Source organism: Methylobacterium sp. J-067, assembly GCF_022829465.1.
Classification (GTDB): Bacteria; Pseudomonadota; Alphaproteobacteria; order Rhizobiales; family Beijerinckiaceae; genus Methylobacterium; species Methylobacterium litchii.
Genome location: NZ_JAKSXZ010000054.1, coordinates 56476 through 104241, shown reverse-complemented (window position 1 = coordinate 104241; position 47766 = coordinate 56476). Strand labels below are relative to the sequence as shown.

Genomic DNA, 47766 nt, shown 5'->3' with positions numbered 1-47766 from the left:
GTGGGCCTACCTGAACGGGGTCGAGATCGACTTCTCCCGCCCGGGCAAGCCGACCGACAACGCGTATATCGAGTCGTTCAACGGCCGCCTCCGGGCGGAATGTCTGAACGCCTCGTGGTTCCTGTCGCTGACCGATGCCCGGGAGCGCATCGAGGACTGGAGGTGCCACTATAACGAAGACCGACCTCATACGGCCTTGGGCGGCTTGACGCCCCGAGCCTTCGCCAACCAAGCTGTCACAGCCCAAGAACTTGCATAGGCCGTGGACCACAAACGGGGTCAACTCCAGGCCCACCGCACACTAACTCTACCCTTGGACCACCTCGTGGGGGCCGATCAATATCCCTCGCTGACGGAGCCAAAACTGGTTGATAGCGGCTGGTCCATTGTTAGCTCGCCCACTTCTCTGTTCCTAGCCGATCCGCTCATTGAGCCCTGCCCATCGCCAACCGGTTAGGCCACCTTTGCAACGCCGTGATCCGTGTGCCGATGTCGAAGAGATACAGCGGAACGCCAAATGCGATGAGCAACGCGCTGCAGTCTTCTCCTTCGTAGCGATGCCGCCTATCGAGAAACCCAGTATCGAGATAGAGGCTGCATCGTCACGATGGGAACAACCTGATGAGAGTGGACGGCGCGGAGGTCCTGGAAAGGACGCTCACGGAAGACGAGGCCGCCATCCTCGAAGCCTGGAACATATCTCTCCGGGAAGGGACCTCCCTGCAGAGCGGTCGGATCCGGGAGGCCGAGCTTCAGACCCAGGCTAAGATCGTGTTCGGCCAGCTTCAGGGGGCGCTCGCCTCCGGCGGGATCGATGCCGATGCCGAGCACTATGCCGCGCTGCGCGAGACCCTCGCCGATATCTCGCGCTCGCGGGCGATCCAGGGGTTTTCACCAACCGATACTGCCAATTTCATCTTCGCCCTCAAGGAGCCGATCTTCGAGGCGCTCAGGCGCAAGTCGGCCGTGGACGCCACGAAGCTGGCGGCAGGAGTATGGGCGGCGGGCAAGGTGCTCGACAGGCTCGGCCTGCACACGATGGAGGTCTTCCTGGCCAGCCGCGAGGATGTCATCGGGCGCCAGGGGCAGGAGATCGCCGAACTCTCCACACCTGTGGTTCGGCTCTGGGACGGCATCCTGGCGCTGCCGCTGATCGGCACCCTAGACAGTGCCCGCACCGGCGTCGTGATGGAAAACCTGCTCCAGGCCATCGTGGATGAGGAGGCCGAGATCGCCATCATCGACATCACCGGCGTGCCGACCGTCGACACTCTGGTGGCGCAGCACCTGCTCAAGACCGTGGCTGCCGCCCGCTTGATGGGCGCCGACTGCATCGTCTCCGGCATCCGGCCGCAGATCGCACAGACAATGGTTCACCTCGGCGTCGAACTGAATGTCGTCTCGAAGGCGACGCTGGCCGACGCCTTCGCGCTCGCCCTAAAGCGGACCGGCCGTAAAGTGGTGCGCCAGCAGGCGACAGCGACCGAGGAGCGTCGCTGAGGCCATGGACCGCATCCCGATCCTCAAGCTCGGCGGCGTGCTGATTGTCACCATCCAGGTTGACATGCACGACCGTCTCGCGCTTGCCCTGGAGGAGGATTTAACGACGATGATCGCGCGGACCGGCGCGCGCGGCGTGTTGATCGAGATCTCCGCGCTGGAAATCGTTGATTCCTTCATCGGGCGCATGCTGGTGAGCATCGCCGCCGTATCGCGGGTCCTCGACGCCGAAACAGTCCTGGCCGGTATGCGGCCGGCGGTCGCCATCACGTTGGTTGAGCTCGGCCTGGAGCTCACCGGCATCCGAACTGCCCTCAACGTCGAGCGCGGCATGGCCTTGTTGAAGGCGCGCTTCGCCGAGGACGGCGACGGGTTTGGGAGCGACCGTGACGGTCTCGACGACTGAGACCCTTGCAATCCGATCCGGTGACGATGTTGTCCGCGTGAGGCAGCGCGTACGTGCGCTCGCCGTCGACATCGGCCTCGGGCTCGTCGATCAGACGAAAATCATCACCGCAGCGAGCGAACTCGCGCGCAACACCCTCGATTACGGCGGGGGTGGTGAGGTCCGCGCGGAGATCGTCCTGGCCGGGACGCGCAGGGGCTTGCGCCTGACCTTCGAGGACCGGGGCCCAGGCATCGCCGACATCGAGCAGGCGATGACGGATCACTACACCTCCGGGAGGGGCCTCGGCCTCGGCCTGGGCGGGGCCAAGCGCCTCTCGAACGAGTTCCATATCGAGTCGACGCCCGGCGTCGGCACGCGCGTCATGATCGCCCGGTGGAAATGACATGGACCGCGTCACCGTCACGGAAGCGAGCCAAGTAGCCGAGGCCCGACGACGCGCGGTCGCCGTCGCTCAGTCAATCGGCTTCGACGAGACAGCAGCCGGCCGCCTCGCGCTCGTGGTGACCGAACTCGCTACCAACGTGGTCAAGTACGGCGTGCCGGGCGAGATCTTGATCGGAACCTACGAGGATGGGACTGGCTCGGGTGTCGAAATACTCGCGCTCGATAAAGGCGAGGGCTTCTCGAACCTCAGCTTGGCCCTTTCGGACGGACACTCCACCGGCGGCAGCGCGGGCGAGGGCCTTGGCGCGGTGCGGCGCCTCTCCGACGTCTTCGACATCGTGTCCCGCCCCGGGCTGGGCGTGGCGGTCCTGGCGCGCCTGTCAATCGAGAGGAAGGCCGCTTCGGACGACTTGCCGGGCTTCGGGGCGGTCGCGGTCCCCCTGATGGGCGAGACCGCCAACGGCGACGCCTACGCCGTGCGCGAGCGGGCCGACGGCTGGACCGCCGTGGTGTCGGACGGACTCGGCCACGGGCCGGAGGCCGCTAAGGCGTCCGAGGAGGCGCTGAAGCTGTTCCGACGGCATCAGGACAAGCCGCCCGCCGCGATTCTGTCCGCCATCCATGCAGACCTGTCGCATACGCGTGGCGGTGCGATCTCCGTGGCTCGTTACGAGAGGGACCGGGGCATCCTCGTGTTCGCGGGGATCGGCAACGTGGCCGGTGCAGTCGTCTCCGGCACGGCGATCAAGCGAATGGTAAGCCTCGCCGGGACCGCGGGGCACGCAGCCCGACGCATCCAGGAGTTCGAGTACCCCATGCGCCCGGACGACCTGTTCGTAGCGTGCTCGGATGGGATCGCCACGGCGTGGTCGCTGGACGCCCACCCAGGCCTCACGGCCGCCCATCCGACGCTCGTGGCCGGGGTGATCTATCGCGACTTCGCGAGGGCTCGAGACGATGCCACCGTGCTGGTCGTGCGGGAGGGCGCGTGATGAGGTGGCCGCTCCTCACCAGTTACATCCAGCACGAGGACGACATCGTAACGGTCCGCCAACGCGTGCGCGCGCTGTCAGAGCGCCTTGGCTTCGAGATCCAGGACCAGACTCGCATCGCCACGGCAGTGTCCGAGATTGCGCGCAACGCCTACGGCTACGCCGGAGGCGGGCGCATCGAGTACGGCCTCGATCAGGACAACGGCGAGCAGTTCCTCGTCATCAGGGTGAGCGACAAGGGACCGGGCATCGCCGAACTCGATGCCATCCTTGAAGGTCGCTTCCGATCGACCACGGGCCTCGGCATCGGCATCACCGGTTCACGGCGGCTGATGGATTGCTTCGACATTCACACCGCGGCCGGCAACGGCACTGTCGTGACGTTCGGGAAGCGACTTCCATCCGGGATCGAAAGTTTTACGGGACCGAGGCTCGCGACCCTAGCTGAGGATGTCGCCCGAGCCAGGACGGAGGAACCGCTGGTCGCTCTACGCGAACAAAACAGGGAGCTTCTGCGCAGCCTCGCCGCGCTGGCCGAGCGTGAGGAGGAAACCCAGCGCCTGAACCAGGAACTCTCCGAGACGAACCGAGGCGTGGTGGCGCTCCACGCCGAATTGGAGGCGCAGGCCGTGCTCCTACGCGAGGCGGGCGTTTTCCTCGAAAGCCAGGTGGCCGCGCGCACCGCCGAGCTTGCTGAGGCGAACGCCCAGCTCCTCGCGGAGGCCGTCGAGCGCGAGCGAATGGAGCAGGACCTGCGGCAATCGCAGAAGCTCGAAGCGGTCGGGCAATTGACCGGCGGCGTCGCGCACGACTTCAACAACCTGCTGACCATCATCCGTTCGTCCGTCGACTTCCTCCGCCGCCCAGATCTGCCGGAGGACCGGCGCAAGCGGTACATGGACGCCGTCTCCGACACGGTGGATCGCGCCGCCAAGCTCACCGGACAGCTCCTAGCTTTCGCGCGTCGTCAAACACTGAAGCCGGAGGTGTTCGAGGTCGGCGAACGCCTGCGCGGCGTGGCCGAAATGCTCGACACCATCACCGGCGCACGCATCCAAGTCTGTGTCGAGGTATCGGACAGATCGGCCCTAGTCCGCGCGGATCTCAACCAGTTCGAAACGGCTCTGGTCAACATGGCGGTCAACGCCCGCGACGCTATGGACGGCAGCGGAACGCTTACTATGCGGATGGCGGCTGGGCTGGCCATGCCGACGATCCGAGGCCATGCCGGCTCGCGGGGGCCGTTCGTCGCGGTGTCGCTCGCCGACACCGGCTCGGGTATTCCCGCAGAGGTGCTCGGGCGCATCTTCGAGCCGTTCTTTACGACCAAGGACGTCGGGCGCGGTACAGGCCTTGGACTCTCCCAGGTTTTCGGATTTGCCAAGCAATCCGGAGGCGACGTGGATGTGACGAGCGAGAGCGGTAAGGGCACGATCTTCACCCTGTACCTGCCCGAAGTTTCGTCCGAGGCCACTGAAGTCCCCGCGCCTGACCCCGACGCCGCATTGTCGCCAACTGGCTACGGTCAGCGCATCCTGCTCGTGGAAGACAACCTGGAGGTCGGAGGTTTCTGCACCCAGATCCTGGAGGATCTCGGGTACGCGCCCGAGTGGGTCGTCAACGCGGAGGAGGCGCTCGAACGCCTCGGGACGGACGGTGCGGGCTTCCAGGCCGTATTCTCTGACGTCGTCATGCCAGGTATGGGGGGAATCGAGCTCGCTAGAGCGTTGCGCAGCCGGCTCCCGACACTGCCCGTGATCCTAGCCTCGGGCTACAGCCATGTCCTGGCCCGCGAGGACAGCCATGGCTTCGAGTTGCTCCACAAGCCCTACTCGGCCGCCCAGGTCGGCCGAGTCCTGCGACGGATCATCGGCGCCTCGGCCCCCAACCGCTAATGGGCATCTACCGGTGATGCTTAATCTGGAAAGATCCTCGAACAACTTCCCACAGGTGGACTCAACCGGCTCGCGTACGATCACGCGGCTTCCGAGCCCGCGGCGCGTCGGTGACTGAAGCAGCGCCTGCTTTCGAGATGCGCTGGAGTGAGCCTGTACGGCTGCAGTGGGTCGCCAGCGGAACGTCCGCATATGCCCCCCATCTTCATAGCTTTGGTTTGAGTGTCTCCTCCCTTGTCGGCATGAGCCGGCGAGGAGACAGACGATGGGACACTCAGCACACGATCCGGCCACGAAAGGGCGGCCGGCCTGGAACGCTGGCCGCAAGCTCGGCGCCAAACGAGCCCTCAAACCTCAACAGGTCTGGGCCATCCGATTCTGGCTCGACCGCGAACGGCGCACGCGCGACCGGGCAATGTTCGACCTTGCCATCGACAGCAAGCTGCGCGGCCGCGACATCGTCAAGCTTAAGATCGGCGAGCTCGTCAGCGGCGGTCGCGTCCGTAGCCGCGCCATCGTCATCCAGCGCAAGACCGGTCGACCAGTGCAGTTCGAATTGCTCGAACCTGCACGTACCAGCATCCTCGCATGGCTAGAGGCCAGGGGTGGAACGCTCGAGGACTATGCCTTTCCGAGCCGGCTCGATGGCGTCACACACATCAGCACCCGGCAGTATGCTCGCTTGGTCGATGAGTGGGTCACGGGCATCGGGCTGCGCAGCGAGGACTACGGAACCCATTCCCTCCGTCGCACGAAGGCGTCGTTGATCTACAAACGGACCGGCAACCTTCGTGCCGTCCAAATCCTGCTCGGCCATACCAAGATCGAGAGCACGGTCAGGTACCTCGGTGTCGACGTCGAAGATGCACTGACCCTGGCCGAAGGCACGGAGATTTGAGCGTTCGGCCCCTCGGCTTCAGTGTCGAGGGGCTTTCAGAGCAGCCCGACAAAAAAGCGCCCATTCCAGTCCCTCAATGCGCTCGTCTGCGTCTCCGAAGCAGACATCGATCAAACCGGCAGCCACGAGATTCTTCGATCGGCGCCTCCCGCGCCCTTCAGCAAGCGCATCCGTTCGTTATTAGGCTGTTACAGGCCTGCGGCTTGAAATTTCGCCCAACCCGTGGCGCAAGGCATCCACGACACGGGCAATCAAGCGCGCAAGCGGCGAGCGCCAAAGGCCGAAGCTGTCGTCGCAGAGCGGGTCGTTGACGACCGGACTGCCATCCGTGCCGATCAGCACATTCCCGACATTGGGATCGAGCGCGCGCGGAGCCGCTGCACGAAGGGCTGACACGAAGCTCTCGTATCCCGGCCAAGAGGCCCTGAAACGCTCGCGGATCCCATCAAAGCTTGGATGATCGATTTGGGGTTCGTAGGTCGGCCACTCCGCCTTGAACCGCTGGCGAACCCCTTCTTCCATCATCACACCGGGCTGGTCGGCCAGGACGGCGTGGGCGTAGGCAAGCCACCAAGTCTCCGGCGTTGGGTTCGTTAGTCGCGAGCCGACCGTCATCAGCGCCCCGCAGCGGCTGACGGACAGATCGTGGACACGTGGCGCATGCGGCCCGTCGGAACCCGGGAAACCGCGCTTGAGAAGACCCGCATAGTCGCCGAAACCGTCGGCCTTGCAGGCGAGGCGGACGACGATGTCCGGATGGTCGGGATGAGCATGGACGGAGCCGTGGTAGCCGTATCCAATCTCAGCCCAGCCCGAGGCGATGAGGGAGGCGTGAGCCTTGGCGGCTGAGCGTTCGAGAATGCCCAACGCCACCAGCGAGCGACTGGGAAGGCTGTTGCGACTCTTGAATCCCAGCATCGCGCTCACTCCTTCCTGCCTTCTGCCGATCCGACGCGACGCGGCCTCCGGAGCCGCAGCAATGCAGCCATGGGAGACAGGCCGGACGGGCGAGTCCAGCAGAGGTCGAGATGACCGTGTCCATGTCGGGAGGGGCATGACGCAACCGTCACACCACCGTCATCCAATGACCGGCGGGCCCTGAAAGTTCAAGTGCTAAAGACACGTAAATGTAAGCGCTGCATGCTGCACGAGGTGCAGACACGGGGGCGGTCAGGCCGCCGATGCCCGCGCGAGAAGGCGACGCGCCACGATGCCATCTGCCTCGCTGAAACCTCGCTCGGCATCCGGCCGCACGTGACGGCCCGCATGGGCGGGGCCAACCTCGACGTCATCGAGGATGAGGTAGTGGGTAATACCGTTCCTCATCGCATGTTCGGCGATTTCATCGCCGCGATGTGCACGTTCGGCAGGAAGCATCCCGCCCGTCTCCGTATCCCGGCTCGTCGGCAGGATGGCCGTATGCCAGTCGGGATGGAAGCAGTCGTCGGGCAGGCCAGCCTCCACTAAGGTCGGCCGACAATCGGCAACGCGCCATGTTGAGGAAACGACGACCTGCGCGCCAAACTCCCTTACCAGGGCGGCGACGTGAGCCACCTGATGCGGGCTCAGCGTGTCCTTGCCGGCGTGCCTTTGATAGCTCACCGTGGTCACGACTCCGTCCACGTCGAGGTAGATCGTTGGGCGCTCTGCGCTTCCGTGCTCGTTCAAGAGGTCGGCCCTGTCCGATGCAACGGCATTGCACCTGCCGCCGCACGGGCTACAGCGCAATGGTTCAGCCGTCCAGCACGCGCTGGACCGTAACTTCCGATGTCGGCCACAGCCGATCGCCGGTAGCTTCCGGCGCCGCACTGCCAACGAACCATGTCACGGATGCTCACCGGACGGTGTGATCCAGGGGATTACCTTCCGCGGTCGCGAGTAGCCTCGCGCGGCTGTAAGGCCAAGCCGTGTCGTTCCATTGGCGCGGAACCTGCAGCTATCCAAAAGGAAGAGTGTCGCCCGTATGTATGTCCGACGGGCACCCAGGCCGCCACCGTCCGCCCCCCTCGTCCCAGCCATTTTTGGCACTGGCCGCCGGAATCGTGAAGTACGCCTCAGCTTATTTGAGCGCATCACCCATCGCGAAATCATCGAATGACGGAACACCGGCCAAGCCGATATCACCTAGGGCTGAGCTCTATCGATGCGAATCCTCAAATTTTCAGGCAGATATCATCCGAATCAGAAATGCTACATTCGGCCAGTTTACAACATATAGGCGAGAGCGGATCGGTGATCGCGGACCAACCCGGTGACCAGTGACCGGTTTCGCGGAGCCCCAGCACATCACGGACGAAAGCCTGAAGCTCGCCATCCAGTACAAGAACGTCACCCAGGCTTCAGTCATCGAATTATGGAAGGAAATGCGCTCGGTGATGACCCACCCGGAGGTGGTGGATCACATCATCGATCCGATGGTGCGGGCGACGTCACTACTCGATGCCAAGGGCATGACCGGCACCGCCTCGCACGGGTTTAGCCTGCTCGTGAAGGGTGCCGAGAACATCGGCGCGGCCAAGGTCCGGCCCGGTTCAGGAAGCTCCTCGACGGCTACATCAAGGCCATGCAGGTCATGGGTTCGACGGTGACGCCGGAGGGAATTTACAAAATCCAGAAGTATTCGAAGGCGTCCGGCGGGCGCTGGTCGGATCGCTTCTGCCCGGACGGCTGATGCGCGAAGGCGTCCCGCACGCAGCGATGCCAGGCCTGCTCTAGCGCCTGCGGGTCGGCCAGCGCAGCCACGGCAGGGGCCGGCGAGGTGAGAGCGAGGGCGAGAACGAATGGAAGGGTGCGCATGGGCGCCGCCTAGTCGTCCATGACGGTGATCTGCACGACCGCGCGGGCGCCGTCGTTCAGGGCCGCGTTGACGGCCTTGGCGAGTTCGACCCTGGCCGTCCAGTCCGCCAGCACCACGAGACTGAGCAGCAGGAGCCCCAGGAGGACGATGCGGCGGGGTGTGGGGAGCAGGATCAGTATGGTGTCGCCTCAAGCACGCCGAACCGTAACCGAAGCGTCGGGCCGGGGCTGCCGCGCGGCGAGCACACTGATACAAAAAGAGAACGACCGCGCTTCCACTATGCTCGGCGGCTTCGGCCACGGAAGCGTTATGCCGGTGGTGACACCGCGTAACGGGGCGCTAACCCTGCCGCGCAATCGTGGGATCGAGCGGTTTTGCATGGCGGTTCATCCGGCTGGACACCGGTAGCCTCGTCGCCTGACCTCGGATCGGATCGGGCGGCGGGGCAACTCTGGTGATGAGCGGCAGGGGTGAACCGAATGGCTGATTTCGGCGAGGCAAGGCTTTCCGACGAAGAGATTGATCGTCGGGCCCGGCAGCTGTTTGCGGAGGTCCGAGCGGAGCAGTCCGAGGCGAAGGCCGCGCGAGCGCTGGCAACGGCTGGCGAGGCAGCCGGAGAGATCGTCCCCGGTCTACCAGACTGGTTGCAGGACGCAGACGTTACGCCCGAAGACGCCGGCAGCGATTGACCGGTGCTGGATCAGGCCGCCTTCTTCTGCCCCTTCGGCGTCGGCTTGGCTTCTACTTGAGCTTTGCCCGCTTGGAGTTTTCCGAGGCCCAGGGACTTGGCGAGGCTGGAGCGCTTCTCGCTGTAGGCCAGGGCCACCATCGGATAGTCGCCCGGCAGGCCGAACCGCTCCCGGTAGCTATCCGGGTTGAGACCGTGCGAGGTCAGGTGGCGCTTCAGCGTCTTGTAGGTCTTGCCGTCAATGAAGCTGATGATGCCCTCCGGTCGTATCGACTTCTTCACGTCAGCCGGTGCAGCTTTCTGAGTGGCAGCCCCGGTAGCGGTAACGCTCGGATCCTTGGCGCTTAGGCCACTGACGGCAGCGTGGACAGTTGCGATCAAAGCGGGAAGATCAGCGGCAGCAATGTGGTTGTTCGAGACATAAGCGGCAACAAGATCACCGACTTGTTCAAGCGTGATCCTATTTTTTTCCATATTGATCTCGCTCATTTTGCTGGCCCTTCTGCTATGCGCCATTTTGTGATGGATCATGTCCAAAACTAAAGCAAGTCAGTTTTGGACCTCGCAAATTTTGGGCATCGGCCAGGGCCGCGCTTTTCACGTGCTACGCCTGCAAGCCATAAAAATGTAGCGGCAGCATGCTCGCTCTGAGTTTCTCTCCTCGAAAGGCACTTCTCAACAGCCCGACTCTGCCGCAGCGGAAATTTTCGTTCAATTAACTGCTTATCTGCTGCGCCTTGAATGCAATGACAGGCGATCGCAAATGCTCAGGCGGAGGTGAATATGTCCGCAGCCGCACTGCTTTCTAAAAATATCTTACTTGAGATTTTTCGACAATTTGTAATTGCCGATGCCCTGCCCAGTCCTCGTGCGTTGGAGGAATTAGCAATCGCGTCAGGCGAGAATATAGATAAGCTTAGAAATTATTACACGATGACCTATGAAGCTGCAGGGAACTACGGTGATCCGTGGACCCCGATTTCGCCGATCAAATCTGATCAGAGATAATTGGCATCCGGTTTGATGCCGCGTCGCGTACCGGCCCACGCTGGTGAGATCGGACGCTTCCCCGCCCCGTGATCAGATCGGGGCGGGGCCGAGCCGTGTGACGATCCAGGGCGGCAGCGGCGATCCTCAGGCTACGGGCACTTTGGTTCGAAATGGCGCGCATCGAGTGCGTGAACAGAAACGCTTTCGCGGTTGGCAGTCCTAACGGCAACACCGATGACGGTTGGTATAAGGCTGGGGCTACGCAAGCGATGCCGGAAAATGCAACGCAAGATAGTATTCAGGTTTCGATTATAAAATAATTTGAGGAATTTCGAAACTTCATACTCGCCGATCTCGTAGGCGCTTCGAATTGACGATCTGCACGTCATGAAGTCGGAGGTCAAATGCGTCCATTCTTCGTTGCCACGCTACTGTCGCTAACCGCCGTGCTACCAGCGGCTGCCCAAGATGCGCCTCCCTCACCGCCGCCCGTCGGTGCGCAGCAAGATCCAACGAGCGACGCCAAACATGCAGAACTCAAAGCTCAGATCGAAGCTGGCAGAAAGAAGCATGAAGCTGCCAATGCCAAGACCACGGGACTTTGGACTCGATGGAGTTATGCAGTCTGCATCGGTTGCGGGTTAGGTGAGCCGAAAAATATTCGTGTTGTTCACACGACGCCCGCACGCGTTCTCGCTGGCATTCCCGCAGCCGAGGATGATGCTCGCGAACTTGCGATAGCCCGGCGAACTCAGCGCCTTTGATCAACGACACGGCTGGCAGCGGTGCTGTGTGCCAGTGGCATTTACCCACCGGCAACGCCGACAATGGCTGGCTTTTCGTGGGCTGGTCCCGGCACGGGACTGCGAGGAGGCGTGTCTGAGACGGCCCGCTAACTAACCTCGTCCATTCTGTCACCGAAGCTAAGCTCGACTTTGGCCATTCATGCGGCGTGGCAGAGGGCATAGGCCCAGGGCGCTGGCAAACGGAAGCGGGGTTTTGTTCGGGCGCGTCGGCGCGGTGATGTTGCCAAAGTCCGCTCGCGCCAGATCGCATAGCGCACGGCGGCCAGTGCATCGGCGAAGGTGGGGCGTGGTTTGGGGTACCACGCGGCGGCCGCGACGCGTCGCCGTTGGCGAGCCGGGAGCCGTGCGGCCAGCAATGTAACGATCGAGAACAGGGCGAGCAGGCAGGGCGTGGTGCGGGCGATCGCCGTGTCGGACCACTGCCGCTGCGTCTCGACCCCAAGATGGGTGCGCGCTTCCTGGAAGGTGACCTCAACGGTCCAGCGACGCACGAACCACCCCACGATCTGCGCCGGCTCGCGCGTCGGTTCGGTGCAGAGCAGGGCCTGCGGTGCAAAGCGGCTCTCGGGATCGCGCACCAGCACCCATCGGATCGGCACGACCGGCAGACCGCCGTGCCGCCACACGGCGGTCCCGGAGGCGATCTCGATCGTGCGCTCGCCTGCCCCGTACCAGCCGGGCACCACGACCGCGTGCCAGCGCGTGTCCTCGGCCGCGAGGATCACAGCGAGCGTTGGCAGCCGCGCGCCTTTGGTCCGCGGGCGTCCGATCGTGCCCGGCGGCCGTGGCGGGGCGGGATCGTAGAGAGCAGCATCCAGCCGTAGGCGGGTGATTGCCGTGATGCGGGCGCGGCGCATCGCGTCGAGGAACAGCAAGGCCGAGAAGCCGCTGTCGCCCACCACCACGAGGTCGCGTCCTGGCAGCCAGCGCCGCGCCTGGAGGGCGAGTTGACGCCCGACGTCGAGCAGAGGCTTGTGCCGACGGCCCCGTTCACGACAGGCGCGCTCTGACGGCACCAGCGCGGTCAGAAACGGCAGCGCCCAGACGCGCCCCGCCCAGGGGATTGGGGCGAGCATCATCAGGCTCATCCAGCGCTGCCCGCTCGCCTTGACGAAGTGGCTGTCGGAGGAGCGAGCCGGATCACGGTAGATACCCTTGGCCGCAATCCGCTTGCCGCGGCGGCGCTCGATCGTATCGTCCAGTCCCAGGACCACGGGGCCACGTTGCGCGAACGCATCGACGAGGAGCCTGAGCAGGATAAGGCTGCCGGAGCGCGGGCACCACGCCGCCCGGTTGAGGATGCGGTGGAGGTTCACGAACCGCCGCTCCCGCGCGCGGCCGATGATGCGCAGGACGCTTGTCGCCGTGCGCTGCCCCGGCGTGAGGATCGCACCGATCAGCAGGTTCTGGGCGTGTCGCCACGAGCGGTGGACGAACAGCGGTGCGAACGCCAGGATGATCCCGGCGAAGCGGGCAGGCAGGGGGAGCATGGCGGTGTCTCTTGGCAGGGACGCCACCAGCCTATCCGTCTTGCCCGCTTCGTCACCTCCGCCCACTCGACGAGCCGCAAATGGCCAAAGTCGAGCTAAGCCGCCAGTTGTCCGAAGTCAGTCATTCGCTAGCGCTAGCGGTGTTGCGGCCGCTGATGGCGTCACGAAAAAGTCCAATCGGAACATGATCACGCCCGTCTCGCCGGTGACTTCCATGCGCCATTCGGAGCCAAGGCTTTCGAGCCGTGCGCCTTCCTCAAGAAGCACGCCGGCATATCGGATGGCCTCTCGGCGCGCGAACATGGTGTCCGGCAACTCCACACCCTTTTTGTCGAGAAGAGTCACGCCGTCATAGACGTTGAAATGGTAGCGCGGCACACGCGTCTCCGCCGTTGAAGGCGGGAGCTACGGCTCTCGGTCGCGGACATGCCTGAGTCAGAGACTGCGACTGTGGTTGGCTCTGACACACGCTTGCGGGCAGCGATCACACATGGATTAGGTTTTCAATTCATGAAGGATTTGTCGCACTGTGTGTGCAAACGATACAACCACCAGTGATTTGATGGGCGAACTGCGGTATAATCTGGCGATCGGTGGCAGCTAAATCTGGGCGCCAACGGCTGGTAGACGGATGCGCTCCCGCCCCAAACAGCAGGAGAGGCATGCCTCGCTACTTCTTCGACTTTCATGATGGACCGTCGTTTCGTCGCGACGCGATGGGAACAGAATGTGACAGCTTCGAAGGGGTTCGCTTTGAGGCCATGAAGACGCTGCCGCAGATTGCGTGCGATTTGATTCCAACGGACGGCGACCGGCAGGCATTTACCGTGCTTGTGCGGGACGAGAAAGACAACACCGTCTATACAGCGACGTTGATTTTTGCTGGGTTGTGGATGGGCGACACACCGATACCCGAGGTCGAGACGGATGCCGTCGGGTGACAACCTGCTCTCAGAACTTTACTTGATCTACCGGCTGAAGTGCAGGTAATCGGGATTGAAGTCGCAATAGGCCTTTAGTCGGGCTACGTCGGGGATGAGTAGCCGACGTTTGCGCAGGACGATCAACCCACTGTCTCTCAGTAGTTGCAGCGTTCGGTTGACGTGCACGGATGTGAGGCCGAGCATCTCCGCAAGATCCTTTTGGGTAAGGGGGAGCGGATAACTGTTCGCGTCACCCACCCCCACCGCATGGAGACGGACGAAAAGCTCGCAGAAAAGATGCGCCATCTGCTGCGGCGCCTCGCGCAGGGCCATGTTTACCAGCCATTCGCGAAGGATCGCCCCATCGACCAGGGTTGCCCACCGGAAGGCGTGGCAGAGGCGCGGATGGCTCTCGACCAGTTCGAGGATCGAACTGCGAGGCAGTTCTGCGACTGTACAGGGCGATAGCGCCATGATGCCGTGATCCATCGTATCGAGGATCGCGCCGTGCAGGTCGCTGAAGTCGCCTGGAACGAGCAGGGCCATGATCTGGCATTTGCCCTGGCGCAAGACCTTGTAACGGCAGGCGAAACCGTCGAGCACGATGTAGACGCTTTCCGGCCTGTCTCCTTGCAGGAGGATCTGCCGGCGCGCTTCGATCCGCCGAACCCCCGCGAGCTTCACCAACCGGTCGCAATCGACCTCCTTGAGGTCCGCGCCGTACCTGAGCTTGTTGATGAGGGGAGAGAAAGGCGAGGCTTCCGAATGGTCGGCCAAGCTACCTTCGTCAATCTGGTCAGCCAAGGCGTTTCGCTTGACCTCTTGATCGATGGTCCTTAGTACGCGTTGACGGCCCTGCGCATCCGAAATGCCAACATAGGCACGAAGGAGATTGATCATCTCCTCCATGGCTGCAGATGCCGGTTCAGCTTTAATATTTTCGACAGGGATGCCGAGCATATCGGCGATCTCGTTGGAATGCTTCCCAAACTGGGCCGCTGGATTAGAGTCATCAGACATATCACACGATAGTATTTTTAGAGATGTATGTATACATATATATACAACTAAAAAGCCGAATGATCTCTGACTCAGAATTTCTGACCTAGATTTATTTCGGCGCGATAGATTTACGATCTTGAGGCATGAGTTCCTAAACAATCAATTCGGTGCACAAGCTCAACAGATAAGATGAAAGGCGCCTGAACGGTCTCGCTTTATCCATGAGCTGCGTTGCATACCAGTCCGGCTAAAGCAGGCACCGACCGGATTGGATCGTCTGGGGTTTCCGCTGGGACGGGGTTGTGATTTGATGGGCAGCTTTCCGAGGAGGAGAGCCGATGGCGTCTGCCCTGTCTGTGGATCTGCGCGAGCGTGTGGTAGCTGCGATCGAGGCGGGAGCGTCACGCCGGAAAGCAGCACGGCGCTTCGAGGTCAGCCCGGCCAGCACCGTGCGCTGGCACGGGGCCTTCGTACAGGAGTGTCGGACGCAGGCGAAGCCGATGGGTGGCGATCAACGCTCGCATGCAATCGAGGCGCAAACCGACCTGATCCGACGGACCTACGAAGCGCAGCCCGAGCTGTTCCTGCTTGAGTTACGCGACCGTCTGGCCCAACGAGGTCTGCGGGTCGGTGTCAGCAGCCTGTCCCGCTTCTTCAAACGCCACGGCATCACGCGCGAAAAAACACCGGCCACGCCGCCGAGCAGGAACGGGAGGACGTGAAGGCTGCGCGCCCGTCCTGGTTCGAGCGTCAGCTCGATCTCGACCCAGACAGCCTCGTGTTCCTCGATGAGACGGCCACCAACACCAAGATGGCACGCCGTTATGGGCGGGCTGCGCGCGGCGAACGCTGCTGGGTCGCAGTCCCATTCGGACATTGGAAGACCACCACCGTCACCGCCGGCCTACGCACCAGCGGCCTAATGGCCACCGCCCTCTTCGATGGGCCGATGACGGGCGCACGCTTCCGCGACTACGTCGAACAAACCCTCGTTCCCGCCCTCAGGCCCGGTGACACGGTCGCGCTCGACAATCTGCCTGCCCACAAGGTCAGTGGTATCCGCGAGCGCATCGAGCCGGTGGGAGCGAGGCTGCTGTACCTGCCGACCGACTTCAACCTACTTAAACTCGCCTTCGCCAAGCTCAAGGCCATCCTCCGTGCCGAGGCCGCTCCCACGATCAGCGACCTCTGGGACACCATCCAACAGGCCTTCCGACGCTTCACGTCAGCCGAATGCCGCCGCTATCTCGCCGCCGCAGCCTACGACGCCTATGATCCAACATGATCGGATGTCGCTCTAGTCTGCTCCGTCCGCGACATGGACGAAATTGGCGACGACACCGTACTTCTCACCATCGATCAGTGAGGGAGTAAGCCGGGCGCGGTAGCGTTTTCCGTCCGTCCCATCGAGCAGGCGATCGGTCGTTCCGCCGTTGTCCATTACTTCCCGGGCATCCTCGGTCAACCAGGATAGGGAGAACGGTGCCGCAAAATTGCTCAACAGCCTCCCGCGATCGCTCGCTTGCACGCCGAAGATCCGAGCTGCGGCATTCGTCATAGTCCGTATGCGCAGCCCCCTATCCAAGAACACGCTGGCGATCTCCGTGCTGGCGAACAGCGCCATCTGCTCGGCCATGAGTTGGTCCATCGCCTGAATCTTCGAGGAAAGCTCGTTGTTGACCGTATGCAGCTCCTCGTTGATGGACTGCACCTCCTCCCGCGAGGCTTCCAGCTCCTCGGTCCCGGACTGCATCTCTTCGTTGACCGAGTAAAGCTCCTCATTCGAGGATTTCACCTCCTCCAGGGCTGTCTCGTACTCCTCTACAATCCCCTGCAGACGCTCGCGCGTTAGGGCCAACTCGCGCTCCAGCCGCTGCACCACCTCGTCTCGCGCGACTTCAACCTGCGTCGCCGTCGCTTCATGATCCTTGGCCGGGGAGGTCTCCGCAAACACAACTAGGAACAACGGCTCGACACCGGGTCGTGGTGGCATCGGACTGACGGTCAGCGATATAGGCTGGCGTAGGCCGCCCGATAACTCGATCTCTAAGCCCGTGCGCACCACCACAGTGTTCGTCTCGATTGCATCCCGAAGCGCCGAGCGCAGCTCCAGCCGTAGTCCTTTGGCGACCAGGGATGCCAATTCGTGCGTCGGCTGGCCTGACGCGACACCCAGTACGGTGTCGATCCGGGGGGAGTAGTGCACGGCTTCCCCCACGCGCGTCACCACTGCGTGCGGAGGGGAGAACTTGGCCAGCACCTCGGCATCCGCGGCGTGGCGGAGATTGGCGTGCACCAGGGCATTTTGGGGCTTGGCCCGTACGCCGGGCGCGAGGTCGGCCCAGGTGTCACCGCTCATCGACGGCAGCCGGACTGGGCGGATCGTGTCCGTAGCCTGGAAGATGCGGTGCCACTTGTCCACGGTCGCGAACAAATCCTCGAACCGGGTAACGTTCTCGGCCATGCCGATGAACAGGTAGCCGCCGGATCGCAACGCGTAGTGCAACGCCGGTAGCATACGTTCCTGGGCCTCCAGGCCAAGATAGATCAACAGGTTGCGGCATGAGATGAGGTCGAGGCGTGAGAACGGGGGATCACGCAGCACGCTGTGGGGGGCGAAGGTGCATAGGTCGCGAACCGACTTGGCGATCACGACGCTGTCGCCCTCGGTGACGAAGTGGCGTGCGATCCGCTCGGGTGAGACAGCGTCGAGGTAGGCCCGCGGGTAGCGGCCGGTCCTGGCGATAGTGAGTGATCGCTCATCGATGTCGGTGGCGAAGATCTGAACCCGAGGAGGGTCAGGCAGCGTGGCCATGTGCTCGCTCAGCAGGATGGCGATCGAGTACACCTCCTCGCCGGTCGAGCAGGCAGGCACCCACACGCGTACCGTCTCTTCGGCACCACGCCCCTCGAACAGCCTCGGGATGACCTGCGTGGACAGTGCGTCGAAGGCGTCTGCGTCGCGAAAGAACTTGGTCACGCCGATCAGCAGGTCGCGGAACAGCGCCGCAGCCTCGGCAGCGTCGGTGCGCAACCGCCTGAGGTAATCGTCCGGCCCCTTATGGTTACCGACCGTGATCCGGCGGGACAGCCGTCGCTTGAAGGTGCTGGGCTTGTAGCCGGAGAAGTCGTGTCCGACCTGCCGACGCAGGATCGCGTGGATCTCAGCGAGAACCTCCTCAGCGACCTCAAACGCGTTCGGATCATCCTCGGCCTTCGCTTCCGTATCCTTCTGTTCGCGACCGTAGGCGACGATCAGCGCACCCATCTCGTCCGCGGTCACGTTGTAATCGACATACCCGGTCCGGAGCGCGCTAAGCGGCATCTCGGGCGTATCGGGTCCATCCTCGTCCAGGGCCTGAGCTAGCGTGAGGCCGCCGTGCTCCTTAATCGACTTGATCCCGATCGTACCGTCGCCGTCGCCGCCCGAGAGGATCACCGCTACAGCGCGCTCCCCCCGATCGAGCGCGAGCGCGGTGAGGAAGATATCGACGGGTTTGACCTCGCGCACGCCCGGCCCCAACGGGGTCAGGGTCAGACGCCCGTCGCGGATGCCGAACAGCATGCCGGGGGGCATGACGTAGACGTGATCGGGTTGCACGACTGAACCGTCAGTTGCTGCCTCGACCGGTAGTGTGGTGAACCGTGCCAGCACCTCGGATAGTAGGCTCTCGCGATCCGGGCTGAGATGCGTGACGACGACGACGGCGGCGCCGAAAGGCTGCGGCAGTCCCCCGAAGAAGCCGCGCATGGCCCCGATCCCGCCCGCAGAGGCACCGATGCCGACGATCGGGAAAAGCTCATGTGCCGTCATCCGATCGCCTCCAACCGAGAGCTGAACGATCCAGATGTCGCAAAGGTCCGGATGATTAGTCCCCAGACGCGAAGTTGACTGATGCCCGCCGTAACGGGCGCCTCGATCACCTGTTGCCCAGAAGCTCCTCGGTGATGAACGTGACACAGCGTGCGCGTGCCTCGGGGCTCTGCAATCGCAGGTACAGACGCATCACCGCCAGAGCTTCCATCATCTCTTCGCGTGAGGCTGCCGCTCCCATTTGCCCTGAGAAGCGCAACGGTCCAGGGGCGAAGAAGCTGGCAACCGGCACACCCAGAACAGCAGCGATACGCGCAAGGGGATCGTTGTTCTCATAGTCCGGGGCGTTGCCATCGTCGTACATCAAGGCGCCTCCGCAGATGCTTCACCTACGATCAATGCACGATAATTTTCGCCGCATTCGGACCAATACTCCGCGCGATGCGACGGCCCACATGCATTAAGACCTGACTGAGAAGTGCATGGGTCTGGGGTTCCCCCTCATCCGCAGCGAGTTCGTAGGCTTCGATGAGGCATTCGACCAGAAGTTCGGAAGGAGTACCATACTCTGCCCCCACGGCGTGCTCATAGTTCGGCTCAACCAAGGCTTGTGTTTGCCGACGTGAGCGTTCGACGAGGTCATGCGCGACTTGCAAAGCTCGTCGTGTTTCCTCAACAGTTGTCCGGAGCTCACGGGCAATTGTCAAATTTCGGTCTACGACCTCAGCGTTAGCCATATCGTGTCCTCTGAATGAAATATGGTGGAACTGCCACGTTTGGCGAAAATACGGTATCGAAAGGAGTTTGTCGCCTGAGAATGTTGTTGTGATCGCCTACAGGCCCCCTTCAGTTGATGACGTAGCGTACGCGATATTCGTATGAGGTAGAACAACACTTCCATATGTCCCGCCCCTGACACCAATCAGGGACGGGTCAGTCCTAAAAACTGAGGAGGCTTACTTTCCGCTAGGGGCCGCGCCGCTGCCGGTGGCGCCGTTCCCCATCCCGCTACCCGCCGCTGCTCCGGGCGTGCTGACCGGCGGGCCACCGCTCGTACCAGGAGCACCTGTGCGCATGGCGCCGCCGGACTGCTCCTCCCTTTTCTGAGACTCGCTCTTCACGCTGCCGGGGCTGTTCATGTTGCCTTCGGCACTACCACCACCGGCACGCGTCTGGGCAAAAGCAGCGCCAGAGAAGGCAACGATAAGCACAGCCGCGAGTGTGAGTGTATTGATCGGCATGGCATTTCCTCCGAGGTAAACGTGATGTCACCTCATGGGTCAATGTCCACACGGATCGAAATGTTCAGAAGCGATCCACGAGGGCAGCGGGCTCCGATTTTTCAGTACCGGCACCGAAAGCTTCGAGGTCGGCGGGTGACCAAGCATCGCCATTCGGGTCAAAAACTTGGATGTCATAGACAGAGCCTTGCCGAAAGCGCTTCAATGCATCGATAGCGATGCTCACGGTTGGGCACAGATGCGTGACGTTTCCGTGCGACGCCCTTCCCTTAACGATGTAGAAACGGCGATCCCGACTCATGTTTTGCTTTCCCGGGGCTCAGGCGTACCTTTTAGATAAGAAAGCAATCTCCTTATTGTTACGCTCACATAGGATGGAGTGGGATCAACCAAATAGGGTTGGATGCGTCCGCCAATCTCAGCGACCACACCACATGTCCATTCTGATCAACAAGGTAGAGGGCATTAGCCATCAACTGAGCCATGTCTAGATCTGCGGCTTTGGCTAATGTGACTGCCTCGCGGGCATCCGGCGCCATGAGGACTTGCTCGTGTACTGGTTCGCCCAGCATCCCATTGGTGTCGCGGACTGCAACGCAGAGTTTGAATTTGGGCATGGCGAGTTCGTTAAAAGGGCGGAGCAGCTCCAGGCGGATCAGTCATAGCGTATGGCCAAGGTTGTGGATCCGCGACAGAACTGCAGATTGCGCGCTGTGAGATCGACTCGCTGTATCTCAGCAGCCTTTCCCCTTCAGTCAGCATAAGGCCGGCGCATCCCTGCGGATGCAGATCTGCGCGGCGAACGAGAAGCAGATCGGGACGTTCGAGGCAGTGTTGTCCGAGGCTTTGGGCGAGGGTGGTGCGGAAGGGGGAGCGCGGGACCTCACAGACTTCGTGATCGCGGCGTGGCACGGGAGCCTGCTGCGCATAAAGGTCGAGCGGAGCCCGGCGGCCCTACACCAATTCCGACGCCTCTCGACCACTGGTTGGATCGATTAGGGCCCTACGAGCGGACCTGCTCAGAACCATCGTAACGTCCGCTCCGAGGCGAAAGACTGGCGCCGCTGGCCAGGCCGAGCCCAAATCGCCGGACTGCTGCCGAATGACCGCTTCGGGGAAGCACCGATGGCGTCTCGGACGGGGAGGTCGGGTCGGTAGGAGGCCGTCCGCTTATGCGGTCGGCCACTTCCAAAGCGGTCGTTCCGCTTTCGGCCAGTTCCGGTTGAGTTGACGGGCGTCTCCGAATGGCTGGGTCGGGTGGAAAGCAGCTCGTCCGCTTCTGCATCGACGGGGAGCAGAAGCGGACCGCTACGCACCAACAGGCTCGGCCGAACGCGGGCGCGGCGGTAATGCCGATGCCGGTGAAGCCCGAATCCTGGAGGGTAGCCCGTACGCCGATGGGATCAGCCCGGCAGGCGGCGGGGGGCACATCGCTCGGCGCGCCGGATGCGACAGGCCCGCGAGGAACGGCTGTAGCCACCGCTCCAGATCCTCACGCCATCCGCCAGCATCGGACATCGTGATCCCACATGACCATCGCCATGGCACGCGAATCCGCGGCGATCCTACCTCGTTCCCTCAATCTGCCAAAGTAGTACAGGCTTCGGCGATAACGACACTTAAGGCGTTGCTGACTCATCGCGTAAGCTTGCCGGCTCTGGCGTGCTGATTGTGAGTTGCCATGCTGGCGATCTCGCAGCCCCACCCCTTCTGCTTTGGCCTACCATCGCATCCAAACGCATAATTCGAACCCGCCTCGCTGTGTAGCTAACAGCCCGCATTGCACGGCTGAAGCGAAAAATTTCAACCAGTGGTTGCATTAACCAGATTTGTGTTGCACCATCATACATGGAGGGTCGATGTAATGAATAATTTCATACAACAGTATCGCCCAGACTTGTACCGATTTGATTTTCGTGAATCGGATCGCGACGAGAATATCAGATTGAAATTTCAGTATTCTGCGTTGCAGAAACGTTTAGCGAACGAAAATGAATTGCGAACCGAAATATCAGATTTGCGGAGGCAATTAACGGAGTTATCGAGCCAGCTGATCTGCATGAAAAGCGAGCGCGATCGATTTGCGGACACACTAAGAGCAACGGCAAGCTTGAGTAAGGATTTCATCGGAGTGTGAGTAATAGGTGTTTTGGCAAATGTTTATCAAGAAATCTCGAAAGATCGAGCGCCTTCGTTTGATGGTGGAGGAAAGTGGCCTATTTGATGAGGAGTATTATCGTAGTCAAATACCGAGCTGCGATGATACGGACCCTCTGGGTCATTATCTGAAGGAAGGATGGCGACTTGGTTGCGATCCAAGCCGTGCCTTCTCAAGTTTATTTTACTACTCTGCGTACCCAGACATCGAAGCCGCCAATGTAAGTCCTTTAGTACATTTTGTTGAGCACGGGCGAGCGGAAGGTCGTTTTGGGCTTCCCCTGGACGACGTGCCAAGTATTCCCGGCGAGGTGCCGGAACCAGCATTGCCCACCATCGCGGAATGGCGGCGCGTTGCGAACAGGGCCAATCGGACTGAGCATGCGGTTGTAGATATCGTCGTGCCAATTTATCGGGGCTTTACTGAAACACTACGATGCCTTTTTTCGATACTCGACAACCCTCTCAAGACAAAATTTCGTATCGTTACTGTTTATGATCACGGTCCCGATACCAGTCTTTTTAACGCGCTCGTCCGGCTGTCGAATATAGGTCTTTTCGACCTGCTAACGACGCCTAGAAACTTGGGTTTCGTGGCGGCATGCAACGTAGGCCTCGCGCATCACCACCTGCGCGACGTGGTGATGCTCAATTCCGACACCCAAGTTTATGGGGATTGGCTGGATCGATTGCGGGCGGCCGCATATGGCAGCGCGAAGGTAGCCACCGTCACGCCTTTTTCCAACAACGCCGAGATCTGCAGCTATCCCCGGTTCGTTCAGAATAACCGCGAACAGATCGAACTGGCTGACGCGGACCTAGACCAAGTGATGGCCCTGGCCAACCGAGGTATGACTATCGAGATCCCGACCGGCGTCGGTTTCTGCATGTATGTGCGGCGTGATGCGCTCAACGAGATAGGGTATTTGTCAGAGGAGCATTTCGGCCGGGGCTACGGTGAGGAGAACGATCTTTGCCGCCGGGCCGCCGGACGAGGCTGGAGTAACCTTCTAGCAGCTGACGTCTTCGTTCGTCATTATGGTGGGCGCTCGTTCGGATCGGACAAATCCCACCTCGTCGAAGCCGCCGTGCGGACGGTCGAGAGCCTTCATCCCGGCTATGGCGCCCTCATTAACCACTTTGTCCAGCGCGACCCAGCAAGGTCGCTGCGCGGAGCCGTTGATCTGGCTCGCATCAAACGGAGACATGCTGGCCGAACTTCGTTCCTCTTCGTCGCCCACAATTGGGGAGGGGGGACCGAACGCCACGTCCGTGAGTTAGCCGAACGGCTCGAGCAGGATGGCGTCCCTGTTCTGATCTGCCGTCCAAGCAGCAGCAGGCTTGATTACGTTTCTTTATTTGACCTAAATTTGCCAGATCTATACAATCTTCCGCAATTCAGCCTTCGTGATGGTCCAAGTGTTTTCGCTGAAATTCTTACTTCTCTGAACGTAATGCATGTTCATATCCATCAGATAGTCGATTTTGATGGACCTGCGGCAGATTTCTTTCGGAGGCTGTGCAGTATTATCCCCTGTTAGTACGACATTACGCTTCACGACTATGCATATATCTGCCCAAGAATCACCTTAACAAATGAATATAACCAGTATTGTGGCGAGCCAGATGTCGATACATGTGAGAGGTGCGTCCGCGATGTTCGAAATGTCACGCATGGATCGCAGGGGGTCTGGGAATGGCGCGAAAGGTCTGCCCAATTTTTGAGGGATGCGCGCAAGGTCTTCGTGCCGAGCCGCGACACCGCACGACGCTACGCTCGGTATCTGCGCGACCGGGAGTTCACCATTCGTCCTCACTTCGACATCGGCGTGGACACCAGCATATCGGCCGAGCGTCCACAGAGCAAAGACACTAGTAGGACGATCGTCATCATCGGCGCTCTTGGGCCATCGAAAGGATCCGCGTTAGTATACGACTGCGCCAAAATCGCACTAAAGACTTATCCCGATCTGCGCTTCCACATCGTCGGCTACACCGACCGGGATGCCATCTTTGCAGAACTCGGCAATGTATCAATCACGGGTCAATATGACGAGGAAGATCTCGGGAAAATTCTGAGGGATCAGGCTGCTTGTGCCGCTTGGTTCCCTGCGGTGTGGCCTGAGACTTTTAGTTATACTCTGAGCGCCGCGTTCGCCGCTAGACTAATGCCGATCGCCTTCGACTTCGGGGCTATCGCCGAACGCATCCGCGCCGTCAACTGGGGCGTTTTATTACCACCGGAGTATATGCTCAACATTGATATGCTAGTCGACAACTTAGCGACATTCGATGTCCTGCCTCCGCCAGAACGGCTCAACACGGGGCAACGATACCCGCAAATCGTTCGCGATTACTACGAGGCACCCGCGGCCTGGGCAGGCATTGGAAGGTGGATGCAGTGATGAGAAAGCTTAATGATGACCTCGATTCGGTGCTCGCACCGATCCCGGGTTTCCTCTTCTCCTCGGCTGCGCATGGCACCGCTTGGCTTCTGATACATCAGGCCGAGGCCGATTTTAAAGGGGGGATCCTGGAAATCGGTATTTTCCGTGGGAAGTACTTTTCGGTGCTTGCAATGGGCTCTCAATTCACCGGAGAGCGGCTCATGGGCATCGACAATTTTGTGTTCAGCCCTGAGGAGGCCGTACATACAGCTCTGTCGGCAAACCCTGGGACTGCCGAATGCGATTATCGTATCATTGCTCGCTCTTCCCGTAACGTCTCGGAGGAGGAGATCCTGTCCACGCTCGGCAACCCGGCGCGTTTCGTCAGCGTGGATGGCTCGCACGAGGCGGAGGATGTCTATCAGGATCTAATTTTAACCAGCGGTATTCTTTCGCCGCACGGGATCATCGCAATCGACGATTTCCTGAATCCCCGGGCCCTTGGTGTTGGCGAGGCGACGCATCGGTTCCTCGGGGCGCATCGCGACCTAATACCATTCGCACTGTTCGGAAACAAGTTATTCACCTGTAGACTTCCGTTTCGCGACGAGTATCAAGAGTCAATACATCGATTTTTCGATACTTCCGATCTTCCAGAAGGACATGCATACCGGAAACTAGTCGGTCTAGGTAAAGAGCACGTCGAGCAAAGGCTCCACGGGCATACCCTACTGGTTATGTAGAGCGGACACTCATGCCCCCTACTGTCACCGATCTGGGCACCGACAATCAACTCGATGTCGATCCGGATGTTTTTGAGGGTTTCGCGGGTGCCATCGTCTTCAAGGGTAGCCGAGCCCGCGTGCGGATCGAGGGGCCGTTCGTTGCTCACGCTATTTCGATCGAACTGGGAGACGACTGCTCCATTACCGTTGGGCCGCACTGCCATGTCGGTATATTAATCGTATATATGGCAACGGGTGGGACAATCGCCATCGGCGCGGGGGCGTCTTTTAACGGGCAGACGCGTCTGTTGCTGCATGAGCCGGGGCGCATCGACATCGGCGCAGGCTGCCTGTTCGGTCCCGACGTGGATGTCACGGTCAGCGACATGCACGCCCTTATCGACCTTGAGACGGGCCAACGCGTTAACCCGGCGCGCGACGTCACGGTAGGCGCTAGGGTCTGGCTCGGCATCGGAACGTTTGTCGGTAAGGGCGCCAGGATCGGCGAAGGTGCCGTCGTCGGGGCGCGGACATTCGTCACCGGCGAAGTCCGTTCCAATACCGTCGTCGCTGGCAATCCGCCTCGCCTCCTACGTGAGAATGTGTCGTGGCGATTCTCTTTATGAGGAGCAGCAGCAAGTGATCTTTCTGGGTGCAGAGCACGTGAAAATATTGCGCGACAAAGGCGTGTCGTCTCATCATACCCACGGGTTTCATGTCGCCCCCGGCTGTTTGTTCGAGCCTCCGTGCAGCCTCAAGCAGATGCAGATCGCCTATGCGAGCAAGCTCGGGGCGTTTTCATATGCCGTCAGCGGTTATTATTTCGCAGTAAATATCGGCCGGTATGTCTCAATCGGCGAAGACGTCCAGATTGGTAGGCACGGTCATCCCACGGACTGGGCAAGTACCTCACCCGTGTTCTACCACAAGTCCGAATTGGTTTTTGACCGTCATTTATGCGATGTACCACCGGTGTCGGCGGCCGATTTCGTTCCACCGGGAGTTGGGGTTCCGGTTCAGACCACCAACATCGGCCACGATGTCTGGATTGGACACGGGGCCTTCATCTCCCCCGGCGTGACTATCGGAAACGGCGCGGTGGTGGGGGCCCAGGCGGTCGTCACAAAGGATGTCCCACCCTATGCGGTAGTTGCTGGCGTCCCAGCGACCGTACGGCGGTATCGATTCCCCGAAGCGACGGTCGGCCGCCTTGAAGCCTGCGCGTGGTGGCGCTTCGCATTCTGGGACCTGGCTGGCACTGATATCACAAACCCGGATGGGTTCGCTGATCACGTCTCACGTCTCCAGGCGGACGGCTTGAGTGCCTATAGGCCTAACTGGATCAGCCCTGACGAACTAATCTAACTATCGCGCTTAGTCGGCTCTAACTATCGCGCTTAGTCGGCGGCAAGAAGGCCGGCATACAACTTGGTTTTACATCAATTACTGCATTCGTATTTTCAATTTTAATAATCAATATTGCGATATTCAATTTAGACACTGCAAACCTTTTGGTTTAGTAATATGCATTTTAGCTCGTAATATTTCATTAAATCTATAATAAAATGCTTAATAACACTAAATAAAATTTAATCATCGCATCCATTGGGGGATCTATGACGAGCGAGGAGCTTCAAGGCGCATTGGAATTAGTTGAAATAGCCTTGAGGTCTGCTATGAATGCAGAGAGGTGGAGTCTATCTGCGTCTAATAATGATCACACGGGGAAAATTCACCACGCTTGGCGGAACGCTCAAGAGACCGTCGTTGTTCTGCAACAGCTGAAAAAGCACCTACAGATCCGCCATAGTACATGACTAGAAACTATCGCATACCTCTCGGTCATGATTAATTGATGAGCGCATACAAGAATTCTGTTCTGCATCATCGCATCGACTCCTCTAACTCCTAGGCCATTCCGTCAGAAGCTTGCCAAGCCCCGATCCTGACGAACTTCGCGAAAAATTTATCGCGAGCTACGTACATCTCCTTCATCGATATTTACTGCACAAAACCTAATGGTCTACGCTTCCCAGGTGCCTGAGTTGCGCGGTGAGCGCGACCAAACAGGCGACACTACACCTAATCTATCGGGTAGGGGGCTTTATTCATGAAGTTTGATATCGCCGGCGCACGTCATACGCTGAAGGCCGAGCTGACGATCGCCACCGGATGTGACGTTGTCCCAGAGAATGCCCTTCCTTTTCTCCACTAGGGAATACAGGTAGGAAGGAATGTCCGCTTTCAGTATGCTTGTGCCGTCGTCAGGCCGACGGAGTTGGGTCGGGAGCAGAATGGCTGCTTCGCGCTGGGACGCTGAGACCAGTGCGCTATCCGGCCGCCCGTGTCCCCGCGGCGAGCGCGTCGCGCCGTCCGGCGCGGACCCTGCCGTGGAGCGCCACCAGGGCCTCGTCGGCGGCCCGCACCCCGCTGTCGTGCGCCCCGTGGGCGGTCGTGAAGTCGAAGGGATGCGTCGCCTCGCCCGCGAAGAACAGACGGTCCTCGAAGGGCTGAGCCAGCCGCGCCCGCGCCCGCGCCTCTCCTGGCAGGGCGCAACTGTAAGCCCCGCCGATGGTGGCCATCCGGCTCCACGAAGTCGCCGCGAGGGGCCGGATGGCCGAGGCCACCTCGTTACCGAACAGGCCGACCAGCTCGGTTTTGGTGTGGGCGAACCCGGCGGCGGGGCCTTCCTCCCTAAGTATGCGGGCTCCTTCTCCCCCGAGGAACGCCTCGATGACCGGCCAGCCGTTCGGCCGGATCGAGTAGGCCGCCGACCTCGCGTCGCGCAGGTTTCCGTAGGCGTGGGAGTCCGGCCCGAACGCGGCGCCAGGCCCGATCTCCAGGAAGACCTTCTCGTTGCGGCCGAGCGGCAGGACGGCGGCCGCCTCGCGCCAGGGCTCGGTCCCGGGGGGCAGGCGAATGGCGTCGCCTGCCAGGACCGCGGTCGAGACAGTGAGGATGACGGCCTCGGCGCGAAGGGTGCCGGCGCGCGTCGCGACGGCGACGCCGTCCGCCGTCAGGTCGATACGCTCGGCGGGGGTGGCCAGCCGCAGGGCCGTCGATGGCGGCAGGCTGGCGGCGACGAGCGTGCCGTAGCCGAGCGGCAGGTTCCAGTTCTCGCCTGTGGAGGCATCGTCGTATGCCAGGTAATCGGTGGCGGAGATGTCCTCGGGCGATACGCAACTCATGAAGCCGGCGATGGCCCGTACATAGGCGTTCCACTGATTGTCGGACTCCATCGCGTCGTTGGCGCGGTCGCTGCCCTTCGTGACCGCGCGGAGCCTTTCCTCCCAATCGCCGTATGCCTGCCGCGCCGATTCCTCGTCGTCCTCGTTCCGGGCGATGCCGGGATGCGCCTGAGCCCACGGCGGGTCGCTCCGGTCGACGGGTAAACCGGCGGCCTCGGCGATGCCGACCCACGCGTTGCGGTCGCCCGAATGCAGCCATTCGCACCCCAGGTCCAAGGGATAGCCTCCGAGGTCCTGGGTGTACGCGCGGCCCCCGAAGCGCGGGGACGACTCCAGCAGCAAGGCCGATACGCCCTGGGCGGCCAACCTCCGCGCAGCCCCGATGCCGGCGGCTCCTCCTCCCACGATGATGACGTCAAACTCGCTGGCCATGCGACCAAGGTGAGGTCAGCCGCCCTGGCTTCCAAGGCACATGCGGCCGATGCGCAGCACGGCTCTGGATCTTCACTCCCGCGCAGCTCCCTGAACGCTGCGCGCCGCGGTCCCATGGGCCGCCTGACCCGGAAACGGACGTTTGAGTTCCTCAGCGTCGACAGATCACTCGTTGGCCCAGAACTCGAACCCGATCCGATAGGTCGACATGAGGTAACCGCTCACCGCTCCCAGGATCGGGAGGTGGCTCGGGTCCGCTTTCGACTTTCGGTATCCGGGCTGGACGACCACGACCTTGAAGCGAGTGGCGAAGTCGCGCCGGTTGGTGAGCCAGTCATCCACCAGCGTCCGGTTGCCCGCCTCGAAGCGGCTGTCCCCGCCGCCTGCCCGCCGATTTTCTTCCTGCCGCCGCATCTGATGCAGAAACCTGCTACGGGGGTCGGCCCAGCGGACCGACTTCATAGCCTGGCCGCAGACAGGGTAGAGGTCATCGACCCGGGCGCCCGCCGCCGGCTTCATGGAATACTTGCAGTGATACAGTTCGACGTCGAGCGTCCGGCCCTGGCGCCTTATCGCGACGACGTCGGCAACCTCGCCCGACCCGTCCCCGTCAAAGATCAGGTCGTATCCCACGGGGCTCGCCTTGAGGCGCTCAATCACGGCGTACTGGATGCTCTCCGGGTCTCGTTCCGGGCCCTGAGATTCCTTCTTGAGGTTCACCGTCCCCCAATCGTGTCCCTTCATCATCTCTAGGTCGAAAAACGGGACGTCGTCCCCCGGGGACTCGGTCAGGTCCGCTCCCATGAGCGCAGCCCCGTCCGTAAACCTGATGGTCAGCGGATCCTCGCGGAACAGGTCGGTGACCGACCTCTCCTTCTCGCCGCGACGGACCCGGACTGGCTTGCCGACCTGTCCGAAGACCGCCGCCCCCTCACGGATGTCCGCGGTGAACCGGGCCTCGTGTCCCTCCGTCGCGATCCGGAAGGCAATCGGCCCGGTCGGTTCGTGGGCGGTCAGCTCGATGTCGCAGTCCGCCAGCGGGACCGCATGGCCGTCGAACAATAGCTCGACCCGCTCCTCGTCACCCTGAAGGACGCTCTCCGGCCACTCCACCGAGATCGGGATCTTGCCCTCCGGGCGAACCTGTTGCCGCTTCGGCCTCAGGACGTTCCGAAGCACCATTTCGGTGGTGATGTTCTCGTCGACGATCTTGGGGCCGACCTGCCTGCACCAGTCTACCCATTCGCCGGGATGCACGGTAGCGTCCTGCGACCAGACCTTCCCCTTCGTCGAACAGCCGATGCTGCTCTTGGCGGGTTCGAGTGTCTCGTCGTCCTCATCGGGGAAGAGGGGCTCGTCCACAAAGCCGGTACCGAAGAGGTTGGTCTTCACCCTCGTCCGGTTGTCGGTCATCCTCTCAAGCTGTTCCGTGATGTCGATGCCGGCGGAGAGCTGGAAGCGCACAGGCTTCGCGTCCGTCTCCTTCACCCCGAGGTTCGTGAGCATGATCCGCCGGAAACCGTGCAGGACCCGGAAGATGTCCTCCCCCCCGAGGGGGATCACGTCGTCGCCCGCCAGTATCTTGGCGATCTGAAGCTGGATGCCGTCGACGGTCGAGCTGTGGACGTAGAGGAGGCCCTTGTCCTCGTCCCAGTGCGCCATGACGAGGTTGTAGACGACGTTCGCGGGGTTGAAGACCCGCGCCCATCGCAGCTTGTCCTCGTGCCGCGTCACCATCATCACCAGCGACAGCTCGGGCTGGACCACGGGATCCTCGACGACGAGGACCCTCCCGCGCTCCAGCTTGGTCAGGGCGTGAGGCTGCCACCTGTCGCACTTCGTCCTGAAGACGAACGTGCTCAGCCTCGGCGCTATCGCCTCCTCGGGAATATGGTCGAACCGGTTGTCCAGGCCGACGTAGAACGCCTCGCGCCGCCTCTGGCGCTCCGTCTTGAAGGCGCTGCGCAGCTGCAGCAGGTGGTTCCAGTCGGCGTCCTCCCGATAGAGCGAGTTGAGCCACTCCCGGGGGTCCTTCAGGGAGACGGCGGCTATCACGGTCGCCTCGCCCAGGCCCTTCTGGCTCCGCGTGAACCTGCCGATGAACTGGAGGGTGATCGTCTCGCTCGCCTGCCGGTCGTGAAGGCCGGCGATCTTCAGGAGGGGAAGGTCGAAGCCCTCGCCGAGCATGTCGACGCAGACGATGATCCTGATCTTCTTATCCCGCAGCTCGTCGATGATGGCGGCCCGCTGCTTGGGGCGCATCTTGCTGTGCACCATGGCCGCCGGATAGTCGGGAAGGTGCTTTTTGTAGAGGTCGAGGAGGACCTCGGCCCGCGCGATGGTGTCCGTGCGGGCCATCGCGAGATGCAGGAAGCCGTTCTCCTCGTCCCGCTCCAGCGTTTTGCCGAGCCGCTTGACGATCGCGAGGTCGGCTCGATCCTGCCGGGTCTCGAACACCGGTTCGTAGTTCACCTTCGTGAACAGCCTGTCCTCCTGGGCGCGCCGCAGGGGGTAGGCGAAGATGAATTTGCCGTCGACGCGGCGATTGTCGTTCCGGTACGGGGTGGCCGTGAACTGGAGGATGCTGCGCTTCTTCTGGGTGAAGCGCCCCTTCAAGGCCTTCCAGGTGTCCGCCCCGATGTGGTGCGCCTCGTCGACGAACAGGTGGGTGACGAGTTCGGCGACCCTGACCTGTATCTCCGCGCCCATCCGCGTCATGGACGCCATGGTCGTGACGACCACCTGGGCCCGGAGGAACAGATCCTCGGCCTCGGCGATGCTTGCAGGGGCCTTCCTCATCACGGCGACCATGGGATAGGCGGCATCCTCGCTCAGGCAGCCGGTCCGCTTGAGCACGCCGAAGTCCGCGAACTTCCCCGCGACCTGCGTTCGCAGGGCGTCGGTCGGGACCACCACGAGCAGTCGCTCAATGGGTTCCGAGACGAGCACCGCCAGCATGGTCTCCGTCTTCCCGCTCCCGGTCGGCATGACCAGCGTCGCGGGCTCGTTCGAGACGATCCAGTGCGCCTTCACCGCGTGGATGGCGCCGATCTGGGGCGGCCTGAAGCCGGGCGAGACCAGCTCGTCTTCGTCGTACTTCTCCGGCACGAGCCGCAACGCGTCATTCCAGGTCGCCCGGATGTCGCGGTGGATGTCCGCGCATGCCGCCGCGGTGACCTTTCCGGGAGCTTGCGGCCGGGAGCCGTGCCATCTCGCCCCGTCGCGCTTGAGCGCCCCCTCGATATCGCCGTAGGCGGTGATACCGCCGACAACGACTGCCCTGGTGCAGTCCTTGGGCTTCTGCAACGACCGCGGGAGCAAGGCGATCTTCTCGCCATCCCCGGGGTCGCCGACGTAGATGCGTCTCTCTCGGATCCTCCGTTCGATGAAGCGTATCGGACGATCGGTGGAAGGGGCGGCCAGCTGCGAGATCAAGTTACCGGCGACCCGCCCGCGCCAGTGGTACTCCGCGGGCAGGCGCGCCATGACTTCGTGCGCGAACAGGTCGAGCATCCGATACCGCCTCCCAGGCGGCTAGGGATCCAAGGTACTTCGAGCGGCCGAATCCCGCACGACGATCCCGGGGGGCAGCATGGAGGCTGAGGCCAGCTCGCTCAAGGGGTTAGTGGGTTCCGTACACTATTCGTTCGACTGTCCGGCGGGCTACGCCGTGGATGTACACGGCTAGGTCGGGTTGAGGAGGCCCTCGCCTCGACCCACGGAAACTGCAAAGAGTTGGCGCCGATGCCAGGGAACCTACCGTTGCCTCAGCCGGTGTTCACCAGCCCGTCCATGCCCTGATACTTTCGTAGAGGGTCTGTGCCTTGGCCAGGATCGCCTGGTCGGTGATGGTGTAGAGGTACCAAATCGCCACGCCATAGAATGTCCCGACGAACGGCAGCGTCAGCCGGTATACCCAGCGTGTTCTTGCGATGGGTGTCGTGACGAGCCGCTTCCATTCCTTGTCGGATACGAACGGATAGATCTTTCTGCGCCAATCCTCGCGCGTCCACTTCGCGAGGATGTCGAAGCAGAAGTTCGACGTTACCGTGACGAGCAGGCTCAGAAGCAGCAGCACTGCCGTCGCCGGCGCGACGTAGCGCAGGCCCTCTGAAGCCCCGGTGGCTTGTTGCGCGACGGGCGAGCGAAAGGCGAGGACGATGCCGGCTATGGCGAAGTCCCGCCATAGCGCCCCTATGAGGTCGCGTGTGGCGCCCTGGGCCTTCGAGACGTCCTCCTGGATGCTCTTGCGCAGGTCTCCGAGCGACTTGAGCGCGTCCTTGGTCTCGCCCTCGATATGGAAACCGTAAGCCTCGCGCGCGCTGACGAGCGCCTCGCCCAACACCGGCAGCAAGCCCTCCGGCCACCGGTGGCCGTCGCGCCATGCCAGGGAAAGGTGATTGTTGAGGAATAGGAAGCGCGTCTCGGCTGACTTCGGTTCGTCGGAGTAGACCCACGACGCCGCATCTGACAGCACCTGAATGGCTTTCGGCCCCCAGCCTGCCGGAGCGACCGTGAGATCGATTGGCGCGGAACGCGGTCCCTTGAGGACCACCTTCACCTCGCTCTCCACCTCGCGGAGCTCGGCCGGTAGGGCGTTGGCGAGCTGACGCGCCGCCACCTCCGACCAAGTCTCGAATACGGGGGATCCCGTCTTAGGCGGGGTCGTCAGCAGCCATGGCTCCACGGACTTGGGTACGAGCCCACCGGTAAGGTCCCGGATGAACTTGCGCGGCCGCGGCGCCTCCTTCCCCGCAACGGGAACGGGCGGGATCTGCGCCCCTTCCCAGGTGGTCACCGACATCGCCACGGATGCGAAGGGCGCAAACCTCTCCGCAACGGCAACAATCGCGGGTGTCGGGATCAGGTCCTCGTCCAATGCGACGCCGAAGCCCTCGACGGTGACGAAGCAGTACCAGCCGCCGCGGGCCGCCTTCTCGAAGCGGAGGTCGACCTTGCCTGCGGATACCTCATCGAACGAGGCGGTAGCGACATCGAGCTTGCCAGCGACCTGCCCAAAGACGACGAGCGTGCCGAAGCCCCCGGCCTCCACCCCAAGGGCTGCCTCCCGCATGCGTGAGAGCATGGCCTGTGAGGCGCATTTCACGCCGTCTATGCGACAGACCTCGACCGTTTCCGAGACTGTCTCCCCGGAGACGCGGGCAAGGTCCTTGAACAGCCGGCGCAGCGCCTCGCCGACGCCGACGCTCATCGCTCGATGACCTGCTTCGAACGGATGGTCACCGTGCTGACGCCGGTCTTCTTGTTCGTCTCGATGCTGACCGTATCGTGCGCGCCTTCGGGCACGTTGATGGTGACGCGTTCCTTGGTGACGTAGCGGCGTGCTCCGCCATCGTTCGGCAGGGATGCCTTGTCGAAGGTGAAGGCCTCGCCGGCCATGCCCTGCTGTTCGAGGGCTGCCTCGAAGGTCGCCTGCATCGCGGCCGTGCCATGGGTACCGAAGACCGCCGCGAAGAATTTCGGTGACTCGAAGTCGGGCTGTTTTGCCGCCGTTTCTGCGATCAGTGGCTTGGCGCGGGAGGTGATCTCAACCGGCAAATCCTCGCTGTGCTGCTGGATGGTGCGGATGACGGCTTTCGTGACGGCTGACGTCATTTCGGGCGCGCCAAGCAGCCGCCGCACTCCGAGGAAATCCCCGAAGAAATCCGTGATGCCCGAGCGCTTGCCGTGGTCGACCACCATGAGGCTGCCTCCGCCGCCTGCCAGTTCGACCAGCGCGGACTTCTGGAGCGCCTTCGGGGAACGACCGAGCGGCCGCATCACCGCCTTCAACGTCGCCTTCGCGTCCTTGTCGTCGAAGGTGATGACCTCGTCCTCGTAATCGAGCTTGATCAAGGAATGGAGCCTGCGGGTCCCTGTCTTCAGTGTCGTCACAATGAGCACGCCGCGCTTGAAGCGACCGTCATCCTTGTGGAAGCGGCGAGCAAGGTCCTTCGAAGTCTCGACGAAGTCGGAAGGCTTCGCCTCGATGCTCTGCAGGGAAGCCTTCGTTCGGGAGGTAGGCTCGAACTCGTACCGGTTGCCCTTCAGGGTCTCGATGACCCGGCCGAGGAAGAAGGGCTCGTATCCACCGATGGCCACCTCGTTGAAAAGGCCAGAATCCGGAACGCCATGGTGGACCGCGTGGAAGATAAAGTTCTCGACACGAAGCCCTTCCCGTTCCGCGTCCGTCAAAGTCGGCATGCTGAGTGCCCCCGGTCACAAACCCGGCCATTGTGCATAGGTTCGTACTTTGTTCCAATCTAGCATAGTAGGGTCGACATGCCAGAGGCGTGGCCGATGCGATGAACTCGCAGGCCATTCAAGCTAGCTGGATCGCTCCATGCTTAGGCGCGCTGTGGACAGTCGCATCCAGGCTTGCCCTCGCGCCCCGGCCAGGACAGGGTCAACCATCGAAGGAATTGCCGCCATGAAACACGCAGGCCTGCACCCGTCCGACTGACCCCGGAGTGCCCCGCCGTGTGCCGAGCCTCCGCGCCCGCGTGAGGCTGACGTGCCCCAAATTTTCTTCACTTCCGACGGCCACATCGGCCACGCCAAGCTAGGGTCAGGACTCAATCAGCACCAGAAGGCGATGACGGCGGCGAGGGCGACGGCCGAGGTGTAGTTGCGGGCCAGCTTGTCGTAGCGGGTGGCGATGCGACGGAAGTCCTTGAGGCGATCGAAGGTCGCCTCGATGCGCCAGCGTTCGCGGTAGCGGCGCTTGTCGTGGCGGATCTTCCGCTTGCGGCCGCGCTTGCCCGGGATGATCGGCGTGATGCCTTGTTCCCGCAGGTCGGCCCGAAGCCAGTCGGCGTCGTAGCTCTTGTCGGCGGCCAGGCGACGGACCCGACCGGGAGCCTCGGCGAGCACGGCTGGGGCGGTGGTGACGTCGCTGGCGTTGCCGGGCGTCAGCAGGAGGACGCCGGGGCGGCCGAGGACATCGGTGAGGGCGTGGATCTTGGTCGTCTGGCCGCCGCGCGACGGGCCGATGCCTTGCGCACGAGCCCGCCTTTGCCGCCATGCGCCGAGCGGTGCGCCTTGACGTAGGTGCTGTCGATGGCGGCCGCCTCGCCTACCCATCCGCCCTTGGCCAGCGCGGTGAGCATCGCCCGCCAGAAGCCGCGGCGGGACCAGCGATTGAAGCGGTTGTAGACGGTCGTGCGCGGACCATACGCTGCCGGGCAGTCGCGCCAGCGGCAGCCCGAGGTCAGCACGTGCAGGATGCCGGAGATGACCTGCCGATCGTCGTTCCGTTCCGGCCCGGGTTGGTTCTTGGGCATGAACCGCTCGATCACCGCCCACTGCTCGTCCGAGAGCCAGAACAGGTCCGCCATCGCCGCCTCAGTGCTGCAAACAGCGGCTCTGAATCACAAAACTAGAACCCTTGCAACGCCTTGGTTCGGTTCACACCCTAGCTTGGCGTCGAGGTCGAGGACCTTGATGCAGTCGTTCGAGGAGGCGAGCACCCCACGCATGAACGCTTCGCTCTCCCGCAACTGCTCCACCGCACGGTGCCGTTCGGTCACGTCGGCGGCCATGCCGAACCATTCCGCGATGCGGCCCTCCTCGTCCCTCACGGGGACGGCGCGGGAGAAGATCCAGCCGGCGGTCCCGTCGGCGAGGCGCACCCGGTGCTCCATCTCGAATGGCTCCGTCCGCGCGACCGCTTCCTCGATCCTGTCATGGACCTCGGCCCGATCCTCCGGGAACAAGTAGTCGTCCATCCATCGCACGCTCGGCGCGTCGGTGTCCGGTATGAAGCCGCGACCCTGCACGGCACGGACCTCGCGCCAGTCGGGGCTCATCGAGTAGAGGCTGTCCGAACTTGCCTCGACGAGGGCGGCGAGACGCCCCTCGTTCGCCCGAAGCCGTTCGGACGCCGCGTCGCGCTCCCGCTGCGCGACGACCCTCGCCGTGCAGTCGGAGGTCACGTTGAGCAGGCCGACGACCTCGCCGCGCCCGTCGCGCAGGGGCGAATAGGCGAAGTCGTACCAGACCTGCTCCTCGAAGCCGTTGCGCGTCATCGTGAGCGGCTGGTCGCGGAAGGCGAAGCTCTCCCCGCGGAAGGTCCGGTCGACCAGCGGCACCAGGACATCCCAAAGCTCGGGCCAGACGTCCTCGGTCGGCAGGCCCAACGCGCTGGGGTGCCGCGCACCGAGGATATCCGCGTAGCCGTCGTTGTAGAGGAAGATGCGCCTCGGCCCCCACATGACGCACATGGGGTGCAGCGAGGCGAGCATCATGTCGACGGTGGTGCACAGGACCGACGGCCACGCCTCGCGCCTACCCAAGGACGTCGACGCCCCGTCGTGCCGGCGGTATAGGTCCGCCATGCGCAGTGAACCGGTCGACCCGACCTCGGCGCCAAGCGCCGTGTACTCCGTCATGCCTCGTCTCGTCAGCTTCCCCGTTCGGCGAGCCCCCCGCCTTGCCGTACGTCTAACCCGTCAGGAAACCGGCACAAAGTGAGACACCCTGACCTCTGTGTGAATTGAAACCCGGCTGGTCCGGCCCTCGATCCGGTGCGGTCGATCAGTCCCGTTCCGCTCGTGCGTCCTGGATGGCGCGTCGCAGGATTCGGGACAAGTCGGCGACCGAGTAGGGCTTGCGCAGCAGATCGAAACCATGCGTGCCCTCGGCAGCCAGGACGTCGCTGTACCCGGAGGTCAACACCACCGGGATATCCGGCCTTCGCCGTCTAATCTCCCCGGCGAGCTCCACTCCGTTCATCCCCGGCATCATCACGTCCGAGAACACCACCTCGAAGCGGTAGGGGATGCGCTCGATTTCGGCCAACGCCTTGCCCGCGTCCGTCGCCCAGACCGTCAAGAAGCCCAGTTCCTTGAGGGCCTGCTGCGCGAAGGCGCCGACTTCGAGGTTCTCCTCAACGACGAGGACGCAGGTGCCATGTCCTTCCGCGAGTGGCTCGGGCTCGGCGTCCGGCAAGGCGGTGGCCGTGGCGGCGACCCGCGGAAGGTAGAGGGTGAAGGTCGTGCCCCGGCCGAGTGTGCTCTCGACGACGATCTCGCCACCCGACTGCTTGGCGAACCCGAACACCTGGCTCAGGCCTAGCCCGGTTCCCTGACCGACACCCTTCGTGGTGAAGAACGGCTCGAAGATGCGTTCCAGGTTCTCCGGCGCGATGCCCGATCCGGTGTCGGTGATCGACACCGCGATGAAGTCCCCGCGCTGCGGCGGGTGCGCCCGGACGGCAGGGATGCGGCCAGCCGTCCGGAGGCCGATTCGCAGGCGGCCCTCACCGTCCATCGCGTCCCTGGCGTTCACGACGAGGTTCACCAGTGCGGTGTCGAATTGGCTCGGGTCGGCGTTCACGTGCAGGTCCTGCGGCCCGCCTGCCGGCAGGTCGAGTTCCACCTGTACGCGGGAGCCGGTGAGGGTTCCCACCATGTCGGCGACCGAGGCCACGGCGCGGTCGATGGCGAACGTCTCAGGCCTGAGTGTCTGGCGCCGTGCGAAGGCGAGGAGCTGTCCGGTGAGCTTGGCGGCCCTGTCGACGGTATCGGAGATGGCCCCGACGTAGCGCTGCCGTCTCTCCTCTGCCAGGTCGGGACGCTTCAGTAGGTCGGTCGAGGACTTGATCACCGTCAGCAGGTTGTTGAAATCGTGGGCCACGCCCCCCGTGAGCTGCCCGACCGCTTCCAGCTTCTGGGATTGGCGCAACTGCTCCTCAAGCGCCCGCCTCTCGGTGATGTCTCGCCCCGCGGCGTAGAAGTGGTCGCCGCGCGGGATGGCGTTCCAGGAGACCCAGCGGTACCCGCCGTCTCGCGCCCTTACGCGAACGTCCACGTCCTGCAACGGATGCCCGCCGCTGACGCGCTCGAAGGCCCAACCGGCCTCCGGGCGGTCGTCCGGGTGAACGAAGGCGTCGAAGCGGGCGCCGACGACCTCCCCGGCTTCCCATCCCAGCAAATGGGTCCATGCCACGTTGGCCTTGCGGAAGAACCCATCGACGCCACAGACGACGAACAGGTCCCGGCTGGCACGCCAGACCATGTCGCGCTCGTCGGCGCGCTCCTGGGCGGTGGCCTCAAGGTGACTTTCGAGACGGCGGCGGTCGGTGATGTCGTTGAATAGCACTGCGACCCGGGCCTGCTCCGGCTCGCCCACCCGGAGCGCGTGCACGTCGAACCAGCGTCCCATCGTGACGGACCCGCTCTCGAAGCGGACCGTCCGGCCGGTCCGCGCGACCTCGCCGTAAGTGTCGAACCACGAGCGTTCGAGCCGCGGAACGACGTCACTCGCCCAGCGTCCGACGGCGTCCTGCAGGCCAGTCTGCGTCGCGAAGGCCGGGTTGACCTCGATGAAGCGGTAATCGACCGCCCGTCCCGCCTCGTCGAACCGCATCTCGATCACGCAGAACCCGCTGTCGACGGCGTCGAACAGGGCCCGGTACCGGGCTTCGCTCTCGGCGAGGACGCCCTCGGCGGTCCGGAAGCGGGTGACGTCGAGTTGGCTGGCGAAGAAGTATCGGAGGTTCCCGTCCGCGTCGAATACCGGGCTGACGTAGAGCTCGTTGCGGAAGGGCGTGCCGTCGCGGTGGTAGTTCAGGATCTCCACGACGACGTCGCGCCGGGCCGCGATGGCGTCCCTGACCTTGGCGACATCGGCGGGGTCGGTGTCGACCCCCTGGAGAAATCTGCAGTTGCGCCCGATAAGTTCGGCGGCGTCGTAACCGCACAATTTCTGGAAGGCCCGATTGGCGAAGACGATGGGGTTATCGGGTAGGTTCGGATCGGTGATGATCTGCGGCATGCGGGTCTTCTCCGCCGCCGTGAAAAGGAGGTCGGTAGACGCAGCCGAGGTGAACTGCCCGTGGCCCGGCCGGCGCAGGCCGTCCTGCCGCTCGGACTCAAGCCTCGCGATGCGTGCTTCGAGCTCGCGCTCGCGCCGCCGCAGCCTGTCGATCTCCGGGTCCATAGGCTCCTCTCGCGGGCGTGAGTACCGTTGGGATTTGCCGGGGACAACGGTCGGGGGTGGGCAGCGCGGCGACGCGGCACGGGTCGATGCACGGTTTCACGGTGTCGATCCGCGCCTAATAGTCGGTCAACGCCCGGGACATTCGGGAACGCAGCGCGTTGGGGTTCGCTCCCGCGTTCGGGAGCCGTGAATGGGGGACCTCATGCAGTCGGACACGCCAAGACCAGGGGATGACCCGCTTCCGCCCATCGGCGACCCGCCGCCGGACCCGGCTCCCCCGGAAGGAGACCCGCCCAGCGAGCCGCCGGCGCCCCAGCCCCCCGGCCCGATCAACGGGCGTTAGAGGCGATCATGGACGTCATGGCGCGGCGTCCCTGGCGGGGCGCAAGGCCACGACGTTCGCGGCCTCGGGGGCCGCCGATCCAGCGTTTCCAAGAACCTCGGCGACCTTGCGGGCGAGCTGTTCGCGTTTGAACGGCTTGCCCACGAGATGCACCCCGTCGTCCAACCGGCCGTGGTGCACGATGGAGTTCTCGGTGTAGCCGGACATGAACACGACCCGCACCTCCGGCCGCAAGGCCTGGACCCGCTCCGCGAGTTCGCGCCCCCGCACCTTGCCGGGCAGCACCACGTCGGTCAGCAGCAGGTCGACGGTCGACGCGTTCGCCCCGAACACCCTGAGCGCCTCTTCGCCGTCGGCCGCATCCAGGACCTGGTAGCCGAGGTCAGCCAGGATCGCGCATGCGATCTCTCGTACCCCCGCCTCGTCCTCCACGACCAGCACCGTCGCCGAGCCGCGCGGCAGTTCCACCGGCACGGCGCTTCGCTGCCCCGCCGCCGCCACCGTCCCGACCGCCCGGGGCAGGTAGATCTTCACCGTCGTGCCCTCGCCGGGCTCGGAATAGATCTTCACGTGGCCGCCCGACTGCTTGACGAAGCCGAACACCATTGCGAGGCCGAGCCCGGTCCCCTTGCCGTCCGGCTTGGTGGTGAAGAACGGCTCGAAGACGCGGGCCACCACCTCCGGCGTCATCCCGTGGCCGGTATCGGAGACCGCGACCATGGCGTAGTCGCCCGGCACGATCTCGGCGTGGTCCCGGGCATAAACCTCGTCGAGGACCTTGTTGCCGAGCTCGATGGTGAGCCTTCCACCCCCGGGCATCGCGTCCCGAGCGTTCAGGGCCAGGTTTAGGACCGCGCTCTCCAACTGGGCCGGGTCGGCCATCGCCGGCCACAGACCCGCGGTCTCGACGTAGCGCACCTCGATGTGCTCGCCGAGGGTCCGCCGCAGGAGCGGGATGAGATCCGGCATCGTCGCCGCGAGGTCGACGGGCGCCGGGGCGAGCGGCTGCTTGCGGGCGAAGGCGAGGAGTTGTCCCGTCAGCGTGGCCCCGCGCTGGGCCGCCCATGCCGCCCGCTCGATCCTCAGTTGCAGTCGGGCGTCGCCGTCGAGCTTCGCACGGACGAACTCCAGGTTCCCGAGGATGACCTGCAGCAGGTTGTTGAAGTCGTGAGCGATACCGCCGGTCAGTTGCCCGACCGCCTGCATCTTCTGCGCCTCGCGCAGCACGCCCTCCGCCTGGGCTCGTTTGGTCATGTCCGAGACGGTCAGGACGAAGCCGCCATCTGGCATCGGCGTCCGGCGGATCTCCAGGTGGTGCCCGTCCGCGCGTTCCCGCTCGTAGGTGACCGCCTCGCGGGGATTCCGGCTTCCGTGCCGGATTTGATCCTCGGTCTCCAGGGCCGCGCGGCCGGGCTCGCCCGTGTGCTTGACGAAGACGCCGTAGGCGGTGCCGGGCCCCAGCATCGCCTTCGGCAGGTCGAGCAGCACCTGGAAGCACTCGTTCCAATGCGCGAGCCTGCGGTCGGGTCCGAACACGGCGACGCCCTGGCTGAGGCTGTAGAGGGTAGTGTGGAGGCGCAGGGCCAGGGCGCGCTGCTCGGCCTCCGCCCCGGAGGAACGCGACCAGGCCTGGTTCAGGAGGCGGGCCGCCCAGAGCAGGATCAGGACCGCAAGCGCCGACCCGGCGATCACCATCCAGCGCACCCAGGCCGCCCGGGCGTCGTTCTGGGCGAGGCGCTCATCGAGCAGCCGCTGCTCGTCAGCGAGCATGCCGTCGAGCAAGGCTTCGGCGTTCTGCATGTGAGCGCGACCGGCGTCGCCGTTGACGATGCGCAGGGCCGTCTCCAACCCGCCGTCACGGCGCGCCTGCACGGTCTGGGCGAGCTCCTCCAGCTTGTGCTGGATGGCCGGCGCCAGGGCGCGGATGCGCTGCTGTTGCGCGGGGTTGTCGGCGGTCAGCTTCTGCAATTCGCCCTGGAGCAGGCCGAGGCGGTCACGGGCGGCGTCGTAGGGGGCGAGGTACTCGTCCCTGCCGGTGAGGATGTAACCGCGTTGTCCGCGTTCGGCGTCGCGCAAGGCGATTGCGAGATCCTTTGTGGTGGCAAGCACGTGATAGCTGTGCTGCGACGCCTCCCGGGCCTCCCGAGAGGCGTTGAGGCGCTCCCAGGTCACCGCGCCGACCAGGGCGAGAATGGTGACGAGCACGCCGAGGACCAGGATGTTGGCGCGCCTGACGAGGTACTGGGTCATGATCACTCGCCTGCACCCGCCGGCATGCACGCCGGGCGCGACCTCAGTCCAAGCCGGCAAGGTCACCGTGGAGCACTACGGTGCGATTGCGGGATAATTGCGAGCGCATCGGTGGCCGAACTTTCACCCGTCGGCGGCACGCCCTACCTATCGCGGTCTTCATTGATCAGTGCGCAGGCTTCGGTCCACCACGGATGCGTTCCTCGGCCCGTCGCGTGCGATCCGGACGAGACCTATCCAGCCCGCATGAACGCGCCACAACCAGACCTGGAAAGCATGTCCCGCGCAGAGCTCGAAGCCGAGGTCCGCCGTCTGCGTGGGCATTCGGCTTCGCTCGCGCAGATGTTCGAGCAGGCCCCGAGCTTCATCGCCCTGCTAAGTGGCCCGGAACATCGCTTCACTCTGACGAACGCCGCCTACCAACGCGCCGTCGACGGTCGCGACGTCATCGGGCGTGCCGTAGCCGAGGTGCTACCGGAGGCCGATGTCCAGGGCTACGTCGCCCTGCTCGACGAGGTGTTCCGCTCGGGCAAGCCGCACCGTGCCACGGGTGCGCGGCTGGACCTGCAACCCGTTCCCGGCGGTCCGGTCACGGAGCGATACCTCGACTTCGTCTACCAGCCGATCTCCGATTCGGACGGTCGGGTCGAAGGCATTTTCGTGGAGGGCCACGACGTCACCGAGCGCACCCTGACCGATGCCGCGCTCCGGGAGAGCGAGGCGCGCTACCGGACCCTGTTCGAGAGCATCGAGGTCGGCTTCTGCGTCATCGAGATGAGGTTCGAAGGTGACCGTGCCGTCGATTACCGTATCGTCGAGGCCAACCCGGCCTTCGTGCGGCAGACGGGGGCCGACGTCGCGGGCAAGTGGGTGAGCGAGTTCGCGCCCGACCTCGAACGGTACTGGTTCGACACCTACGGACGCGTCGCCCTGACCGGCGAGCCCGCTCACTTCGAGCATTACGCCGATGTGTTCGGGCGCTGGTTCGACGTGCACGCCCTTCGTACCGGTGATCCCGCCACGCATCGCGTCGCCGTGTTCTTTTCGGACATCACCGAACGCCGGGCGATGGAGCGTCGCGCCGAGGCCGGAGAACGCGAGCTCCGCCTCATCGCGGACGCGTTGCCGGTGCTGATCGCCTTTATCGGCGAGGACCAGGTCTACCGGTTCGCCAACAGGGCCTACGAGGACTGGTTCTTCCTGCCGCCCGACGAGGTCATCGGGAGACACGTCCGGGACTTGCTTACCCCGGACGGCTACGCCGCGCGCGAGCCATTCATGAAACGCGCGCTGGCCGGCGAATCCGTCACTTTCGAGATGGAATGGCCGTACCGCGACGGGCGCTCCCGCATCGCCGAGATCCGCTACCTGCCTCGCCGTGCCGCCGATGGTCGCGTCGACGGCTACCACGTCTTCGTGCAGGACGTGACCGCCCGGGTGCAAACGGAGGCGGACCTCGCAAGCCAGGTCGCGGCTCGAACCGCGGAACGCGACCAGATCTGGCAGGCCTCCTCCGACCTGTTGTGCGTGGCCAACCTCGACGGATACTTCGTCAGCCTGAACCCGGCCTGGCCCCGGACCCTCGGATGGACCGACGCCGAGATGAAGGCGCGGCCCTTCCTCGACTTCGTACACCCCGACGACTTCGCGGCGACCGTGACGGCGGCGGGTGGGCTCTCGCGCGGGGAGGCCCAACTCACCTTCGAGAACCGCTACCGCCACCGAGACGGCACCTACGTCTGGTTGTCCTGGAACGCGGTTCCGCGCGACGGCCTGATCTACGCCTCCGTGCGCGACGTGACCGAGATCAAGCGGCAAGCCGAAGCCCTCGCGAGGACCGAGGAAGCCCTGCGGCAATCGCAGAAAATGGAGGCGGTGGGTCAACTCACCGGTGGCTTGGCCCACGATTTCAACAATCTGCTGGCCGGCATCTCGGGTTCGCTGGAACTGATGCAGACCCGGATGAGCCAGGGCCGGATGGGCGACCTCGACCGCTACATGACGGTCGCCCAGGGCGCTGCCAGGCGTGCGGCCGCGCTGACCCACCGGCTCCTCGCCTTCTCCCGGCGCCAGACCCTCGACCCCAAGCCGACCAACGTGAACCGCCTCGTCACCGACATGGAGGAGTTGATCCGGCGCACCGTCGGCCCGGCCGTCCACCTGGAGGTCGTCGGCCTCGCCGGGCTGTGGCCAGCGCTGATCGACCCGGGGCAGTTGGAGAACGCCCTGCTCAACCTGTGCATCAACGCCCGCGACGCGATGCCGGAGGGCGGCCGCATCACCATCGAGACCGCCAACAGATGGATCGACGAGGTCGGCGGCCGTCAGCACGACCTGCCGCCGGGGCAGTATCTCAGCGTCTGCGTGAGCGACACCGGCACCGGTATGGCGCCGGACCTGATCGACAAGGTCTTCGAGCCGTTCTTCACCACCAAGCCCACCGGCGAGGGCACGGGCCTCGGCCTGTCCATGGTCTACGGCTTCGCCCGCCAGTCGGGCGGGCAGGTGCGGATCTACTCGGAGGTCGGCGAGGGCACGATGGTGTGCCTCTACCTGCCCCGTCACTACGGCGAGGCCGACGAGGCCGAGGTCGCGCGCCGGCTCGCCGAGGCGGAACTGGCGGGCCAGGGCGAGACGGTGCTGATCGTCGACGACGAGCCCTCCGTACGCATGCTGGTCACGGAGGTGCTGGAAGATCTCGGCTACACCGCCATCGAGGCCGCCGACAGCGTCGCCGGCCTGAAGGTGCTGCAATCGGACGTGCGCATCGACCTGCTGGTCACGGATGTCGGCCTGCCGGGCGGGATGAACGGGCGCCAGATGGCCGATGCCGGTCGCGAGCGGCGGCCGGACCTGAAGGTGCTGTTCATCACCGGCTACGCCGAGAACGCCGTGCTCGGGAACGGCTACCTGCGCCCGGGCATGCAGGTTCTGACAAAGCCGTTCGTGCTGGAGACGCTCGCAACCCGCATCAAGGACCTCATCGCCGAGGCTTGAGCCGCGCGACCCGTCCGACTGCGGGCGAACCGCGTCGTCTTACGCGGTGGCCGGGCGATATCGCGAACCACCCATTTCGCTCGGCGGGATAATGGCACACTTGGCGCGACTGCCCGGATCGTTTCCCGAAGGCTATGTGGCACCCCGCTTCATGAGGAAAACCAACTTCCGACGATGTCCAAGCCACCTTCCAACCCGCCCCCTCAATCAGGGGCGATCCCGGACGGGGAAATCCGTGAACGGGCCTATGACATTTGGGAGCGGCATCACCGTCCCGAAGGATTTGAGATGCAGTTCTGGCTCATGGCCAGGCGTGAGTTGATGGCGGAGCGGGAAGCGAGGAAATCGACCGGCACGGCCCCCGGCGAAGAGGAAGGCAGGTAGCGAAGTCTGCGCGATTTCCTCGCAGCGCATCTTGCCCTCTGCCGAGCCGTCACCCCTCCCTGTGCAGGCGGCTCGAAGCAGGGCGGGCGACCCGGCCCTGCCTGACGACGTCCGGAGGCGCGGGAGAAATCGCCGGATAACGGTACATCTCTCTCTCTGGGCCTGGCCGGGCTCCGCATATATTGCTCCCGCCGCGTGCGCGGGTCTTCCGGGCATCCGATCCCCTTTCGAGGTCATACCGGGCGTTCCCTCCGATCAGCGCTCGGGACGGCCGCGAGGCCGGGCGCATGCGTCATTCCGGGCGCGCGTCCGGCCCGTCGCCCCTTCCGACCGGGCAGTCCCGGGCCCCGCACCTGACCGCTCGCTCCCATGTTCCAGTCCGATGCCGGCGACGAACGTCGGCGCCAGTACGACCAGCGGGTCCTCGACGAGGCGAGGATGACAGGCCTGTACGACGACGACATCGCGACCGTGCTGTGCGGCAGGTTGCCGACGGAGGTGGTCCTCCCGCTTCGTGGCGAGGACGCTGATGCTTACGCGGAAAGCGCCGTGGGCGAGTTACTCGTCCTCTACGTCAACCGCTGGCAGGGCGGGCCGAGCGGGTGACGCGGACGCCGCTGCGGTGTCCATCGAGGCTTTCCATCCCCGGGAGCGTCACACTGGGAATGTCGGTGGGGCTCGATGACCGATAACACCTAGGCGGACCCGAGCCGCGCGACCGATGCGCATCGCGACCATGCACATCGTATCTGTCGAGGGTTTCTCGGTCAGGGCGTCGGCATCGCCGATGGCGGAGCTAGCCCGGGTCCGTCAGCAATTCGCTAATCCGCCCGTTCCCGAGCCGAGTTAGCCGGGACGCCGATCCGACGAACCGTAGGAAGAGACCGCCGATGAGCCTTCGTATCCTCACCCTGGCGATACTCGCGCTCGCGATACCCCTGGCCGCAAGTCGCCCATGCTCCGCGCAAAAGGGACCGGGGATGGAGGCCATGAGAGCTAATTGCGGGGGCGACTACCTTCGCTTCTGCGCCGGGATGAGGCCGGACGGAGCCGAAGTGAAAGCCTGCTTCGAGCGCAATCGCCCGAACCTGTCGGAGGGATGCTCGAAGGCCATCGTGGCATACGAGCGAACCCGTGCCGGATCGGACGGCGGGGCCGACCGCTGACCCACGCGACGGGCAGGCCGGCAGCCGACCATGCGACCGACCGATAGTGCCCGAGGGACCGGCTACCGTGACGAGGGGCGCTGTCGCCATCGGCCCTATTTGACCTCGCAAGAGGAGGCTGTCGACGTCATGAGCATCGCACGCAAATTGATCTACGCCGCGTCGAACGGCGACCACTGGTTCCTATGCGTCGGCGAGGACCCGGAGGACGTGTTCGTTCTCCATGAGCCGAACGGTCCCTCGGGCGGAAGGCCGTCCCGCGTCGAACTCTCGACTTTCCTCTCAATCGGGGCAGACTGTCCGGAACGACTCGCGCTGCTCGGCATGATCCGCTCACTCGTCGCGGCCTCCGGCGCCACCGTGCCGGCATCCTCGTCCGGGCCTGAACCCGGCGCCGCCGGGGCCGAACCGACACCGGGGGAAATGGTCGCGTCGACCTGAAGGCGACGCACCCGGCGGACACATCGGGCTCTGGTCACGCTTGTGGGATACTCCCCTACGCGAAGAGGCGCCCGACAGTCCGTCGGGCGCCTCCTTCGTTAATCGCTACAGCGGAACCTGCGGCCCGCCGTTCGGGCAGACGACTCAGTATCCGTAGCCATAAGCCGGGTACCCGTAGCCATAAGCCGGGGCGTATCCATAGGCCGGGGCATAGCCGTAGCCGCCGTAGTACCCGACCGGGCGGCCATAGCCGTAACCGTAGCTGCCGTACGAGTTCGCGACGATGGCCCCTGCGGCGAGGCCGGCGATCCCGAGGCCGATGGCTGCCCCTGGGCCGATGCCGCGGCGATAGCCGTAGCCGCGTCCGTAGCCGCCGCGGAAGCCGACGCCGCGATATCCGCCGCCATAGCCGTATCCGCCATGGCCGTAACCGTAGCCACCGCCGTAGCCCCAGCCACGTGCCTCTGCGGGCGCCGATGCCAGGAGTCCGAGGCCGAGCAGCGCAGTGGAAGCGAGTGCGATCTTA

General features: G+C 63.6%; 42 protein-coding genes and 1 pseudogene (1 of these 43 only partly in view). 22 read left to right on the top strand and 21 right to left on the bottom strand.

Features of this window, described 5'->3' with window-relative positions; genetic code table 11:
* The 7 genes from MKK52_RS05285 to MKK52_RS05255 form a co-directional block, all read left to right on the top strand.
* Window positions 1-259 (top strand): integrase core domain-containing protein (locus tag MKK52_RS05285; RefSeq protein WP_243952775.1); only part of this gene is annotated, 259 nt, incomplete at its 5' end.
* 362 nt (window positions 260-621) lie between these two features.
* Entirely contained in the window at window positions 622-1500 is an 879-nt protein-coding gene (locus MKK52_RS05280; RefSeq protein ID WP_243952774.1) for an STAS domain-containing protein, read from the top strand.
* A gap of 4 nt (window positions 1501-1504) precedes the next feature.
* Window positions 1505-1906: an STAS domain-containing protein gene (locus MKK52_RS05275; RefSeq protein ID WP_243952773.1), complete on the top strand. Its 402-nt coding sequence runs from the start codon at window positions 1505-1507 to the stop codon at window positions 1904-1906.
* A gap of 37 nt (window positions 1907-1943) precedes the next feature.
* Window positions 1944-2291 (top strand): anti-sigma regulatory factor, encoded by a 348-nt coding sequence (locus MKK52_RS05270; protein WP_243952772.1) that lies wholly within the window; start codon window positions 1944-1946, stop codon window positions 2289-2291.
* Window position 2292: 1 nt separating this feature from the next.
* Window positions 2293-3285, top strand: a complete 993-nt coding sequence (locus tag MKK52_RS05265; RefSeq protein ID WP_243952771.1) for an ATP-binding protein — start codon at window positions 2293-2295, stop codon at window positions 3283-3285.
* A complete protein-coding gene (locus tag MKK52_RS05260) occupies window positions 3285-5180 on the top strand; it encodes an ATP-binding protein (RefSeq protein ID WP_243952770.1) in 1896 nt (631 codons plus the stop codon). The genes MKK52_RS05265 and MKK52_RS05260 overlap by 1 nt, the downstream gene beginning before the upstream one ends.
* Window positions 5181-5445: 265 nt before the next feature.
* Window positions 5446-6078 carry a tyrosine-type recombinase/integrase gene (locus MKK52_RS05255; RefSeq protein ID WP_243952769.1) on the top strand — a complete coding sequence of 211 codons (633 nt, stop codon included), beginning with the start codon at window positions 5446-5448 and terminating at the stop codon, window positions 6076-6078.
* 180 nt (window positions 6079-6258) lie between these two features.
* Here the strand turns inward: MKK52_RS05255 and MKK52_RS05250 are convergent, their stop codons facing one another.
* Together MKK52_RS05250 and MKK52_RS05245 are read right to left on the bottom strand one after the other, a co-directional pair.
* Window positions 6259-6996 (bottom strand): hypothetical protein, encoded by a 738-nt coding sequence (locus tag MKK52_RS05250; RefSeq protein ID WP_243952768.1) that lies wholly within the window; start codon window positions 6994-6996, stop codon window positions 6259-6261.
* Window positions 6997-7248: 252 nt separating this feature from the next.
* Window positions 7249-7887, bottom strand: coding sequence for an HAD domain-containing protein (locus MKK52_RS05245; protein ID WP_313898726.1), 639 nt, complete (start codon window positions 7885-7887; stop codon window positions 7249-7251).
* A gap of 449 nt (window positions 7888-8336) precedes the next feature.
* Between MKK52_RS05245 and MKK52_RS05240 the strand changes: the two genes are divergently transcribed.
* Window positions 8337-8666, top strand: coding sequence for a hypothetical protein (locus tag MKK52_RS05240; RefSeq protein ID WP_243952766.1), 330 nt, complete (start codon window positions 8337-8339; stop codon window positions 8664-8666).
* 13 nt (window positions 8667-8679) lie between these two features.
* On the opposite strand, the gene MKK52_RS05235 is transcribed toward MKK52_RS05240, so the two are convergent.
* The gene (locus MKK52_RS05235; RefSeq protein WP_243952765.1) at window positions 8680-8874 is read right to left on the bottom strand and encodes a hypothetical protein; all 195 of its coding nucleotides are present in this window, start codon (window positions 8872-8874) and stop codon (window positions 8680-8682) included.
* 480 nt (window positions 8875-9354) lie between these two features.
* On the opposite strand from MKK52_RS05235, the gene MKK52_RS05230 reads away from it, so the two are divergent.
* Window positions 9355-9564: a hypothetical protein gene (locus tag MKK52_RS05230; RefSeq protein WP_243952764.1), complete on the top strand. Its 210-nt coding sequence runs from the start codon at window positions 9355-9357 to the stop codon at window positions 9562-9564.
* A gap of 11 nt (window positions 9565-9575) precedes the next feature.
* On the opposite strand, the gene MKK52_RS05225 is transcribed toward MKK52_RS05230, so the two are convergent.
* The gene (locus MKK52_RS05225) at window positions 9576-10052 is read right to left on the bottom strand and encodes a MucR family transcriptional regulator (RefSeq protein ID WP_243952763.1); all 477 of its coding nucleotides are present in this window, start codon (window positions 10050-10052) and stop codon (window positions 9576-9578) included.
* A 294-nt stretch (window positions 10053-10346) separates the two neighbouring features.
* Between MKK52_RS05225 and MKK52_RS05220 the strand changes: the two genes are divergently transcribed.
* Window positions 10347-10571, top strand: coding sequence for a hypothetical protein (locus tag MKK52_RS05220; protein WP_243952762.1), 225 nt, complete (start codon window positions 10347-10349; stop codon window positions 10569-10571).
* 386 nt (window positions 10572-10957) lie between these two features.
* Entirely contained in the window at window positions 10958-11317 is a 360-nt protein-coding gene (locus MKK52_RS05215; RefSeq protein WP_243952761.1) for a hypothetical protein, read from the top strand.
* A 179-nt stretch (window positions 11318-11496) separates the two neighbouring features.
* Here the strand turns inward: MKK52_RS05215 and MKK52_RS05210 are convergent, their stop codons facing one another.
* Together MKK52_RS05210 and MKK52_RS05205 are read right to left on the bottom strand one after the other, a co-directional pair.
* Window positions 11497-12849, bottom strand: coding sequence for a transposase (locus MKK52_RS05210; protein ID WP_243952760.1), 1353 nt, complete (start codon window positions 12847-12849; stop codon window positions 11497-11499).
* A 117-nt stretch (window positions 12850-12966) separates the two neighbouring features.
* The gene (locus MKK52_RS05205; RefSeq protein ID WP_243952759.1) at window positions 12967-13227 is read right to left on the bottom strand and encodes a DUF6894 family protein; all 261 of its coding nucleotides are present in this window, start codon (window positions 13225-13227) and stop codon (window positions 12967-12969) included.
* A gap of 284 nt (window positions 13228-13511) precedes the next feature.
* On the opposite strand from MKK52_RS05205, the gene MKK52_RS05200 reads away from it, so the two are divergent.
* Complete coding sequence (locus MKK52_RS05200; RefSeq protein WP_243952758.1) at window positions 13512-13790, top strand: DUF6894 family protein; 279 nt, start codon at window positions 13512-13514, stop codon at window positions 13788-13790.
* Window positions 13791-13817: 27 nt separating this feature from the next.
* Here the strand turns inward: MKK52_RS05200 and MKK52_RS05195 are convergent, their stop codons facing one another.
* Complete coding sequence (locus tag MKK52_RS05195; RefSeq protein ID WP_243952757.1) at window positions 13818-14732, bottom strand: Crp/Fnr family transcriptional regulator; 915 nt, start codon at window positions 14730-14732, stop codon at window positions 13818-13820.
* A gap of 380 nt (window positions 14733-15112) precedes the next feature.
* On the opposite strand from MKK52_RS05195, the gene MKK52_RS05190 reads away from it, so the two are divergent.
* Window positions 15113-16059, top strand: a protein-coding gene (locus MKK52_RS05190; protein WP_243952756.1) for an IS630 family transposase whose coding sequence is annotated in 2 segments (ribosomal slippage) — window positions 15113-15452 and window positions 15452-16059 — 948 coding nt in all. Because the reading frame shifts where the segments join, the coding sequence is not laid out codon by codon here.
* A gap of 12 nt (window positions 16060-16071) precedes the next feature.
* Here MKK52_RS05190 and MKK52_RS05185 read toward each other — a convergent pair.
* The 5 genes from MKK52_RS05185 to MKK52_RS05160 all read right to left on the bottom strand — a co-directional run bounded on the left by MKK52_RS05185 (window position 16072) and on the right by MKK52_RS05160 (window position 20446).
* Window positions 16072-18588, bottom strand: coding sequence for a CheR family methyltransferase (locus tag MKK52_RS05185; protein ID WP_243952755.1), 2517 nt, complete (start codon window positions 18586-18588; stop codon window positions 16072-16074).
* Window positions 18589-18694: 106 nt separating this feature from the next.
* Window positions 18695-18952, bottom strand: coding sequence for a hypothetical protein (locus tag MKK52_RS05180; protein WP_243952754.1), 258 nt, complete (start codon window positions 18950-18952; stop codon window positions 18695-18697).
* A gap of 31 nt (window positions 18953-18983) precedes the next feature.
* Window positions 18984-19325 (bottom strand): hypothetical protein, encoded by a 342-nt coding sequence (locus tag MKK52_RS05175; RefSeq protein ID WP_243952753.1) that lies wholly within the window; start codon window positions 19323-19325, stop codon window positions 18984-18986.
* A gap of 568 nt (window positions 19326-19893) precedes the next feature.
* Complete coding sequence (locus MKK52_RS05165) at window positions 19894-20130, bottom strand: hypothetical protein (protein WP_243952751.1); 237 nt, start codon at window positions 20128-20130, stop codon at window positions 19894-19896.
* 64 nt (window positions 20131-20194) lie between these two features.
* The gene (locus tag MKK52_RS05160; RefSeq protein WP_243952750.1) at window positions 20195-20446 is read right to left on the bottom strand and encodes a hypothetical protein; all 252 of its coding nucleotides are present in this window, start codon (window positions 20444-20446) and stop codon (window positions 20195-20197) included.
* 1539 nt (window positions 20447-21985) lie between these two features.
* On the opposite strand from MKK52_RS05160, the gene MKK52_RS05155 reads away from it, so the two are divergent.
* The 5 genes from MKK52_RS05155 (at window position 21986) to MKK52_RS26865 (ending at window position 26463) form a co-directional block, all read left to right on the top strand.
* The gene (locus MKK52_RS05155) at window positions 21986-23527 is read left to right on the top strand and encodes a glycosyltransferase family 2 protein (protein ID WP_243952749.1); all 1542 of its coding nucleotides are present in this window, start codon (window positions 21986-21988) and stop codon (window positions 23525-23527) included.
* A 204-nt stretch (window positions 23528-23731) separates the two neighbouring features.
* Entirely contained in the window at window positions 23732-24391 is a 660-nt protein-coding gene (locus MKK52_RS05150; protein WP_243952748.1) for a glycosyltransferase, read from the top strand.
* Entirely contained in the window at window positions 24391-25116 is a 726-nt protein-coding gene (locus tag MKK52_RS05145; protein ID WP_243952747.1) for a class I SAM-dependent methyltransferase, read from the top strand. Before MKK52_RS05150 ends, MKK52_RS05145 begins: the two co-directional genes overlap by 1 nt.
* Before the next feature lie 11 nt (window positions 25117-25127).
* Window positions 25128-25724 (top strand): acyltransferase, encoded by a 597-nt coding sequence (locus MKK52_RS05140; RefSeq protein ID WP_243952746.1) that lies wholly within the window; start codon window positions 25128-25130, stop codon window positions 25722-25724.
* A 13-nt stretch (window positions 25725-25737) separates the two neighbouring features.
* Window positions 25738-26463 carry a CatB-related O-acetyltransferase gene (locus tag MKK52_RS26865; protein WP_313898725.1) on the top strand — a complete coding sequence of 242 codons (726 nt, stop codon included), beginning with the start codon at window positions 25738-25740 and terminating at the stop codon, window positions 26461-26463.
* Between the two features lie 965 nt (window positions 26464-27428).
* Here the strand turns inward: MKK52_RS26865 and MKK52_RS05130 are convergent.
* From MKK52_RS05130 to MKK52_RS05095, 8 genes and pseudogenes are all read right to left on the bottom strand, one after another.
* Window positions 27429-28718, bottom strand: a complete 1290-nt coding sequence (locus MKK52_RS05130; protein ID WP_243952745.1) for a flavin monoamine oxidase family protein — start codon at window positions 28716-28718, stop codon at window positions 27429-27431.
* Between the two features lie 165 nt (window positions 28719-28883).
* Window positions 28884-32231, bottom strand: coding sequence for a DEAD/DEAH box helicase (locus MKK52_RS05125; protein WP_243952744.1), 3348 nt, complete (start codon window positions 32229-32231; stop codon window positions 28884-28886).
* A 265-nt stretch (window positions 32232-32496) separates the two neighbouring features.
* Window positions 32497-33930, bottom strand: a complete 1434-nt coding sequence (locus tag MKK52_RS05120) for a hypothetical protein (RefSeq protein WP_243952743.1) — start codon at window positions 33928-33930, stop codon at window positions 32497-32499.
* The gene (locus MKK52_RS05115; protein ID WP_243952742.1) at window positions 33927-34922 is read right to left on the bottom strand and encodes a nucleoid-associated protein; all 996 of its coding nucleotides are present in this window, start codon (window positions 34920-34922) and stop codon (window positions 33927-33929) included. The genes MKK52_RS05120 and MKK52_RS05115 overlap by 4 nt, the downstream gene beginning before the upstream one ends.
* Before the next feature lie 375 nt (window positions 34923-35297).
* Window positions 35298-36001 (bottom strand): annotated as a pseudogene (locus tag MKK52_RS05110) (IS5 family transposase).
* Window positions 36002-36088: 87 nt separating this feature from the next.
* Window positions 36089-37108, bottom strand: coding sequence for a PAS domain-containing protein (locus tag MKK52_RS05105; protein WP_243952741.1), 1020 nt, complete (start codon window positions 37106-37108; stop codon window positions 36089-36091).
* Window positions 37109-37253: 145 nt separating this feature from the next.
* Window positions 37254-39659, bottom strand: a complete 2406-nt coding sequence (locus MKK52_RS05100; protein WP_243952740.1) for a PAS domain S-box protein — start codon at window positions 39657-39659, stop codon at window positions 37254-37256.
* Between the two features lie 358 nt (window positions 39660-40017).
* Window positions 40018-42252: a CHASE3 domain-containing protein gene (locus MKK52_RS05095; RefSeq protein ID WP_243952739.1), complete on the bottom strand. Its 2235-nt coding sequence runs from the start codon at window positions 42250-42252 to the stop codon at window positions 40018-40020.
* Window positions 42253-42528: 276 nt separating this feature from the next.
* On the opposite strand from MKK52_RS05095, the gene MKK52_RS05090 reads away from it, so the two are divergent.
* The 4 genes from MKK52_RS05090 to MKK52_RS05075 all read left to right on the top strand — a co-directional run bounded on the left by MKK52_RS05090 (window position 42529) and on the right by MKK52_RS05075 (window position 47240).
* Complete coding sequence (locus MKK52_RS05090) at window positions 42529-45249, top strand: PAS domain-containing sensor histidine kinase (protein WP_243952738.1); 2721 nt, start codon at window positions 42529-42531, stop codon at window positions 45247-45249.
* A gap of 174 nt (window positions 45250-45423) precedes the next feature.
* Window positions 45424-45633 carry a DUF2934 domain-containing protein gene (locus MKK52_RS05085; protein WP_243952737.1) on the top strand — a complete coding sequence of 70 codons (210 nt, stop codon included), beginning with the start codon at window positions 45424-45426 and terminating at the stop codon, window positions 45631-45633.
* Window positions 45634-46002: 369 nt separating this feature from the next.
* On the top strand, window positions 46003-46239 hold the full coding sequence (locus MKK52_RS05080; protein ID WP_243952736.1) for a hypothetical protein: 237 nt from the start codon (window positions 46003-46005) through the stop codon (window positions 46237-46239).
* Between the two features lie 689 nt (window positions 46240-46928).
* Entirely contained in the window at window positions 46929-47240 is a 312-nt protein-coding gene (locus tag MKK52_RS05075) for a hypothetical protein (RefSeq protein ID WP_243952735.1), read from the top strand.
* Window positions 47241-47384: 144 nt separating this feature from the next.
* Here MKK52_RS05075 and MKK52_RS05070 read toward each other — a convergent pair whose 3' ends face one another.
* Window positions 47385-47766, bottom strand: the 3' portion of a protein-coding gene (locus MKK52_RS05070; protein ID WP_243952734.1) for a hypothetical protein. 5 nt of this gene lie beyond the right edge of the window; 382 of the gene's 387 nt are visible here — the last part of the coding sequence; the start codon falls outside the window, past its right edge; it ends in the stop codon at window positions 47385-47387.

What these genes read in the sequence shown, in the direction of transcription:
- MKK52_RS05280 (WP_243952774.1), top strand. Translation starts at nt 622, where the DNA reads ATGAGAGTGGACGGCGCGGAGGTCCTGGAAAGGACGCTCACGGAAGAC.
- MKK52_RS05275 (WP_243952773.1), top strand. Translation starts at nt 1,505, where the DNA reads ATGGACCGCATCCCGATCCTCAAGCTCGGCGGCGTGCTGATTGTCACC.
- MKK52_RS05265 (WP_243952771.1), top strand. Translation starts at nt 2,293, where the DNA reads ATGGACCGCGTCACCGTCACGGAAGCGAGCCAAGTAGCCGAGGCCCGA.
- MKK52_RS05260 (WP_243952770.1), top strand. Translation starts at nt 3,285, where the DNA reads ATGAGGTGGCCGCTCCTCACCAGTTACATCCAGCACGAGGACGACATC.
- MKK52_RS05255 (WP_243952769.1), top strand. Translation starts at nt 5,446, where the DNA reads ATGGGACACTCAGCACACGATCCGGCCACGAAAGGGCGGCCGGCCTGG.
- MKK52_RS05250 (WP_243952768.1), bottom strand. Translation starts at nt 6,996, where the DNA reads ATGCTGGGATTCAAGAGTCGCAACAGCCTTCCCAGTCGCTCGCTGGTG.
- MKK52_RS05235 (WP_243952765.1), bottom strand. Translation starts at nt 8,874, where the DNA reads ATGCGCACCCTTCCATTCGTTCTCGCCCTCGCTCTCACCTCGCCGGCC.
- MKK52_RS05230 (WP_243952764.1), top strand. Translation starts at nt 9,355, where the DNA reads ATGGCTGATTTCGGCGAGGCAAGGCTTTCCGACGAAGAGATTGATCGT.
- MKK52_RS05225 (WP_243952763.1), bottom strand. Translation starts at nt 10,052, where the DNA reads ATGAGCGAGATCAATATGGAAAAAAATAGGATCACGCTTGAACAAGTC.
- MKK52_RS05220 (WP_243952762.1), top strand. Translation starts at nt 10,347, where the DNA reads ATGTCCGCAGCCGCACTGCTTTCTAAAAATATCTTACTTGAGATTTTT.
- MKK52_RS05215 (WP_243952761.1), top strand. Translation starts at nt 10,958, where the DNA reads ATGCGTCCATTCTTCGTTGCCACGCTACTGTCGCTAACCGCCGTGCTA.
- MKK52_RS05210 (WP_243952760.1), bottom strand. Translation starts at nt 12,849, where the DNA reads ATGCTCCCCCTGCCTGCCCGCTTCGCCGGGATCATCCTGGCGTTCGCA.
- MKK52_RS05200 (WP_243952758.1), top strand. Translation starts at nt 13,512, where the DNA reads ATGCCTCGCTACTTCTTCGACTTTCATGATGGACCGTCGTTTCGTCGC.
- MKK52_RS05195 (WP_243952757.1), bottom strand. Translation starts at nt 14,732, where the DNA reads ATGCTCGGCATCCCTGTCGAAAATATTAAAGCTGAACCGGCATCTGCA.
- MKK52_RS05185 (WP_243952755.1), bottom strand. Translation starts at nt 18,588, where the DNA reads ATGACGGCACATGAGCTTTTCCCGATCGTCGGCATCGGTGCCTCTGCG.
- MKK52_RS05180 (WP_243952754.1), bottom strand. Translation starts at nt 18,952, where the DNA reads ATGTACGACGATGGCAACGCCCCGGACTATGAGAACAACGATCCCCTT.
- MKK52_RS05175 (WP_243952753.1), bottom strand. Translation starts at nt 19,325, where the DNA reads ATGGCTAACGCTGAGGTCGTAGACCGAAATTTGACAATTGCCCGTGAG.
- MKK52_RS05165 (WP_243952751.1), bottom strand. Translation starts at nt 20,130, where the DNA reads ATGAGTCGGGATCGCCGTTTCTACATCGTTAAGGGAAGGGCGTCGCAC.
- MKK52_RS05160 (WP_243952750.1), bottom strand. Translation starts at nt 20,446, where the DNA reads ATGCCCAAATTCAAACTCTGCGTTGCAGTCCGCGACACCAATGGGATG.
- MKK52_RS05155 (WP_243952749.1), top strand. Translation starts at nt 21,986, where the DNA reads ATGTTTATCAAGAAATCTCGAAAGATCGAGCGCCTTCGTTTGATGGTG.
- MKK52_RS05145 (WP_243952747.1), top strand. Translation starts at nt 24,391, where the DNA reads ATGAGAAAGCTTAATGATGACCTCGATTCGGTGCTCGCACCGATCCCG.
- MKK52_RS05140 (WP_243952746.1), top strand. Translation starts at nt 25,128, where the DNA reads ATGCCCCCTACTGTCACCGATCTGGGCACCGACAATCAACTCGATGTC.
- MKK52_RS05130 (WP_243952745.1), bottom strand. Translation starts at nt 28,718, where the DNA reads ATGGCCAGCGAGTTTGACGTCATCATCGTGGGAGGAGGAGCCGCCGGC.
- MKK52_RS05125 (WP_243952744.1), bottom strand. Translation starts at nt 32,231, where the DNA reads ATGCTCGACCTGTTCGCGCACGAAGTCATGGCGCGCCTGCCCGCGGAG.
- MKK52_RS05120 (WP_243952743.1), bottom strand. Translation starts at nt 33,930, where the DNA reads ATGAGCGTCGGCGTCGGCGAGGCGCTGCGCCGGCTGTTCAAGGACCTT.
- MKK52_RS05115 (WP_243952742.1), bottom strand. Translation starts at nt 34,922, where the DNA reads ATGCCGACTTTGACGGACGCGGAACGGGAAGGGCTTCGTGTCGAGAAC.
- MKK52_RS05105 (WP_243952741.1), bottom strand. Translation starts at nt 37,108, where the DNA reads ATGACGGAGTACACGGCGCTTGGCGCCGAGGTCGGGTCGACCGGTTCA.
- MKK52_RS05100 (WP_243952740.1), bottom strand. Translation starts at nt 39,659, where the DNA reads ATGGACCCGGAGATCGACAGGCTGCGGCGGCGCGAGCGCGAGCTCGAA.
- MKK52_RS05095 (WP_243952739.1), bottom strand. Translation starts at nt 42,252, where the DNA reads ATGACCCAGTACCTCGTCAGGCGCGCCAACATCCTGGTCCTCGGCGTG.
- MKK52_RS05090 (WP_243952738.1), top strand. Translation starts at nt 42,529, where the DNA reads ATGTCCCGCGCAGAGCTCGAAGCCGAGGTCCGCCGTCTGCGTGGGCAT.
- MKK52_RS05085 (WP_243952737.1), top strand. Translation starts at nt 45,424, where the DNA reads ATGTCCAAGCCACCTTCCAACCCGCCCCCTCAATCAGGGGCGATCCCG.
- MKK52_RS05080 (WP_243952736.1), top strand. Translation starts at nt 46,003, where the DNA reads ATGTTCCAGTCCGATGCCGGCGACGAACGTCGGCGCCAGTACGACCAG.
- MKK52_RS05075 (WP_243952735.1), top strand. Translation starts at nt 46,929, where the DNA reads ATGAGCATCGCACGCAAATTGATCTACGCCGCGTCGAACGGCGACCAC.